Annotated in this window: 46 protein-coding genes, 1 tRNA gene and 1 pseudogene (1 of these 48 only partly in view); 35 read left to right on the top strand and 13 right to left on the bottom strand. The window is 72.2% G+C overall.

The annotated features are described in order from the left end of the window. Nucleotides 1-39 precede the first annotated feature (39 nt). Entirely contained in the window at nt 40-951 is a 912-nt protein-coding gene (locus QFW80_RS09320) for a hypothetical protein (RefSeq protein ID WP_280601517.1), read from the bottom strand. A gap of 343 nt (nt 952-1,294) precedes the next feature. Continuing rightward, complete coding sequence (locus tag QFW80_RS09315) at nt 1,295-1,732, bottom strand: copper chaperone PCu(A)C (RefSeq protein ID WP_280601516.1); 438 nt, start codon at nt 1,730-1,732, stop codon at nt 1,295-1,297. Nucleotides 1,733-1,771: 39 nt separating this feature from the next. On the opposite strand from QFW80_RS09315, the gene QFW80_RS09310 reads away from it, so the two are divergent. Further along, entirely contained in the window at nt 1,772-2,527 is a 756-nt protein-coding gene (locus QFW80_RS09310) for an enoyl-CoA hydratase/isomerase family protein (RefSeq protein ID WP_280601515.1), read from the top strand. Nucleotide 2,528: 1 nt separating this feature from the next. On the opposite strand, the gene QFW80_RS09305 is transcribed toward QFW80_RS09310, so the two are convergent. The 3 genes and pseudogenes from QFW80_RS09305 to QFW80_RS09295 all read right to left on the bottom strand — a co-directional run bounded on the left by QFW80_RS09305 (nt 2,529) and on the right by QFW80_RS09295 (nt 5,039). After that, nucleotides 2,529-3,383: a sulfurtransferase gene (locus QFW80_RS09305; protein WP_280601514.1), complete on the bottom strand. Its 855-nt coding sequence runs from the start codon at nt 3,381-3,383 to the stop codon at nt 2,529-2,531. Next, a pseudogene (locus QFW80_RS09300) lies at nt 3,380-4,194 on the bottom strand (NUDIX hydrolase). Before QFW80_RS09300 ends, QFW80_RS09305 begins: the two are co-directional and overlap by 4 nt. Before the next feature lie 131 nt (nt 4,195-4,325). Continuing rightward, on the bottom strand, nt 4,326-5,039 hold the full coding sequence (locus QFW80_RS09295; protein WP_280601512.1) for an FKBP-type peptidyl-prolyl cis-trans isomerase N-terminal domain-containing protein: 714 nt from the start codon (nt 5,037-5,039) through the stop codon (nt 4,326-4,328). 194 nt (nt 5,040-5,233) lie between these two features. On the opposite strand from QFW80_RS09295, the gene QFW80_RS09290 reads away from it, so the two are divergent. The 8 genes from QFW80_RS09290 to QFW80_RS09255 all read left to right on the top strand — a co-directional run bounded on the left by QFW80_RS09290 (nt 5,234) and on the right by QFW80_RS09255 (nt 12,652). Continuing rightward, entirely contained in the window at nt 5,234-6,016 is a 783-nt protein-coding gene (locus tag QFW80_RS09290; protein ID WP_280601511.1) for an enoyl-CoA hydratase/isomerase family protein, read from the top strand. 5 nt (nt 6,017-6,021) lie between these two features. Beyond that, nucleotides 6,022-6,405: a hypothetical protein gene (locus tag QFW80_RS09285; protein ID WP_280601510.1), complete on the top strand. Its 384-nt coding sequence runs from the start codon at nt 6,022-6,024 to the stop codon at nt 6,403-6,405. Beyond that, nucleotides 6,402-7,160, top strand: coding sequence for an endonuclease III (gene nth / locus QFW80_RS09280; RefSeq protein WP_280601509.1), 759 nt, complete (start codon nt 6,402-6,404; stop codon nt 7,158-7,160). Before QFW80_RS09285 ends, nth begins: the two co-directional genes overlap by 4 nt. A 332-nt stretch (nt 7,161-7,492) precedes the next feature. Further along, the gene (gene asnB, locus QFW80_RS09275; protein ID WP_280601507.1) at nt 7,493-9,454 is read left to right on the top strand and encodes an asparagine synthase (glutamine-hydrolyzing); all 1,962 of its coding nucleotides are present in this window, start codon (nt 7,493-7,495) and stop codon (nt 9,452-9,454) included. Nucleotides 9,455-9,457: 3 nt separating this feature from the next. Next, entirely contained in the window at nt 9,458-9,715 is a 258-nt protein-coding gene (locus QFW80_RS09270; RefSeq protein WP_280576645.1) for an acyl carrier protein, read from the top strand. Continuing rightward, nucleotides 9,712-10,632, top strand: a complete 921-nt coding sequence (prmC, locus tag QFW80_RS09265) for a peptide chain release factor N(5)-glutamine methyltransferase (protein WP_280601505.1) — start codon at nt 9,712-9,714, stop codon at nt 10,630-10,632. Before QFW80_RS09270 ends, prmC begins: the two co-directional genes overlap by 4 nt. Then, nucleotides 10,629-11,618, top strand: coding sequence for an NAD(+) synthase (gene nadE / locus QFW80_RS09260; protein WP_280601503.1), 990 nt, complete (start codon nt 10,629-10,631; stop codon nt 11,616-11,618). The genes prmC and nadE overlap by 4 nt, the downstream gene beginning before the upstream one ends. After that, a complete protein-coding gene (locus QFW80_RS09255; RefSeq protein WP_280601501.1) occupies nt 11,615-12,652 on the top strand; it encodes a GNAT family N-acetyltransferase in 1,038 nt (345 codons plus the stop codon). The genes nadE and QFW80_RS09255 overlap by 4 nt, the downstream gene beginning before the upstream one ends. 12 nt (nt 12,653-12,664) lie before the next feature. Here QFW80_RS09255 and QFW80_RS09250 read toward each other — a convergent pair whose 3' ends face one another. Both QFW80_RS09250 and QFW80_RS09245 read right to left on the bottom strand, forming a co-directional pair. Continuing rightward, complete coding sequence (locus QFW80_RS09250; protein ID WP_280601499.1) at nt 12,665-13,351, bottom strand: TonB family protein; 687 nt, start codon at nt 13,349-13,351, stop codon at nt 12,665-12,667. Nucleotides 13,352-13,488: 137 nt separating this feature from the next. Beyond that, entirely contained in the window at nt 13,489-14,343 is an 855-nt protein-coding gene (locus QFW80_RS09245; RefSeq protein WP_280601498.1) for a 2OG-Fe(II) oxygenase, read from the bottom strand. A gap of 266 nt (nt 14,344-14,609) precedes the next feature. Between QFW80_RS09245 and QFW80_RS09240 the strand changes: the two genes are divergently transcribed. From QFW80_RS09240 to gspN, 14 genes are all read left to right on the top strand, one after another. Next, a complete protein-coding gene (locus QFW80_RS09240) occupies nt 14,610-16,076 on the top strand; it encodes a hypothetical protein (protein ID WP_280601497.1) in 1,467 nt (488 codons plus the stop codon). Between the two features lie 95 nt (nt 16,077-16,171). Then, nucleotides 16,172-18,883 (top strand): TonB-dependent receptor domain-containing protein, encoded by a 2,712-nt coding sequence (locus QFW80_RS09235; RefSeq protein WP_280601496.1) that lies wholly within the window; start codon nt 16,172-16,174, stop codon nt 18,881-18,883. 777 nt (nt 18,884-19,660) lie between these two features. Next, a complete protein-coding gene (locus QFW80_RS09230; RefSeq protein WP_280601494.1) occupies nt 19,661-20,497 on the top strand; it encodes a type II secretion system protein N in 837 nt (278 codons plus the stop codon). After that, complete coding sequence (gene gspD, locus QFW80_RS09225) at nt 20,494-22,581, top strand: type II secretion system secretin GspD (protein ID WP_425603535.1); 2,088 nt, start codon at nt 20,494-20,496, stop codon at nt 22,579-22,581. The genes QFW80_RS09230 and gspD overlap by 4 nt, the downstream gene beginning before the upstream one ends. Continuing rightward, complete coding sequence (gene gspE, locus QFW80_RS09220; protein WP_280601492.1) at nt 22,578-24,065, top strand: type II secretion system ATPase GspE; 1,488 nt, start codon at nt 22,578-22,580, stop codon at nt 24,063-24,065. Before gspD ends, gspE begins: the two co-directional genes overlap by 4 nt. Continuing rightward, nucleotides 24,052-25,260, top strand: a complete 1,209-nt coding sequence (gspF, locus tag QFW80_RS09215; protein ID WP_280601490.1) for a type II secretion system inner membrane protein GspF — start codon at nt 24,052-24,054, stop codon at nt 25,258-25,260. Before gspE ends, gspF begins: the two co-directional genes overlap by 14 nt. Nucleotides 25,261-25,272: 12 nt before the next feature. Continuing rightward, on the top strand, nt 25,273-25,722 hold the full coding sequence (gene gspG / locus QFW80_RS09210; protein WP_280601488.1) for a type II secretion system major pseudopilin GspG: 450 nt from the start codon (nt 25,273-25,275) through the stop codon (nt 25,720-25,722). A gap of 9 nt (nt 25,723-25,731) precedes the next feature. Next, complete coding sequence (locus QFW80_RS09205) at nt 25,732-26,184, top strand: GspH/FimT family pseudopilin (RefSeq protein WP_280601487.1); 453 nt, start codon at nt 25,732-25,734, stop codon at nt 26,182-26,184. Beyond that, complete coding sequence (gspI, locus tag QFW80_RS09200; protein ID WP_280601485.1) at nt 26,168-26,587, top strand: type II secretion system minor pseudopilin GspI; 420 nt, start codon at nt 26,168-26,170, stop codon at nt 26,585-26,587. Before QFW80_RS09205 ends, gspI begins: the two co-directional genes overlap by 17 nt. Beyond that, nucleotides 26,584-27,228, top strand: coding sequence for a type II secretion system minor pseudopilin GspJ (gspJ, locus tag QFW80_RS09195; RefSeq protein ID WP_425603534.1), 645 nt, complete (start codon nt 26,584-26,586; stop codon nt 27,226-27,228). Before gspI ends, gspJ begins: the two co-directional genes overlap by 4 nt. 53 nt (nt 27,229-27,281) lie before the next feature. Continuing rightward, entirely contained in the window at nt 27,282-28,256 is a 975-nt protein-coding gene (gspK, locus tag QFW80_RS09190; RefSeq protein ID WP_280601484.1) for a type II secretion system minor pseudopilin GspK, read from the top strand. Next, nucleotides 28,253-29,356: a type II secretion system protein GspL gene (gspL, locus tag QFW80_RS09185; RefSeq protein WP_280601483.1), complete on the top strand. Its 1,104-nt coding sequence runs from the start codon at nt 28,253-28,255 to the stop codon at nt 29,354-29,356. The genes gspK and gspL overlap by 4 nt, the downstream gene beginning before the upstream one ends. Next, on the top strand, nt 29,353-29,844 hold the full coding sequence (gene gspM / locus QFW80_RS09180; protein ID WP_280601482.1) for a type II secretion system protein GspM: 492 nt from the start codon (nt 29,353-29,355) through the stop codon (nt 29,842-29,844). The genes gspL and gspM overlap by 4 nt, the downstream gene beginning before the upstream one ends. Then, nucleotides 29,841-30,539 carry a type II secretion system protein N gene (gene gspN / locus QFW80_RS09175; protein ID WP_280601480.1) on the top strand — a complete coding sequence of 233 codons (699 nt, stop codon included), beginning with the start codon at nt 29,841-29,843 and terminating at the stop codon, nt 30,537-30,539. The genes gspM and gspN overlap by 4 nt, the downstream gene beginning before the upstream one ends. A 24-nt stretch (nt 30,540-30,563) precedes the next feature. On the opposite strand, the gene QFW80_RS09170 is transcribed toward gspN, so the two are convergent. Further along, complete coding sequence (locus QFW80_RS09170) at nt 30,564-31,856, bottom strand: OprO/OprP family phosphate-selective porin (protein WP_280601478.1); 1,293 nt, start codon at nt 31,854-31,856, stop codon at nt 30,564-30,566. A 549-nt stretch (nt 31,857-32,405) separates the two neighbouring features. Here QFW80_RS09170 and pstS point away from each other — a divergent pair. From pstS to QFW80_RS09120, 10 genes are all read left to right on the top strand, one after another. Further along, entirely contained in the window at nt 32,406-33,500 is a 1,095-nt protein-coding gene (pstS, locus tag QFW80_RS09165) for a phosphate ABC transporter substrate-binding protein PstS (protein ID WP_280601477.1), read from the top strand. 178 nt (nt 33,501-33,678) lie between these two features. Then, a complete protein-coding gene (gene pstC / locus QFW80_RS09160; protein WP_280601475.1) occupies nt 33,679-34,644 on the top strand; it encodes a phosphate ABC transporter permease subunit PstC in 966 nt (321 codons plus the stop codon). Continuing rightward, nucleotides 34,644-35,528 carry a phosphate ABC transporter permease PstA gene (pstA, locus tag QFW80_RS09155; RefSeq protein ID WP_280601474.1) on the top strand — a complete coding sequence of 295 codons (885 nt, stop codon included), beginning with the start codon at nt 34,644-34,646 and terminating at the stop codon, nt 35,526-35,528. The genes pstC and pstA overlap by 1 nt, the downstream gene beginning before the upstream one ends. Nucleotides 35,529-35,547: 19 nt before the next feature. Further along, nucleotides 35,548-36,378 carry a phosphate ABC transporter ATP-binding protein PstB gene (gene pstB / locus QFW80_RS09150; protein WP_425603539.1) on the top strand — a complete coding sequence of 277 codons (831 nt, stop codon included), beginning with the start codon at nt 35,548-35,550 and terminating at the stop codon, nt 36,376-36,378. A gap of 139 nt (nt 36,379-36,517) precedes the next feature. Further along, nucleotides 36,518-37,222 carry a phosphate signaling complex protein PhoU gene (phoU, locus tag QFW80_RS09145; RefSeq protein ID WP_280601473.1) on the top strand — a complete coding sequence of 235 codons (705 nt, stop codon included), beginning with the start codon at nt 36,518-36,520 and terminating at the stop codon, nt 37,220-37,222. Between the two features lie 247 nt (nt 37,223-37,469). Beyond that, nucleotides 37,470-37,898, top strand: coding sequence for an HvfA family oxazolone/thioamide-modified RiPP metallophore (locus tag QFW80_RS09140; RefSeq protein ID WP_280601471.1), 429 nt, complete (start codon nt 37,470-37,472; stop codon nt 37,896-37,898). Nucleotides 37,899-37,920: 22 nt separating this feature from the next. Beyond that, nucleotides 37,921-38,784: an HvfB family MNIO-type RiPP peptide maturase gene (locus QFW80_RS09135; RefSeq protein ID WP_280601470.1), complete on the top strand. Its 864-nt coding sequence runs from the start codon at nt 37,921-37,923 to the stop codon at nt 38,782-38,784. After that, nucleotides 38,777-39,562: an HvfC family RiPP maturation protein gene (locus QFW80_RS09130; protein WP_280601468.1), complete on the top strand. Its 786-nt coding sequence runs from the start codon at nt 38,777-38,779 to the stop codon at nt 39,560-39,562. The genes QFW80_RS09135 and QFW80_RS09130 overlap by 8 nt, the downstream gene beginning before the upstream one ends. Nucleotides 39,563-39,715: 153 nt before the next feature. Continuing rightward, nucleotides 39,716-40,345, top strand: coding sequence for a ribonuclease T (gene rnt, locus QFW80_RS09125; RefSeq protein WP_280601466.1), 630 nt, complete (start codon nt 39,716-39,718; stop codon nt 40,343-40,345). Between the two features lie 89 nt (nt 40,346-40,434). Further along, nucleotides 40,435-41,454 (top strand): hypothetical protein, encoded by a 1,020-nt coding sequence (locus QFW80_RS09120; protein WP_280601465.1) that lies wholly within the window; start codon nt 40,435-40,437, stop codon nt 41,452-41,454. A gap of 21 nt (nt 41,455-41,475) precedes the next feature. Here the strand turns inward: QFW80_RS09120 and sugE are convergent, their stop codons facing one another. The 4 genes from sugE to rnr all read right to left on the bottom strand — a co-directional run bounded on the left by sugE (nt 41,476) and on the right by rnr (nt 45,589). Then, nucleotides 41,476-41,796, bottom strand: coding sequence for a quaternary ammonium compound efflux SMR transporter SugE (gene sugE, locus QFW80_RS09115; protein WP_280601464.1), 321 nt, complete (start codon nt 41,794-41,796; stop codon nt 41,476-41,478). 137 nt (nt 41,797-41,933) lie between these two features. Next, complete coding sequence (locus tag QFW80_RS09110) at nt 41,934-42,191, bottom strand: CBU_0592 family membrane protein (protein WP_280601463.1); 258 nt, start codon at nt 42,189-42,191, stop codon at nt 41,934-41,936. Nucleotides 42,192-42,213: 22 nt separating this feature from the next. Then, on the bottom strand, nt 42,214-42,972 hold the full coding sequence (gene rlmB / locus QFW80_RS09105) for a 23S rRNA (guanosine(2251)-2'-O)-methyltransferase RlmB (protein ID WP_280601462.1): 759 nt from the start codon (nt 42,970-42,972) through the stop codon (nt 42,214-42,216). A gap of 190 nt (nt 42,973-43,162) precedes the next feature. Further along, nucleotides 43,163-45,589, bottom strand: coding sequence for a ribonuclease R (rnr, locus tag QFW80_RS09100; RefSeq protein WP_425603532.1), 2,427 nt, complete (start codon nt 45,587-45,589; stop codon nt 43,163-43,165). An 88-nt stretch (nt 45,590-45,677) separates the two neighbouring features. Here rnr and QFW80_RS09095 point away from each other — a divergent pair. Beyond that, a tRNA-Leu gene (locus tag QFW80_RS09095) sits at nt 45,678-45,762 on the top strand. A 233-nt stretch (nt 45,763-45,995) separates the two neighbouring features. After that, nucleotides 45,996-46,502: a COG4315 family predicted lipoprotein gene (locus tag QFW80_RS09090; RefSeq protein ID WP_280601459.1), complete on the top strand. Its 507-nt coding sequence runs from the start codon at nt 45,996-45,998 to the stop codon at nt 46,500-46,502. A 229-nt stretch (nt 46,503-46,731) separates the two neighbouring features. Here the strand turns inward: QFW80_RS09090 and QFW80_RS09085 are convergent, their stop codons facing one another. Next, a protein-coding gene (locus QFW80_RS09085; RefSeq protein ID WP_280601458.1) for a GIY-YIG nuclease family protein crosses the window boundary here: on the bottom strand, nt 46,732-47,096 show its 3' portion. 211 nt of this gene lie beyond the right edge of the window; 365 of the gene's 576 nt are visible here — the last part of the coding sequence; its start codon lies beyond the right edge, outside the window; it ends in the stop codon at nt 46,732-46,734.

Below are 47,096 nucleotides of genomic sequence, written 5' to 3'. Positions count from 1 at the left end.
CACGACCGTCGCTGCCGGCAGCGAAGACGGCTCAGCCGGTCACGGACCGACCGTGAGGTTGGCCTGGACCGTCACGCCCTGCTGGATCAGCGACGAGGCGCCGCTGTTCTGCGCCATCACCATGATGCCGGCGGCCGCGTTGGCCGATCCGTCCATCTGGTTGGACATGTTGAAGTTGCCGGCATGGGCATACGCGGTGCCGCCGTTGCCGCCGGTGCCGCCGCTGCCGCCCGTGCCGTCGCCGCCGGTGGCATCGCCGCCGTTGCCGTTGCCGCCACTGCCGCCGGCGCCGCCCCAGGCGGATGCCGCGCCGCTGCTGCCGGCGTTGTCGGCAGTGCTGTCGCCACCGGTGGCCGAGGTGTCGGCCGTGGACGAGGCGTCGGCCTGCGCCTGGCTGTCGGCGCTCGCTGCGCCTGCGCCGCGTTCGCGGGTGCGGCTGCGGGCTTCGGCGGCCGCGTCGGCGCCCGACGTGCCGTTCGCCGCGGTCTGGGCCGCGCTGGCCGAGTCGCCGTCGCGGGTGCTCCATGCGCCGGCATCGCCGCCGTCGCCGCCGTCGCCGCCGCTGCCGGAACCGCCGACAGCCGGGCCGCCCATGCCGGTGCCGCCTGCGCCGCCGTCGCCACCGGACGCATTGCCGGAGTTGGTGGCGACGTTGCCGAGGCCGGACACGCCGTTGCCGGTCACCGTGCCGCTGAGCTGGGTGGTCGCCACGACCGTATTGGAGCTGGTGTTGAACGAATCGGTGGTGGTGGCGGTGGCGGTGCTGTGGTTGTCGGCCGCCGCGCTGCCCGCGCCGCTGGCGAGCGCCTGGGTCATGTTGTCGCGGTGGTCGCCGCGGGTGGAGTTGTTGTCACCGGCGTTGGCTTCGTTCTGGTCCTGGGCCATCAGCGGCCCGGACGCGCCCAGCACGACCAGGACGGCCGCGGTGAGGATGCTGTGTCGAATGCGCATTGGAAGACTCCTTCAGGTTCGTCGCGCCCGTCGGCCCGTCCTCGTGACGGCCGACGGCGCTGCGGTCCTTACGCAAACCCGATGCCAACGTCCGCGCCTTCCGCAAAGCCCTGAAAATACGCGTGATTTACGGCGCGGACAGCGGCCGCGTGATCCGCAGGCCGAGACGGAGGGCCGTTTTCGGGGGGAGAAGTTTCAGCACTGAAACGCGTCGGCACGGGGCGCAACGCCCGACGCGCACGCACACGGCGCGCGACGCCATGCCGGCACGCGAACCCGATGTTTCACCGTTGAAAATCCGGCGGCCTTCCGACTCGGCGCGCGCGGCTGGCCCAGCGGCCGGTCAGCGGCCCGTGGCGTCGCGCACTTCGAAGTCCGCGCGCAGCGTGCGGCCGTCGGCCAGCGACAGTTCGACCTCGATCGCCCCACCCGCCTCGACGGCCGCCCGTGGGCGCATGAGCATCAGGTGCAGGCCGCCGGGCGCGAGCGTCACCTCACCGCCTGCCGGTACCTCCAGCGCCTCGACGTGACGCATCCGGCTCATGCCCTCGGCCGTACGCGTCTCGTGCAGTTCCACCGACTCGAACACGGCGCTGGCCGCGCCCACCAGCGTGACCGGCGCCGGGCAGGGATTCCGGACCGTGGCGAATCCGGCCATCATCGGCATTGCCATCGGCGGCTTGCGGATCCACGGCGATTCGACCACCGGCATGCAGTCGGCGGCGTGCACCGCGGGTGCGGCGGCGAGCAGGAGAACGGCAGCGAGGCGTGCGATCGTCATGGCGCCTATGATAGCGCTCCGGTCGAACCGTCTTCGCGCATGCCGCCACTCGTCGCCCATCACCGCCACGGTCCCGTCCACGAACTGCGGCTCGCGCGGCCGCCGGTGAATGCGCTCGATCCGGCACTGTGCGGTGAACTGCGCGCCGCCGTGGACGCCGCGGTGGCCGATGGCGCGCACGGCATCGTCCTGTCCGGTGGTCCTCGCGTGTTTTCCGCCGGACTGGACGTGCCGCACCTGCTCACCCTGTCGTCGGCGCAGCTGCGCGATACGTGGGAGGTGTTCTTCGAACTCGCGCGCACTCTCGCCGCCTGTCCGGTGCCGGTGGCCGCCGCGATCGACGGGCACGCGCCCGCTGGCGGCTGCGTGCTTGCGCTGTGCTGCGACTATCGCGTGATGGCCGATGGCGAGTTCCGCATCGGGCTCAACGAGACCCGGGTCGGGCTGGTCGCGCCCGAGGGGATCCAGCGCCTGCTGCGCCGGATCGTCGGCCCGCGTCGGGCGGAGCACCTGCTCGTCGCGGGCGAGATGGTCGACGCGCGGCAGGCGATGCACATCGGCCTGGTCGACGAACTGGCAGCCAGCGGGGAGGTCGCGGCTCGCGCGCAGGCGTGGCTCGAACAGCTGCTCACGTTGCCACGCAGACCGGTGCTGGCAACGCGCGCGATCGCGCGTGCCGACGTGGTGGCCGCGCTGGCGCCGGAACTGATCCAGCTCGACCGCTTCCTCGCGGCCTGGAACGATCCGGACACCCAGTCGGCGCTGCAGGCGCTGGTGGCGAAGCTGGGAAAGTGACTCAGTCCGCGCCGGTCGCGACCGGCCGCGCGGGATCGGCGATCCAGCCGCTCCACGACCCGGTATAGAGTCGCGCGCCAGGCAGCCCTGCATGTTCCATCGCCAGCAGGTGATGGCAGGCGGTCACGCCCGAGCCGCACATCGCCACCAGCTCCCGCGGCGCACGCCCGCCGAGCAGCGCTTCGAACTCCGCGCGCAGCTGCGGCGCGGGCCGGAAGCGTCCACCGTCCAGGTTGGCCGTGTAGGGCCGGTTGACCGCACCCGGGACGTGGCCGGCGACCGCATCGATCGGTTCCACCTCGCCGCGGAAACGCTGCGGCGCGCGGGCATCGACCAGCACGCCGCCACCCGCCAGGTGCGCCTGCACCTGCTTGCCGTCCAGCAGCCGGGCCACGTCGAAATCACCCGCGTACCGGGCGGGGACGACGGCAGGTACCTCCGCATCCCGCGGCAGGCCGAGCGCCGTCCACGCCGCCCAGCCACCGTCGAGCACGGCCGCGCGCGGATGCCCGAGCATGTGCAGCAGCCCCCACAGGCGCGCGGCGAACGCGCCGTCGCTCTCGTCGTAGGCGACCACGCGGGTCTCGCGCCCGATGCCCCACGCGCCGAGCTGCGCGGTGAACGCCTCCGCGCGGGGCCACGGGTGCCGGCCCTCGCCGGCCGGCCCGCGGCGCGAGAGGTCGCGCTCCAAATGCGCATGGCGCGCGCCGGGCATGTGCGCGGCGCGCCAGGCCCGCTCGCCGGCATCGGGATCGGCCAACGAGGCGCGGCAGTCCACCACCACCACGTCCGGGGCGTCCAGCAGCGCGGCGAGCGCCTGCGGCGCGATCACAACCGGCCACTCGTGCATCGTCATTCCAGGGCCTCCAGGCGCGTGCGCAGGTTGTACAGGATCGACGCGGTCACGCCCCAGATGCGCCATTCCGGCGCGCCCGGGTACGGGGCGAATTCGAGCACCGGCCGCACCCGTCCCCGGTAGTGGATGCCGGACTCGCGCAGGTGCTCGGGCGCCAGCAGGAACGCGAGCGGCACCTCGAAGACGGCCGCCACCTCGGACGGATCGGGCTGCGCCACGAAGCCCGCATCGACGCGCGCCAGGACCGGCACGACGCGATAGCCGGTGATCGTGCGCATCGGATCGAGATAGCCGATCGGCGTCGCCTGCGCGGCGGCCAGGCCGATCTCCTCGCGCGCCTCGCGCAGTGCCGCCTCCAGCACGCCGGCGTCGCCGGGATCCACGCGCCCGCCCGGCAGGCTGACCTGGCCGGCATGCTGGCGCAGGCCGTCGTTGCGCAGGGTGAGGAACACGTTGAGCCCCGCATCGCGCTCGACCAGGCCCAGCAGCACCGCCGCGTCGACCGGCGTCGCCGCATCCAGCAGTCCATCGAGTTCGGCGAGGTTCCACTCGGGTCCGGCGGGCGCCGCGTGCAGCGGATGCAGCGCGCGCGCGAGCCGTTCGAACATGGCGCCCGGGTCGCTCACGCCGTGCGCTGCGCCTCGCGCTGCGGCAGCACGTGCTCCATCAGCCGCAGGCGCTCGTCGTCGTCCATCTGCAGCCAGCGCGCGATCTCCCCCGGCGTGCGGTGGCAACCCATGCACAGGCCGCCTTCGTCGAGCATGCAGACGCCGATGCAGGGGCTGAGCACGGCGCGGAACGTGGAGGTCATGGGCGGTACGGGCCGTTCGCGGCGCGACGCGCGCCAGAAAAAACGCTGCGCCGGCAGGGCCGGCGCAGCGGGAGGAACACGGGCGGCGCGGACCCGGTCCGGCGCCGCGACACGGCCATCGGCCGCGCGTTTTACTTGACGCTGACCAGCTTGACGTCGAACACCACGGCCTGGTTGGCCATGCGGCCGGCGCGCATGTCGGTGCCGTAGGCCTTGTCACCCGGAAGGACCACTTCCCAGCGCGCGCCTGCCGGCATCTGCAGCAGCGCCTCGCGCAGGCCCACCAGCGGGATCTGGCTCACCTTCATGGTCACCGGACCGGCCTGCTGGCCTTCCTGCGCCTGCGCGGTGTCGACGAACACGGTGCCGTCGGGCAGCGAGCCCTTGTAGTTGATCTGCACGTCGCTGGCCTGGGTGGGCTTGGCGCCGCTGCCGTTCTCGATCACGCGGTACTGCACGGTGCTGCCCGAGAGCGTCTGCACGCCCTGCTTGGAGCGGTTCTGCGCCAGGAAGGCATCGCTCTTGGTCTTGTTCTCGTTCGCCAGCTGGGTGAACTCGGCCTGCATCTTCGCCTGCTGGCGCTGCTGCATGCTCTCCACGGCCGCCTTCAGCTGGTCCACCGGCACCGCCGGCTGCTTCTTGGCATAGGCGTCCTGGATCGCCTTGATGACGGTGTTGACGTCGACGGCTTCGCCGCGCGCGGTCAGTTCGGCCAGCTCGACGCCGGTGTTGAAGCCGATCGCGTAGCTCAGCTTGCCCTTCTCGGACGTGGTGTCCTGCGCGGAGGCCGCCGCGGAAACCAGGGTCATTGCCGCGAGGGAGGCGGCAAGCAAACGCACTTTCATTCGGTCACTCTCCAGAGGGGGTTCGATCGGCCGGAGTCCGGCCCAGATACGACACGGGGCGGTCGAACCGCCCCTGTAGGACACGCTAGGATAGCGGCCGCAGGGCTTAACCGCCACTGACGCCTCCCTGTGACCCGGCCATCCGCGCCGAGTTCCCTGAAATGCCCGTCCGTTCACGAAAGCCGCCTTCACGCATGACCGAATCGCCCCTGCGCATCACCGATCACGACGCCGTCCGCGTCATCACGATCCACCGCCCGGAGCGCCTGAACGCGCTCGATTCGGCCACGCTCGACGCCCTTCACGCGGCGGCGGACGCGGCCGCGGACGATTCCGCGGTGCGCGTGGTGGTGCTGACCGGTGCCGGTCCGAAGGCGTTCGTCGCCGGGGCCGACATCGCCGAGATGAGCGGGCTCACGCCCGCCCAGGGACGCGACTTCGCGCTGCGCGGGCAGCGCATGATGCGGCGCTTCGAACGCCTGCCCAAGCCGGTGATCGCGATGGTGAACGGGTTCGCGCTGGGCGGTGGACTGGAACTGGCGATGTGCTGCCACCTGCGGATCGCCGCCGACACCGCGCGCGTCGGCCAGCCGGAGATCGGCCTGGGCCTGGTGCCCGGCTTCGGCGGCACCCAACGCCTGCTGCGCCTGGCCGGCCGCGCCGCCGCGCTCGAACTGTGCCTGACCGGCACCCCGGTCGACGCCGCGCGCGCCCTGCAGCTGGGCATCGTCAACAAGGTGGTCCCCGCCGCCGAGCTCGAGACCGAGACCATGGCCCTGGCCGCCCGGCTCGCCGCGGCCGCGCCCCTGGCGCTGCGCGGCATCCTCGACTGCATCCTGGTCGGCGGGGAAAGCGGGCTGGAGGAAGGGCTGGAGTACGAGGCCGCGCAGTTCGGCCTGGTGTTCGCCAGCGAGGACATGCGCGAAGGCACGGCGGCATTCCTGGACAAGCGCAAGCCGGTCTTCCACGGCCGCTGACGCACATGGTGTCGTCCCGAGGCCCGGAGTCCGCGCCGGTTGCGCCCGATCCGGCGCACCTGGCCGCGCTGCTGCGCGCCGGCGACATCGATGCCGCGATCGAGGCCGGCCTGATGTCGGTGGACCCCGACGCGCCGCATGCCGCTTTCGACCCCGCCGCCCGCGCACTCATCCGCTCGACCCGGGAGCGCCTGCTCGCAGCCTGGGAGGCGCGCGATCGCCACCGTGCGCGGGCCGACCGGCTCGCCCGCCGGGCCGCCGAACGCGCGGCACGGCGGGCGGCGCCTTCCGCCTCGGGCGTGCCCGCCGGCGCCCCTGCCGGGACATCGCTGCCGCCCGCGGCCGCCGCGGCCCTGGCCCGCGCGAAGGCCCGCGCGGGCGGCGCATGAGCGGCGCCTGCGGCCGCAAGCCGCGGGCACCGCGCAGCCGGCTCACCGCCGCGCAGGTGCGCGAGCTGTTCACGCGCCTGGCCGAACTCGACCCGACCCCGACCACGGAACTCGAGTACGCCACGCCCTTCGAGTTGCTGGTGGCGGTGGTGCTCTCGGCCCAGGCCACCGACGTCGGCGTGAACAAGGCCACGCGCCGGCTCTATCCGGTTGCCAACACCCCGCAGGCGATCCTGGCGCTGGGCGAGGACGGGCTCAAGCGCTACATCTCGACGATCGGCCTGTTCAACGCCAAGGCCCGCAACGTGATCGCGCTGTGCCGGATCCTGGTCGACCGGTACGACGGCGAGGTCCCGCGCGCGCGCGAGGCGCTCGAGGCGCTGCCCGGCGTGGGCCGCAAGACCGCGAACGTGGTGCTCAACACCGTATTCGGCGAAGGCACGATTGCGGTCGACACGCACATCTTCCGGGTCGCCAACCGCACCGGCCTGGCGCCGGGCAAGGACGTGCGCACGGTCGAGGACGGACTGATGCGGGTGGTGCCGGAGGAATTCCTGCTCGGCGCGCACCACTGGCTGATCCTGCACGGCCGCTACACGTGCAAGGCGCGCAAGCCCGACTGCCCGCGCTGCATCATCCGCGACCTGTGCCGGTATCCCGACAAGACACCGGGGCAACCGCCGTCGTCGGACGCCACCCCGTCCGCGGGCCGGGGGCCGGTGCAGCGCAAGTCCCGTCCGCCGCGGACCGGCTGATCCTGCACGGCCGCGACCGGCGCACGGTGCGCCGACCGGCCTGCCCGCTTAATGCGTTCCGGTCCGTGCAGGCCCCCGGTGAGGACGCCCGGCGGCTGAGCATCGCGGCGGGGCGGCGGTGGCCTCCCGCGCCTGCGGAGCACGTTTCCAGAAGCACACGGGGGAGCAGGTTGGCGGCAGCGCGCAGGCGCGCCGGATCGTCTCTTCCGGCCCACGCCTGCCGACGCGCGCCCGCCATGCCGATCAACGAATCCGTGCAGTCCGTCGATGCGTCCACCCCCGCCGGGGGCGGGGTCGGGCCGGTGTCGCGTCCGGGCGGAGCCGCCTGAGCGATGTGCGGGATCGCGGGGTTCACCACTGCGGCCGACGCCGCACCGCAGGACCACGACGCGCTGCGGCGCATGATCGCCACCCTGCACCATCGCGGCCCGGACGCCAGCGGCCTGCACCTGGAGCCGGGCATCGCGCTGGCGCATGCGCGGCTGTCGATCATAGATCCCGAAGGCGGCCAGCAGCCGCTGCACGACGGCACCGGCACGGTGTGGACCGTGTTCAATGGCGAGATCTTCAACTTCGTCGAACTGCGCGCGGAACTCGAGCGCGACGGCGTGCGCTTCCGCACGCGCTCGGATACCGAAGTGATCGTGCATCTGTACCGCCGGGACGGCGACCGCTTCGTCGATCGGCTCAACGGCCAGTTCGCGATCGCGCTCTGGGACGCGTCGCGCCGCCGGCTGCTGCTGGCGCGCGACCGCGCCGGCATCCGTCCGCTGTACTACACCCGGGCCCGCGACCGGCACTGGTTCGCCTCCGAGTGCAAGGCGCTGCTGGAGGTGCTGCCCGACCGCGCGCGGATCGACCCGGACGGCCTGCTGCAGGCGTTCACGCTGTGGGGGCCGAGCGACCCGGACACGTTGTTCGAGGGCATTCGCAGTCTTCCACCCGGGTACCTGCTGGCGATCGAGGCGGACGGCCGCGAATCGTTGACCCGCTACTGGGACTGGCGCTTCCCGCGCGCGGGCGATCCGCCGCCGTTCGCGAGCATCGACGATGCGGTGCACGAACTGCGCGCGCTGCTGGCCGACGCCGTGCGGCTGCAGCTGCGCGCCGACGTGCCGGTCGGGGCCTACCTCAGCGGCGGTCTCGATTCGTCGGGCATCGTCGCCCTTGCGCGGCAGGCGGGCATCGCGCAGGTGCGCACGTTCTCGGTCACGTTCGACGACGCCGAGTTCGACGAACGCGGGCAGCAGCAGGCGATGGTGCGCCATCTCGGCACCGACCACACCACCCTGCACTGCACGGCTTCCGACATCGCCGATGCGTTCCCGACGCTGGTGCGCCACACCGAGGCGCCGGTGCTGCGGACCGCGCCGGTGCCGCTGATGCTGCTCTCCGGCGCCGTGCGCCGCGCCGGCTACAAGGTGGTGCTGACCGGCGAAGGCGCGGACGAGGTCTTCGCCGGCTACGACCTGTTCAAGGAAGCCAAGGTGCGCCGGTTCTGGGCGCGCCAGCCGCAGTCGCGCTGGCGGCACCTGCTGCTCGGACGGCTGTACGGCTACCTGCGGCATTCGCCGGTGGGTTCGCCCGGCTTCGCGCGCAGCTTCTTCGCCCAGGGCATGGACCACATCGACCGCCCGGTGTTCGCGCATGCGCCGCGCTGGGCCACCTCGCGACGCGCCCTCGCCTTCCTCGCGCCGGAGCTGCAGGCGCGTGCGCTGGCCTTCGATCCGCTCGCGTTGTACGAGCAGCGCCTGCCCGACGGCATGGCCGACTGGTCGCCGCTGGCGCGCGACCAGTACGTCGAGGCCAAGACGCTGATGGCCGGCTACCTGCTCTCGTCGCAGGGCGACCGCGTGGCGATGGCGAACTCGATCGAGGGCCGGTTCCCGTTCCTCGACCACCGCCTGATCGAATTCGCCAACCGCCTGCCCGCGCACTGGAAACTGCGCGGCCTGACCGAGAAGCACATCCTGCGCCGCGCGCTGGCGCCGCTGCTGCCGCCGGCGATCGCCGCGCGCACCAAGCAGCCCTATCGCGCGCCGGACGCGGCCTGCTTCTTCCCCGACGGGCGCCCGCACGCACTGGTGGACGAGCTGCTGTCGCCCGAGCGCATCCGCGATGCCGGCCTGTTCGACGCGACCAAGGTTCGCCTGCTGGCCGACAAGTGCCGCCGCGGCAACGTGGTCGGCTTCGGCGACAACCAGGCTTTCGTCGGCATCCTGTCGACGATGCAGCTGCACGAGACCTTCATCCGCCGTCGCCAGCCGACGGTATTGCGCACCGGAACGGAGTGACCCATGAGCGAAGCCGCCATCCGCCAGACCATCCGCGGACACATTCTCGAGAACCTGATGTTCACCGACGACCCGGCGCGCCTGCCCGACGATGCCTCGCTGCTGGACATGGGCGTGATCGATTCGACCGGCGTGCTGGAACTGGTGCTGCTGATGGAGGAGAACTTCTCCCTGCAGGTGAAGGACACGGCGATCGTGCCCGAGAACTTCGACTCGGTGGACCGCATGGTCTCGTTCGTGCTGCGCGCCACCGCGGCATGATCCAGGCCGACGCGTACCACGCCAGGCTCTCGCGCCTGCGCGACTGCTGGTGTCCCGCGCCGGACAAGCCCGAGGAGACCCCGGAAACGACCCTGCTCGCACTGTGGTGGACGGCGGCCGGCACGCCGCGCTCGGCGGTCACCGCCGCAGCCGCGTCACCGGCCGCGCTGGATGCCGATGCAGAGGCGCGGCTGGACGCACTGCTCGCGCAGCGCATCGCCGGCGTGCCGCTGGCGCACCTCACCGGGCGCCAGCACTTCATGGGCATGGACCTGCTGGCCGGCCCGGGCGCGCTGATCCCGCGCGCGGAAACCGAACTGCTCGCGCGCGCGGCGATCGAACTCGCACGCGCGGCGACCGCGCAGCGGGAAATACTGAAGGTGATCGATGTCTGCACCGGCTGTGGAAACCTCGCGCTCGCAATCGCGCGCGAGGTCGCTGGCGCTCGCGTGGTCGCGAGCGATCTGAGCGAGGAGGCCGTGGCACTGGCGAGGCGCAACGCGGCGGCGCTCGGACTCGACGGGAACCTCGACATCCGCTGCGGCGACCTGCTCGCGCCGTTCGACACGCCGGAGTTCCAAGGGGAGGTGGGCCTGCTGGTCTGCAACCCGCCCTACATCAGCAGCGGCAAGGTGCCGGCGATGGCGCCGGAGATCGCCGGCCACGAGCCCGCGCTGGCGTTCGATGGCGGCCCGCTGGGCGTCTCGATCCTGACCCGCCTGGTCCATGACGCGCCGCGCTTCCTGCGCGCGGGCGGCTGGCTGGCGTTCGAGGTCGGGGTGGGCCAGGGTCCGGCGATGGCGCGCCGGCTGCGCAACGAGCGCGCGTTCGACAAGGTCCGCGAACTGCACGACGACGCCGGAATCGTCCGCGTCGTGCTGGCATGTCGCGGCGAACAGGCGGAGGCGGCCGCATGAACGCGCTGGACTGGAGCGTGCTGGAACTGGATTGCGAGCGCGAGGCGACGCGCATCTGCGCCGGGCTGCGGGAGGCGATCGCGGGCCCGCTCAAGCGGCGCGGCCTGGTGGTGGCGATCTCCGGCGGCATCGACAGTTCGGTCTGCGCCGCCCTGGCGGTACGCGCGATCGGACCGTCGCGGGTGCACTGCCTGATCCTGCCCGAACGCGATTCGGATCCGGACAGCGCCGAGCGTGCGCGTATCCTGGCCGACACCCTGGGCGTACAGGCCGAGACCTTCGACATCGCCCCGGCGCTGGAGGCGATCGGTGCCTACGCCGCGCGCGATGCCGCGGTGCGCACCGTCCTGCCGGAGTTCGGGCCGGACTGGAAGATGAAGCTCGCGATCACCGGCGGCAGCGACGGCGCGATCAACCGCTTCCGGCTGGTCGCGCAGTCCCCCGACGGCGTCCTGCACGAGCACGAGCTGCGCCTGCACGAATACCTGACCATCGTCGCCGCCACCAGCTACAAGCAGCGCCTGCGCAAGACGATCGAGTACTTCCACGCCGATCGCCTGCACTACGCCGTGGTCGGCACGCCCAACCGGCTGGAATACGACCAGGGCTTCTTCGTCAAGAACGGCGACGGTTCGGCCGACATCAAGCCGATCGCGCACCTGTACAAGAGCCAGGTGTACGCGATGGCGCGCCACCTCGGCCTGCCCGAGCGGCTGTGCAGTGCGCAGCCGACCACCGACACCTACAGCCTGGCCCAGGGCCAGGACGAGTTCTACTTCGCCCTGCCCTACCGTGCGATGGACCTGGCGCTGTGGGCACTGGAGCACGGCGTGGAGGCGGCCGCGCTGGCTCAGGCGCTCGGGCTCACCCCGGAGCAGGCGCAGGCGGTGTACGACGACATCGCGCGCAAGCGCCGCACCACGCGGCCGTTGCACCTGCGCCCGGTGCTGCTGGGCGAGGTCGCGGTCGCGGAGGCCTCCGCGTGAGCGCGGAGCCGGCGCCGGAGGCGACGTACTCCGTCGAGGACGGCGACCTCGCGCGCGACGGCGAGGGCGCGGTCGCGGTCTGGCGCGCGAGCCTGGGCCAGGTGGAGGGCCGGGCGGCGAAGTTCGCCTGGTTCTATCGCGACGCGCCCGCCGGCGCGCTGCTCCAGGTGCTGCGGTTCGGCCCCGGCGGCGACGTCGTCGGGACCGCGGGCGTCGGCTGGCGCGCGATGCGCGTGGGGGACCGCCGCCTGCGCGCGGGGCTGCTGGCCGACATGGCGGTGCTGTCGGGCCATCGGCTGCTCGGCCCGGCGCTGCAGCTGCAGCGCGCGGCCTGCGAGCGCGCGCTGCAGCAATGCGACCTGGTCTACGGCTTCCCCAACCAGAATGCCGTGCCGGTGGTGAAGCGGCTGGGATACAGGCACGTGGGCGACATGGCGCTGCTGGTGTGCGCGCTGCGCCACGCGCCCTATCTGGAACGGATGCTGCCCGCGCCGCTCGCCCGGCTGGGGGGCGCCACGCTCGACCTGGCCCTGCGACTGCGCGACGGCCTGCGCGACCTGCCGCGACGCACCCTGGAGGCCGAATGGCAGGACGCCCCGCTGGCCGAGGCACACCCGCCGCAGGTGCACGACGACGCGATCCTGCGTGGCGAGCGCGACGCGGAAACGCTCGACTGGCGCTTCTCGCGCAGTCCACTGGCGGCGTTCCGGTTCCTGTACCTGCGGCGGCCCAGCGAAGCGACGCCCTGCGCCTGGTTCGCCTGCCAGCGCGACGGCGACGTGCTGCGGATCGCCGACTTCCGGTTCACCGCCACCGTGTCGCCGGCGCGTGCGCTTGCGCGCCTGTCGCGCGAGGCGCGGGCGGCCGGCTGCCGCGCGCTGGCGATCGAATGCTGCCTGCCGGAGGCGGAGGCGGCGGCGCTGCGCCGGCACGGCTTCCGCGAACGCCAGCGTCGCCCGATCTACGCGCGCTGGCACGGCGATGCGGCGCCGTTCACCGGCATCCGCATGACCGCCTTCGACGAGGACGAATAGGCGCCGCCGCGATCAGCGCGCGGCGTAGGACACGGAGACGTTCGGGTCCAGCGGCAGCACGGTCTTGCTCGAGAAGCGCTGGTCGTCCGGCCCGGTCCAGTTGCAGGTCGACGGCGCCGAGGCCGGCCCGAGATAGCACACCGGCCACAGCAGCATGGACGGCACCGGCTGGCCGGCGACCTGTTCGGGCGCGAAGCGCCACTGGCGCGAGGCCGCCGCGGCGGCGCCGGCCATCGCCCGTGTCACGTTGCCGGTGGCCGCGTGGACATCGACGTCACGCACCGCGCCGTCGGCCGAGACCTGCAGCCGCAGCACCACCATGCCCTCCTTGCCGGCGAGCTGGTCGCGCATCGGATACTCCGGCGCGGTCATCGCCGCCAGCGCCGGGCCGGTGGTCGCGGACACGACGCGGTAGCCGCCCTGCGCCGGTTCGTCCACCACCACGCGCAGGTAGGTGCGCGTGCCCCGGTCATCGCCGGCATCGGCGTCGGGCGCGAACACCCAGTCGCGGATCTCCGCCGACAGCGCATCCCCGGCCGCGCCGGAGGTGGCGCCGTAGGGCGCCAGGTCCTGCAGGCGACCGTCGGCACCCAGCTCGACCGCATACGTGTACACGTGCTGCGTCGACTGCGGTGCGTCGGTGGCACTGGCCGCCAGCGGCAGGGCGAGAGACAGCAACAGGGGAATGGCGATGCGCATGATCGGGAGACTCCGGCGCCGGGGCGCTGTGGCAGGTGTGGAGCGATCACACACCGCGCCGGAGCCTGGTGGGTTACACCATGATGACAAAGCCTGACTGGAAGGACGAACGGTACAAATCTGCCGACGGACGGCAACTAGAGATGCCGTCCGACCCGCAGCCACTTGGTCGCCACCCACTTCTCCCCCTCGATCACCGGTGCGCCCCCGTGCAGGCTGCCGGTCATCGGGTGCGGTCGATCGTAGGCGAAGAACACCGCGTTGCCCTTGACCGCGCCGACCTCGAAGCGCGCATCGGGGAACGTGGTCGCGCCGCCGCGCGCGGGCGTGTTGAGGTACATCACGATCGAGGCCACGCGCTGCCCGCCGCGCGACAGCGCCACGTGCGCGCCGGGACGGTCGGGATCGAAGTAGTCGTAGTGCGGCCGGTACTGCGCACCCGGGCCGTAGCGCAGCAACTGCAGCCCTTCGCCGTTCTCCAGCGGCCAGTCCACCAGCCGCGCCAGGCGCTGCTCGATCCGCGCGCACAGCGGGTTCTCGCCGCGGCGGAAGAAGGTGCCCTGGCTGCTGCGGGCCTCGTGCGGCTCGTCGGCGCCGGTATCGGGGTTGAACACCGACGAGGGTTTCAGCCGCTCGCGGCCCATCGCCACCATCGCGTCGCACTCCTCGTCCGACAGCACGCTGCCGAACACCACCACCCGCGGATGCAGCATGTTCGCCAGCACCTGCACGGTCCGGTCACCGGCGTCGATCACCGAGGACCCGTTCATCTCGACCGGGCACGGCACCTTCTCCGGCAGCGGCAGGCCGTGCGCCTGCGCGTGCCCGGCCAGGTGCGCGCGCATCGCCTCCTCGAGCGCGGCGATCGCGGCGTCCTCCTCCCAGCCCTGACCGACCATCGACGCAACCACGTCGTCGGGCGACGCGCCCGCGCGCACCTGTCCGAGCAGCCAGTCGAGCGTGGCCGGTTCGATCCGGGGGCTGGCGTCCATTGATGTGTCCTCGCACTCGCACGCGTGTGTGCATCAGGAAGCCGTCGGAACATGACAGCGCGATGACAGCTGTCGCGCAGTCGCAACGACGCGCGCGCATGACCGTCCGGCGAAAGCCGTCGCATGGCTGCAAGAAAGCTGTCACCGAACGGACCTAGCCTTCACCTCCGATTCACCGGAACGCAGCGGTGGCCGTCCCGACGGGCGGAACAGGGCCGCGGTTCCACTGCTGCGTTCGCAGTCCACATTCTTCCGGAGACCCACAGATGTCCATGCGCCACAGTTCCAAGGCCCTGCTCATGACGTTCGGCGCGGTGCTCGCCCTGAGCGCCTGCGGCAACGGCGCCGACCGCGTCGCCTCACCCGGCGAGGGCGCCTTCCCGCCGCCGCCCACCACGCCGCCGCCCCCGCCGCCGACCACCCCGCCGCCGCCCCCGCCGCCGAGCGACGGCCCCGCCGCGGACTGCCCGGAAGGTTTCGCCAACATCGGCACCGTCGCCGGCAACACGCTGCGCGCCTGCCGCCTGCCCGAGCGCATCACCGGCAACTTCGTGATCCCGCAGCGCGACGGCACTGTCTACGCCATCAGCGGCCGGGTCGCGGTCGGCGACGACCGCGGCGGCGACGGCAACGCGCCGGTGGCGGGTGCCGAGCAGGGCATCCTCACCATCGAGCCGGGCGTCACCCTGTACGGCTCGGCGGGCGCCGACCTGCTGGTCGTCAACCGCGGCTCGCAGATCTACGCCGAGGGCACCACCAGCGAGCCGATCACCCTGACCGCCCGCGCCGACATCGAAGGCCAGACGGGTCCCGACTCGATCGGCCTGTGGGGCGGCCTGGTGCTGCTCGGCCGCGCGCCGATCAACGCCTGCCCGGGCGACACCGTCTCCGGCACCCCCGAGTGCCAGGAACAGATCGAGGGCACCGACGGCTTCTACGGCGGCAACGCGCCGCGCGACAACTCGGGCGTGGTCAAGTACCTGCGCGTGAAGCATTCGGGCTTCGAGGTCACCGCCAACAACGAGCTCAACGGCATCACCCTCGGCGGCGTCGGCGACGGCACCACCTTCGAGTACGTGCAGGTGCACAACAGCTCCGACGACGGCATCGAATGGTTCGGCGGCACCGTCAACGGCCGCTACATCGTGGTCACCGGCGCGGACGATGACAGCCTCGACACCGACACCGGCTGGGACGGCTCGCTGCAGTTCGGCATCGTGGTGCAGCGCGCCGGCGGCGGCGACCGCATGAACGAGTGGTCGTCGATCCGGCGCGAGCCCTACTCGAACCCGAAGGTCGCCAACTTCACCTACGTCGGCCGTGCCGGCGGCGGCGCCGCGATCACCCTCAACCAGGGCACCCAGGCCGAGTTCTACAACACGGTGGTGACCCGTCCGGCAGGCGGCACGGATGCGGGCACGCAGTGCCTGAGCATCTCCGACGAGAACACCACCGGCACCTTCGGCTCGGTGTTCTTCTCCTGCCCGACCCCGTTCGCGGACCAGCGTGCGCAGGATGCGTTCGAGGCCGGCACCGGCAATTCCACCGGCACCTCGACCCTGAGCAACGTGTTCGTCAACGGCGCCAACGAGACCGCGGTCGCCGCGTTCCAGGGCCTGGTCGGCATCGACAGCTTCTTCCAGCAGGTGGACTACATCGGCGGCGTGCGCAACGCCTCCGACACCTGGTGGCAGGGCTGGACCTGCGGCCTGTCGGCCGATACGCCCTGCTGAGCGGGCGCACGCCTGCCCAGCCACGGGGGGCGGCCATCACGGCCGCCCCCTCCTGCATGTCGCCCCGTACCGCCTCCGCAGCCCAAGGCCACACCATGACACGTCTTCCCTCCCGCAGCGGCCTGTCCGTCGCGATCACCGCCCTGCTCACCTGCCAGAGCGCGTGGGCCCAGCAGCCCGAATCGCCGGGAAGCGCCGCGAGCGTCCCGCCGCAGGCCACCATCGTCTACGCCACCGTGGCCCAGGCCGCGCCGGCATCGGCCGCGCAGCAGGCGACCGGCGAGACCGGGGCCGGCCAGCCGGCGCAGCTCGACGCGGTCGAAGTGCGCGGCGAATACATCCCCGAACCGATGCTGCAGACCGCCGAGGTCGCCTCGTTCATCACCCGCGAGGACTTCGAGCGCACCGGCGACGGCGACGCGGCCGAAGCGCTGCAGCGGGTCTCCGGCGTGAGCATCGTCGGCGACAAGTTCGTCTACGTCCGCGGCCTGGGCGAGCGCTACTCCTCGGCGCTGCTCAACGGCTCGCCCCTGCCCAGCCCCGAACCGCTGCAGCGCGTGGTGCCGCTGGACCTGTTCCCGGCCGAGGTGCTGCAGGGCATGACCGTGCAGAAGACCTATTCGGTGAAGTACCCGGGCGAATTCGGCGGCGGCGTGGTCGACCTGCAGTCGCTGACGATCCCCGACGAGCCGTTCCTCAAGTTCAGCATCGGCGGCGGCGGCAACAGCGCCACCACCGGCGAGCGCGGCCTGACCTACTACGGCTCCGAGGACGACTGGTCCGGCTACGACGACGGCACCCGCAAGATGCCGCGCGAACTGCAGAACGCCATCGCCACCGGACAGCGCGTCGACCTCGGCAACTTCAGCCGCGAGGACATCCGCCGCATCGGGCGCAGCTTCCAGAACGCCAACCTCAACGTGCTGCAGGAAAAGGACAGCATCGATCCGGACGCGAACGTCGGCTTCAGCGCCGGCTATTCGGCCGAGATGGGCGACGACGCGCGCATGGGCGTGATCGCCGTCGCCGGCTTCGAGAACGAGTGGCGCACCCGCTTCGGCGACCAGGAGCAGGGCTTCTTCGTCGGTGACGTGCTCGAGTACGACTCCGACTACGAATTCCTGTCGACCCAGAACAACGCCCGCGTCAACGCCCTGCTCGGCTTCGGCTACGAGTGGGGCCGCCACCGCATCGGCCTGACCACGCTGTACGTGCACGACACGATCAAGGAAGCGCGCAGCCGCGCCGGCGTGGACAACCTGGCCGGCTTCGAGGCGCGCGACGACTACACCGAGTGGTTCGAGCGCGAGATGCTCAACCACCAGATCAACGGCAGCCACGCCTTCGGCGAGTACGACGACCTGAAGGTGGAGTGGCGCGCGGCGGTGGCCCGCGCCACCCGCGACGTGCCCTACGAGAAGGGCATCCGCTACGAGAACGTCGACGGCTACTGGGCCCACGACGCCTCGCGCGTACAGAACTACACCCGCTTCAGCGCGGTCGAGGACGAGGTCGCCAGCGGCGGCGTCGACCTGACCTGGCGCCTGCCGGTCGATCGCGACCTCACGCTCAGCACCGGCGCCTCGTACATGGACAACGACCGCGGCGCCTGGTCGCGCGAGTTCCGCTTCCTGGCGCTCGACGGCCCGCTGCCGTTCTACAACCGCTACCAGCGTCCGGACTACCTGTTCTCCGACTACAACCTGAGCCAGGACCTGCTGCGCCTGCGCGAGACCACCGGCAGCTTCGGCGCGGCCGCCTACGACGCCACGCTCAAAGTGCTCGGCGCCTACGCGCAGCTGGACGGCGAGATCACCTCGAACCTGCGCGCGACGCTCGGCGTGCGCTACGAGGACGCGACACAGGCGGTGCACCCGTACGACATCTTCACCGGCGTGCGCCAGCCCGGCCCGGAGCCGCTGCGCAACGACTACTTCCTGCCGGCGCTCACGCTGACCTGGAACATCGCCGAGAATCGGCAGCTTCGCTTCGGCGCCTCGCAGACGATCGCCCGCCCGCAGTTCCGCGAAATGGCGCCACAGCAGTACACCGACCCCGACAGCGACCGCCTGTTCACGGGCAACCCGTACCTGGTCGACGGCGAGCTGACCAACTTCGACGCGCGCTACGAGTGGTTCTTCGGCTCCGGCGAATACTTCACCGCCGGCGTGTTCTACAAGATGATCGACAACCCGATCGAGTCGAACGTCAACTTCGCCGGCGGCACCACGTTCCAGAGCTTCCTCAACGCGCCTGAGGCCACCGTGTACGGCGCGGAGCTGGAGTTCAAGAAGTACTTCGACGCCGGCTTCCAGGCCGACTGGTGGACGGGCAACCGTCTGTACCTGGCCACCAACTACACCTGGACCGATTCGGAAGTGAACGCCGACGAGGACGACACCGTGCAGCCCTACGGCTTCGCCACCCCGGTGGCCGCGCGCCTGTTCGTGCGCGACGGCAGCGTGCTGCAGGGGCAGTCCGAGCACATCGCCAACCTGCAGTTCGGAATCGAGAACGAGGATACCGGGCTGCAGGCGACGCTGATCGCCAACTACGTCAGCGAACGCGTGTCCGCGCGTGGCCGCCCCGGCCAGCCGGACTACATGGAAGAGCCCGGCGTGACGATGGACTTCGTGCTGCGCAAGACCATGCGTTTCGGCGAGCGCCCGGTCACGTTCGGCTTCGCGGCGCGCAACCTGCTCGACACGGAGTTCCACGAGTACCAGGAACGCGCCGGCCAGAAGGTCAACGTGCTGCGCTACGAGCCGGGCGTGTCGTATTCGGTGAGCCTGTCGACCGAGTTCTGATGGTGCATGGCGCAGCCCCGCACAATGACGCGGGGCTGCGGAAATCGGGCTCACGTCACGGGAAGAGGCGTCGCCGATTTGCAGGTTCGGCGTCCTCCGCGCGCCCTTCGCGGGCTCGGCTTCCGCAGCCTGTGGCCGGTCCAGCAAAGCGCTTCGGCTCCGGACGGGCCGCAGCGCCCCGGGCCGGGATGGCGCACCACTCGGGCAGACATCCATGTCCGCACTCGCGGCCGCGGCACATCCGTGTGCCGCTTGCGCCACCCCGGCCCGGGTCACTGCGGCTCGCGACGTCCACTTGCGGGACCTCGGGCAGCCGCTCGCCGAATTCTGGGACGACGAAATATGCGCCAGGTGACAGACGACCGTGCGTGCATCGGACCAGGCGTTCGGTTTCTTCGCTGAAAGAAGGCCGGACCGCAACGACCGGTGAGCCGCGTCCCGGCGGCGGAGGGTCGCGGCAAGCGCGCCATGGATGGCGCGCGCCCGAGTCAGGGCAGATGCCCTCACCCCGGGAAAAGCGATCCTCCGGCGACGGGGCGTGGCGTCCTTCCGAAGCGACACATGGCCACCGATGGTGTTGCGACGTCTGCCTGGATGGCGTTCGCGACGATGACGTCGCGATGAAGCAACGGAACCCCCAGCCGACCATCCACGCACCCCTGCGCCCGTGCCTCTATTGCGCCTGACCGACACAAATGTGTCAGCTGAAATTACCCTGTCACAAAACCTTCTCATCCTGTCGTCACGGCGCCGACCGCGCGCCATGAACGCCGACCCGTGCCCGCACTCCCGACCTTCCGCGATCCGCAAGCGCTGCTGTCGAGGCTCGGCGGCACCGATGCGCTGGTGCGCCTGGCGGAGGTGGCCGTGGTCGCGATGCTCGCGCTCCAGTGCGCGCGCCTGGTCTGGCTGCTGCTGCCGCCCGCGCCGCTGGGGATGATTCCCGACGCCGGCGCCGGGCTCATGGCGCCGCGACTCGAACGCCTGTCCATCGACGCGTTCCATCCGGGTGCCGCGACCGGCGCCATCGCGGACACGTCCGGGCTGCGGCTGTACGCGACGCGTGGCGGCGCAGCGGGCGGCAGCGCCATCGTGGCCGATCGCGACGGCTCACAGCGCTCGTATGCCGTCGGCGACGAGGTCGCGCCGGGCGTGGTCCTGGCCGCCGTGCATGCGGACCACGCGATCCTGGAATCGGCCGGCCGCAGGACGGAACTGCGGTTTCCGGTCGCCACCGCGTCCAACCGCCCGCCCGCGACCGCGGCACCGGTCGCGACGCGCGCGCCGGCAGCGACCACGACCCTTGCCACCGACGCCTCGCCACCCGTCATCGATCCCGCACAGCTGCTGGCCGAAGCCGGCCTGCGCCCGATCGACGACGGCGACGGCGGCAGCGAGGCCGGCTACACCGTGATTCCGCGCGGCGACGGCGCGATCCTGCGCCAGGCCGGGCTGCAGGCCGGCGACGTGCTGCTGTCGGTCAACGGCCAGGCCCTCACGCCCGAGCGCTACGCCGAACTCGGCGACAGCCTCGCCGGCGCCGCCACCATCACCCTCACCTACCGGCGCGACGGACAGGTCCGCACCGCGACCCTGCAGGCACCCACACCGTGAAGCAGCGACTGTTCGCCACCGCGCTCGCGTGCGCGCTGGTCCTCCCGCCCGCGCCCGGCGCGCTCGCCCAGGCCACCTCTGGCGTGACCGCGCAGGATGCAGACATCCGCGCCTTCATCCAGGACGTGGCGCGCGCCACCGGCACCACCTTCATCATCGATCCCGCCGTGCAGGGCAGCGTCAACATCACCCGCGACGTGGCGATGGACGAGGCCGAACTGCTCGGCGTGCTGCTGGCGGTGCTGCGCGCGAACGGCCTGGTCGCGGTGTCCGCCGGCCCGGGCGCCTACCGTGTCGTGCCCGATACCGCCGCCGCGCAGCTGCCCGGCAGCGGCCTAGGCGGCTCGGCCTTCACCACCCAGGTGCTGCCGCTGTCGAGCGTGGACGCGCGCATCGCCGCCGAAACGCTCAAGCCGCTGGTCGGTCGCGGCGGCGTGGTCGTGCCGACGCCGCAGGGCAATGCCCTGCTGATCGCCGACTACGCCGACAATATCCGCCGCATCCGCGGCCTGGTGGCGCAGATCGACAGCGACACCGCCGGCATCGACACCGTCACACTGCGCAACAGCTCGGCGCGCGAGGTCGCGGCGACGGTCAACCAGCTGTTCGGCAGCGGCGAGGCCCGCGGCGGCCAGCTCTCGATCCAGCCGGTGGAAGGCAGCAACTCGATCGTGGTGCGCGGCGCGCCGTCGGCGGTGCAGCGCGTGGTGCAGACCATCCTCGAGCTCGACCGCCGCGCCGAACGCACCGGCGGCGTGCGCGTGGTGCGCCTGCAGCACGCCAGCGCCGAACAGCTGCTGCCCGTCCTGCAGCAGCTGGTCGGACAGTCGCCCGACGGCGAGGACAGCGCCGGAACCGTCGCCGCGAGCGCGGCTGCGTCCGACGCGGCCGCCGCTCAGGTGATCACCGCCGTGCCCGGCAAGCGCCCCACCATCGTCCGTTACCCGGGTTCGAATTCGCTGATCATCAACGCCGATCCCGAAACCCAGCGCCTGCTGGTCGACGTGATCACCCAGCTCGACACGCGCCGCGAGCAGGTGCTGGTGGAGGCGATCGTGGTCGAGATCTCCGACAACGCCGCCCGCCGCCTCGGCGCGCAGCTGCTGGTGGCCGGCAAGGAGGGCAGCAACATCCCGTTCCTCGCCACCCAGTACCCCGGCGCCAGCCCGGGCATCATGCCGCTGGCCGGCGCCTGGTACGCCGAGCAGCGCCGGGGCGACGGCGACGGCGACGATGACGACGACGACACCGACAGCGCGCTCGAACTCGCACGCCGCGCCGCGGTGCAGTCGCTGCTGGGCATCAACGGCGCGCTCGCCGGCATCGCCGGCAGCAACGACAACGCCACCTTCGGCCTGATCATCGACGCGGTGAACAGCGATACCGCGTCGAACCTGCTGTCGACGCCGTCGATCCTCACCCTGGACAACGAGGAGGCGAAAATCCTGGTCGGCCAGGAGGTCCCCACCACCAGCGGCGAGGTGCTGGGCGACAACAACTCCAATCCGTTCCGCACCATCCAGCGCCAGGACGTGGGCATCCAGCTCGAGGTCACGCCGCAGATCAACGCCGGCGGCGGCATCACCCTGACCCTGCGCCAGGAGGTCTCGTCGATCGCCGGTCCGGTGAGCGAGGATTTCTCCGAGCTGGTGCTCAACAAGCGCGAGGTCGAGACCCGGGTGCTGGTGGACGACGGCGAGATCGTCGCCCTCGGCGGCCTGCTCGACCAGGCCGACCGCAACACGGTGTCGAAGGTGCCGCTACTGGGCGACATCCCGATCGTGGGCCAGCTGTTCCGCCACCGCTCGCGCTCGCGCGACAAGACCAACCTGATGGTGTTCATCCGCCCGACCATCGTGCGCAGCACCGCCGATGCCCAGGCGATGAGCGCCGGCCGCTACGGCTACATGCGCGGCCAGCTCCCGGTCGTGGGCGAACGCGAGAACGCGCTCGACGAGCTGGTCCGCGACTACCTGCGCACCGCGCCGCCGACGATGCCCGTGCCCGCGCCAGCCCCCCCGCCGGCGGCGCCCGTCCCGGCGATCCCGCCGGCGGCGCCCGCCGACGGCCGCGACGCGCGATGAGCACCCCCGCACCCGCATTCGCCTACGCCTTCGCCCGCGAGCAGGGCGTGGTGCTGCTGGGGGTGGGCGACCGCGCGCGGGTGGGCCTGCGCGAGGACGCCGACCCGGCCGCCCTGCTCGAGGCGCGTCGCAGCCTGGGCCTCGAGCTGGACGTCGAGATGCTGCCGCGCGCCGCATTCGACCGCCGCCTGTCGGAACTCTACGCAGACGCCGCCATGGCCGGCGGCGCGGGCGAGCTCGAACTACCCGGGGACCTCGATGCCCTCGCCGGCGAGATCCCCGCCACCGCCGACCTGCTCGACGCCCGCGACGATGCCCCGGTGATCCGCCTGATCAACGGCCTGATCGCGGAAGCCGCGCGCATCGGCGCCTCGGACGTGCACATCGAGCCGTTCGAATCGGCGCTGGTGGTGCGCATGCGCGTGGACGGCGTGATGCGCGAGGCGCTGCGCCTGCCCGGGCGCATCGCGCCACTGCTGGTGTCGCGGGTGAAGGTGATGGCGCGGCTGGACATCGCCGAGAAGCGGCTACCGCAGGACGGCCGCATCGGCGTGGCGATGGGCCACAAGGCGCTGGACGTGCGCGTGTCGACCCTGCCCGCGCGCGGCGGCGAGCGCGTGGTCATGCGCATCCTCGACAAGGACCAGAACGCGCTCAGCCTCGACGGGCTGGGCATGCAGCCGGCCGTGCGTGAGGCGCTGGGGCGGGCGCTGCGCATGCCCAACGGCATCGTGCTGGTCACCGGCCCCACCGGCGCCGGCAAGACCACGACGCTGTATGCCGCGCTGGCCTCGCTCAACGACGGCCGGCGCAACATCCTCACGGTCGAGGACCCGGTGGAATACGCGATCGACGGCGTCGGCCAGACCCAGGTCAACGCGCGCGTGGGCATGAGCTTCGCCGCCGGCCTGCGCGCGATCCTGCGCCAGGACCCGGACGTGGTGATGGTCGGCGAGGTGCGCGATCCCGAAACGGCGCAGATCGCGGTCCAGGCCAGCCTCACCGGCCACCTGGTGCTTTCGACCGTGCACACCAACGATGCGCCCGGCGCGGTGACGCGGCTGCGCGACATGGGCATCGAACCCTTCCTGCTCGCTTCCAGCCTGCGCCTGGTGCTGGCCCAGCGGCTGCTGCGGCGGCTGTGTGCCGCGTGCCGGCAGCCGGCGCCGGTCGATGCGGCGGCGGCCGCGCTGCTCGGCGGCGCTGCGGCCGGCGCCACGCTGTACCACGCCACCGGCTGCACGCGATGCAGCCACACCGGCTACGCCGGGCGCCTGGGCATCCACGAGGCGCTCGAGGTCGACGAGCGCATGCGCCAGCTGATCGGCGCCGGCGCCGACGAGGATGCGCTGGCCGCGGCGGCGTTCGGCGGCGGCGGCCGACTGGGCGATGCCGCGCGCGCGGCCGTGCTGCGCGGCGAGACCACGCTCGAGGAAGCCATGCGCGTCACCCGCCAGGACCTGCAGGACCATGGCGGCGTTTGAGTATTCGGCGCTGGATGTCGACGGGCGCAGCCGCGACGGCGTGGTCGACGCCGCCGACGCGGCGCAGGCCCGGCGCGTGCTCGAAGGCCGCAGGCTGCTGCCGGTGCGGCTCGCGCCCGCCGGCGCGCGCACCGACGGGGCCGGGCCCGGCCTGCGCGGTCGCTTCGGCGCCAAGGACCTGACCCTGCTGACCCGCCAGCTCGCCACGCTGGTGGCGGTGGCGCCGCTGGAGGAAGCGCTGCGCACGATCGGCAGCCAGTCCGAGCGCGCGCCCGTGCGGCGGGTGGTGATGGCCACCCACGCACGCGTGGTCGAGGGCTTCCGCCTGTCCGACGCGATGGCGCGCGAACCGCGCGCGTTCCCGCCGCTGTACCGCGCCATGGTCGCCGCCGGCGAAGGCACCGGCGCCCTGCCCGCCATCCTCGAGCGCCTGGCCGACCTGCACGAGCGCGACCAGCAGGTGCGCGGGAAGCTTGTCTCGGCGCTGGTCTACCCGTCCGCGCTCGCGGTCACCGCGGTGGGCGTGGTGATCGCGCTGATGGTGTTCGTGGTGCCGAAGGTGGTGGAACAGTTCGAGTCGATGGGCCGGCAGCTGCCGCTGCTCACGCGCATCGTCATCGGCGTGTCCGAGGCGATGGCGACCTGGTGGCTGCCGATGCTGGCGCTGCTGGCCCTGGCCGGTTCCGCCGCCGCGCGCCTGCTGCGCCGGCCGGCGATCCGCCGCCGCGCCGACGGCGCGCTGCTGCGCCTGCCGCTGCTCGGCCGGCTGCTGCGGGACGTGCACGCCGCGCGCATGGCGCGCACCCTGGCGACCATGTCCGACAGCGGCCTGCCGCTGATCGAGGGCCTGGCGATCACCGCGCGCACCGTCGGCAACACGGTCCTGCGCGAGGCGACCGAGGCGATGGTCGAAACGATCCGCGAAGGCGGCAGCCTGTCGAGCGCGATGAAGCGCGCGGCCGTGTTCCCGCCGACCCTGCTGTACATGGCCACCAGCGGCGAGGACAGCGGCCGCCTGGCGCCGATGCTCGACCGCGCCGCCGACTATCTCGAGCGCGAGTTCAACACCTTCACCACGGCGGCGATGAGCCTGCTCGAACCCCTGATCATCATCGTGCTGGGCGCGATGGTGGCGGTGATCGTGCTCGCCATCCTGCTGCCGATCCTGCAGTTCAACGCCCTCGTGGCCGGCTGACCGGAGGCCCCCATGCACCGATGCGACACCCGTCCGTTTCCTTCCCGCCGCGCCGCCGGCTTCACCCTGGTCGAGCTGATGGTGGCGATCGTCATTATCGGCCTGCTGTCGACCGTGGTGATGATCAACGTCATGCCCAGCCAGGACCGGGCGATGACCGAGAAGGCGCGCGCCGACATCTCGGTGCTGGAACAGGCGCTGGAAACCTACCGCCTCGACAACCTGGCCTACCCCACCACCGCCCAGGGCCTGGACGCGCTGCTCAGCGCGCCGTCGGGACTCGCGCGCCCGGAGCGCTACCGCAACGGCGGTTACATCCGCCGCCTGCCGGAGGATCCGTGGGGTAACGCCTACCAGTACCGCCAGCCGGGGCGCAGCGGCGGCTTCGACGTGTATTCGTTCGGCGCCGATGGCGCGGACGGCGGCGACGGCGACAACGCCGACATCGGCAACTGGCGCTGAAGGCGGGCCATGCGGCGCGCGCGCGGCTTCACCCTGGTCGAGCTGATGGTGGCGCTGGCCGTCATCGGCCTGGCGGGCGCGACCGTGGCGCTGACGCTGCCCTCCGGCGACGACGCGCTGGCCCGGGACGCGGAGACCTTCGCCGCGCGGCTGGCGCATGCGCGCGACGAGGCGATCCTGGGCATGCGCACGGTGGAGGTGGCGGTGACCGCGCGCGGCTACGCGTTCTCGCGCCGCCGCTTCGACGGCTGGCAGCCGCTGGAGGGCCGCGCGTTCGCCGCCGTCGACTGGGACTCTGGCACCCAGCCGCGGCTGCCGCCGGGCGCGCCGCGACAGGCGGTCCGCTTCGATCCGACCGGCGCGACCGAGCCGGCGGTGGTGGTGCTGGAGCGCGAAGGGCGGCGCGCGCGGGTGGCGGTCGATGCCGACGGGACGGTGGCGGTCGATGGCCTGGCGCGCTGACGCCTGCCGCGTGCGTCCGGATGCAGCGTCGTCGCGCGGACGCGCGGGCGCGGGCTTCTCGCTGATCGAGATGCTGGTGGCGCTGGCGGTGTTCGCGCTGGCCGTGCTCGGGCTGCTGAACCTCGCCGGCGAGAGCACGCGCACCGCGGTCGCGATCGAGGAGCGGGTACTGGCGGGAGCGGTCGCCGACACCATCGCGGTCGACGCCGCCACACTCGACGTGCGCGCGCTGGCGGCCGACGCCGCCGGCAGCGAGCATGCGGGCGGCCGCGACTGGCAGTGGACGCGCAGCACGACGCCGACGGCCGATCCTTCGCTGTTGCGGGTGGACATCCGCGTTTCGCCGGCGGACGGATCGCACGTGGCGGCCGAGCTCGCGCTGTTCCGGAGCCTGCCGCGGTGACCCGCATCCGCCTTCGCGCACGCCGGCAACAACCGGCCCCGGGACCGCGCGCGCGCGCGCGCGGCTTCACCCTGCTCGAGGTGATGGTCGCGCTGGCGCTGTTCGGCCTGATCGCCGCCGCCGGTGTGGGGGTGATGGGCTATACCGTCGACAGCCAGCAGGTGCTGCGCGAGCGCATGGACCGCCTGGGCCAGTTCCAGCGCGCGCGGGCGCTGCTGCGCGCCGACCTGTCGCAGGCCGCGGTGCGGCTGGTGCGGCGCGCCGACGGCAGCAGCGCGCGCGATGCCTTCGTCGGTGGTCGCCCCGGCGACGCGGGGCCGCTGTTCGCGTTCGTGCGCCGCGGCCGCGAGAACCCGGACGCCGCCGCGCGCGCCTCGCTCGAATACGTCGAGTACCGCATCGTCGACGGACGCCTGGAGCGCAGCGCACGCGCCGCGGTGGACGGCGCCGCGCCGCCGGCCGCGCGCGTCCTGCTCGACGGCGTCACCCGGGCGCGCGTGGCCTACCTGGAGCGCGACACGTGGAACGACGGCTGGCCCGGCGGCGCCGCGACCCTGCCGGTGGCGGTCGAACTGGAGCTCGAGCTGGACGCGATCGGGCGCGTACGCCAGCGCTTCCTGCTGCCGGGGGCCGCGCCATGAGCCGCGTCCATGCCCGCCGCACGCACGCGCCGCGCTGCGGGTTAGAGGACCGCATGCCTCCGGCAGGCGCGGCGCAGGCCGGCGCGGCCCTGCTCACCGTGCTGCTGCTGGTCGCGGTGATGGGCGCGCTGCTGGTGGCGGTGCTCGACGACATCCGCTTCGGCCTGCGCCGCACCGGCAACGCCCAGGCGCTGGCGCAGGCGCAGTGGTATGCGCTGGGCAGCGAGGAACTGGCGCGCGCGCGCATCCGCCAGCTCGACCGCGGCGACGGACGCACCACGCTCGAAGGCGGCTGGAACGGCCGCCCGTTCGTGTTCCCGATCGACGGCGGCGCGATGCGCATCCGCCTGGACGATGCCAGCGCCTGCTTCAACCTCAACAGCGTGGTCGAGGGCGCCGTCGGCCAGTGGTCGCGGCGCGAGGCCGGCGTGCAGCAGTACCTCGCCCTACTGCGCGCGCTCGGCATCGCGCCGGCCCAGGCCACGGCGATGGCCGATGCGCTGGTGGACTGGATCGACAGCGACCAGCTGCCGTCCGCGGCGGGCGCCGAAGACGCCGCCTACGCCGGCCGTTGGCCCGGATACCGCACCTCCGGCGCGCTGCTGGCGGAAGTGAGCGAACTGCGCGCGATCGCCGGACACGACGCGGCCGCCTACGCGCGCCTGCGCCCGCACGTGTGCGCGCAGCCCGACAGCGCGCTGTCGCCGCTCAACCCCAACACCCTCGAGCCGGACGACGCGCCGATGCTGGCGATGATCAGCAGCAACGCGCTCGATGCCGCCGCCGCGCGCCGGGTGATCGCCGCGCGTCCCGGCGGCGGCTGGCCCGACGTGACGGCGTTCGCGCAGGCGCTCGCCGTGCCGCTTCCCGACCACGCGCTGCAGCAGCTGCGCCTGCGCACGCGCTATTTCGCGCTGCGCACCGAAGTCGACTACGACGGCGCCGAGGTGGTGCTGAGCGCGCTGCTGGATGCCGACACCGCCGGGCCCGTGCGCCTGGTCGCCCGGCGATGGACCCACGACGAATGAACCACCGCATCCTGTTCCTGCCCGCCGATCCCGCGGCCGAGGCCATCCTGATCGAGGTCGATGGCGACGGGCGCGTGCGCACCCGCGTGCCGTTGCCGCCCGGCCACGCGGCGCCGCCGGCGGGCGCGGTCGCGTCGACCGTGCTGGTCGTGCCGGGCGAGGCGATCCGCATCGACCGGCTCGACCTGCCGGCGCACAGCGCGGCGCAGGCCCGGGCGGCGGCGCGCGCCCTGCTCGCGCCGCGGCTGGCGCGTCCGCAGCCGCTGCATGTCGCGCTCGACGACGCGCGCGCCGGCACGCTGCGCCGCGTGGCCGCCGTGGATGCCGCATTGGTGCAGGCCTGGCTTGACCGCGCCGCCGCCCACGGCCTCGCGGTCGACGCCGCGGTGCCGGAACAGCTGCTGCTGCCACCGCCCGAGGCCCCGGGCGCCGCGCACGTGCTCGTCGCCGGCGACCGCTGGCTGGTGCGGGCCGTGGACCTGGCGTTCGTCGCCGAGCCGGCGCTGGCGGTACGGGTGCTCGGCGACCGCGGCCGGGTGGTGCTGGACGGCGATCCGACCCGCTTCGCGGCCGGCGCCCTGCACCCGGAGATCGACCTGCTGCAGGGCGAGTTCGTCCCGGCATCGAGGCGCGCGCGTCCCGCCGGCCGCAGGCGGCTGGCGTGGCTGGTCGCCGCACTTGTGGCCTCGCCGCTGCTGCTGGTCGCCGCGCACGCGCTGCAGCTGACGCTGGCGGCGCGTGCGCTGGAGGAACGCGCCTCCGCCATCGTCCGCGACGCGCTGCCGGCGACGGGCGCGACCTCGGCGGACGGGCCGGATGGACTCGACGCGCAGCTGCAGGCCGCCCGCGCACCGCGCGCGTTCGCCGCGGCCACCGGCGCGCTGTTCGCCGCGGTGGCCGCGCAGCCGGGCGTGCACCTGGTCGAGTTCGAGTACCAGCGCGGCGACCGCGTGCGGGCGGTGCTCGCGCATCCGCGCGCCGAGGACCTGGAGACGCTGCGCGCCACCCTCGCCGGCGATGGCTGGCGGCTTGTCGAAGGCGGCAGCCGCGCGGGCGAACGCGGCCTGCGGACCGCACTGTCCCTGGAGCCCGGCGCATGAGTCCGATCGCCCGCTCCGCCGGCTGGTGGCGCACGCGCGCGCCCCGCGAACGCGCCATGCTGGCGCTGATGGCGATCCTGCTCGCGGCGTTCGCCTGGTGGTACGGACTGCTGTGGCCGCTGCGCGCGGTGCGCGAGCACGCCGGCGCGCGCTACGACCGCGCGGTGTCCGCGCTGCAGGCGGCCGAGGCCGAAGTCGCGTCGCTCACGGCGCACGGCGGCGACGGTGCGCGCACCGTGGCGCCGGACGGCGAGGCGCTGCAGCGGCGCGTGCTCGACAGCGCGCGCGCCGCGGGCCTGGCGCCCAGCCGGCAGCGCACCGCCGCCGATGGCGCGTTCGTGCTCGAGTTCGAGCGCGTCGCCGCGCCGGCGCTGTTCGGCTGGCTCGGCACGCTGGCCGGCGACGGACTGGCGCCGGCCTCGCTGCGGGTGGAGCCGGCCGACGGCCGGCTGCGCGCGAGCGTCGGCTTCGGCGGAGACGGCACGTGAGCCGGCGCCGGCTCGCGCTGTGGTTCGTCGCCGCGCTGGCGCTCGGCGTGGTCGTGTGCGTGCCGCTGCGGCTGCTGCTGCCGCGGTTGTCGTTGCCGGCCGCGCTGTCGGCGACGCGGGTCGAGGGCGCGGTCTGGTCCGGACGGCTGCGCCAGCTGCACTGGCACTCCACCCCGCTGGGCGACATGCACCTGGGCCTGTCGCCGCTGCCGCTGCTGGCGGGGCGGCGGCAGGTGTGGATGCGCGGGCCCGCGCTGTCACTCGTGCTGTACACCGGCCCCCGGCGGGGGCTGCGCGAGGCCGACGGCGTGCTGCCGCTGCCGGCGCTGTCGGGACTGGCGCTGCGCGCGTCGCTGGAAGGCGCCGGCCTGCTGTTCGACGACGCGGGCTGTCGCGAGGCCGGCGGGCGGGTGCGGGTCGAGATCGCGTCCGCGGACGATGCGCTGGCGCCGCTCATCCTCGCCGGCGCGCCCGCATGCGAGGGCCGCCGCGGCGTGCTCGCACTCGTGCCCGAGCAACCGGGCGGGCCGCTGCACGTCGAGGCACGGCTGGAGGTCGACGGCGACGGCGCCTGGCGCGTCGAAAGCCTGGCCCGCAGCGACGATCCCGCGCTGCGGATCGCGCTGCTGGCCGCCGGCTTCCAGCAGGCGCCGGGCGGGTTCAGCCGGGTCGACGCCGGCACGCTCGCGGACTGAGCGCGCCGGCGCCGGCGCAGGCCGTCAGAACGCGAACTGCGTGCGCAGCGCGTACTGGCCGGTCTCGTCGCCGTTGAAGCCGTTGTCGCCGCGGGTGTAGTTGAACATGAAGCGCAGCGCCGGGTTGACGTAGTAGTTCACGCCCAGCAGCCAGCTGCTCACGTCGAGGTCGGCGATGTCCCTGTTCTCGATCGCGTCGTAGCGCGCGGTGAGTTCCCACAGTCCCGCGCCGGCGACGGGCGCCGAACCGAACACGCCGGTGCCGGCCTTGTACGGCTTGTGGCCGCCGTTGAGGTGCCAGCTGCCCTGCAGGTACCAGGTGGTGACGTCCTGGTCCGGTCCCAGCGGCTGGCCGAACGCGGCGTTGGCGTACTCGCCCTGGAAGAACAGCGGGCCGAAGGCGCCGGCCGCCTCCACGCCGTAGGCGGTGACCTCGTCGCCGCTGGCCCCGCTCACGGTCGCGATCGCCTGCGACGGGCCGCGGCGGCCGGCGTAGTTGACCGAGGCCACCAGATCTGCCGAACCCTGGTTCGCGTTCTCCTGGCTGGCCCATGCGCCGAAGTGCAGCGTGGCCTGGTCGGTGGCGATCGGCGCGAAGGTCACGCGCCCCGCGTAGCCCACGCCCTCGTTGCGGGCGCCGCTGGCGCCGCGCAGGTTGAACGCGCTGAAGCCCGCGGTGTAGTTGTCCCCGGCGCGCAGGTAGCCCACGCCCTGCTGGAACTGGCGGCCGTTGAACAGGCCGGTGGCCGAGGCGAAGGGACGCTCCATCATCAGCAGGTCGTTGGAGCTGGTGAGCTCCTCCATCGAGCGGTACGGCTTGAAGTGGCCGATGGTGAACCTGCCGCCCAGCGCTTCGCGTGCGATGTAGGCGTCGCGCAGCCCGTCGAGGTTGCTGCCGGCGGCGAAGTCCTGCTCGAGCTTGTAGTCCCAGCCATAGGCCTTGCCCTGCAGGGTCAGGCGCGCGCGGCGGAACTCCGTGGTACCGGCAGGCTCGGCCTGGTCGCGGTCGAAGGCGTAGGCGTCGAAATGGATGCGGCCGCCGAGCGAAACCTCGAACGCCTTGTCGGCGGAGGTCACCTTGAGGCCACCTTTCGTGGCAACCACCGGCTGCGGCGACGTGGTCTGGGCAACCGCCGCGGCGGGCGCCGCAGACGCATCATCGGTACGGGTCTCGAGTTCCTGGACCCTGGCCGCGAGCGCGGCGATCTGGGCCTTGAGTTCGGCGATCTCCTGCGCCTGCGGCGATTGCGCGGCGGCGGGGGCGCTGACGACCGCAAGCGTGGAGACGACAACGGTAGCGAGGAGCGAATGGCGCATGGGGGCATCCCGGAGTGGTGACGGCGCGAGGCCGAGGGGCGGTGGCCGGATCGAAGCGCGCAGGCGCGCTGTGGAGGCAGGCAGCGCGGAGAATGGGTCAGTGACGTGTCAATTTGATGACACGGCTGTCATATGACAGTCCGGCGTCTGTGGGCTTTCCGCGCCGTGACCGCCGCACGCCAGCCTTGGCCGCTTGGGACGCCACCCCGCGAGCCAGCGGCCACCGGCCGATGTCACGCGAGCGTCATCGACGCTGAATGCCCCTGTCATCGCAGGGCGGTCCAATGCATTCCACGGAAGCGTCACCGGACACCCGCCGGTCCTCTCCCCTGGCGGTACGCCCGGCGCTTCCGACCGATCCGATCTCCCTCTCCTCAAGACGGCACCTCCCATTGCGCGGGCCTCCGGGCCCGCTTTTTTTCGTGCCCCGGCCCCGTGCGAAGCGCCGGGCGGCGGATGGGCGCCGCGCAGTCATACGCCTGTAACAAAAACATCATTTCATGTGGCCATCCCGCCAGGCACGCCCTGGTCCGCTCCAGGAGCTCGCACATGAACACCCGTCCTGCCCGCTTCACCGTCCTCGCCCTGTCGGCCGCGCTGTTCGCCAGCGCGTGCTCGCCCGGCAATGAGTCCACGCCCGCCGGCCAGGCGCCCGCCGCCGACGGCACTGCGGGTGCCCCGGCCGGAGATCGCATCGACGCGGAAATCTCGGGCGCCGGCGCATCCTTCATCTATCCGCTGGTCTCGCGCTGGTCAGCCGACTACAACGCCGCCACCGGCGCCAAGGTCAACTACCAGTCGATCGGTTCGGGTGGCGGCATCGCCCAGATCAAGGCCGGCACGGTCGATTTCGGATCCAGCGACAAGCCGCTGCCGAGCGAGGAACTCGCCGAAGCCGGACTGGGCCAGTTCCCCTCCGCGATCGGCGGCGTGGTGCCGGTGATGAACCTCGAAGGCATGGCGCCCGGCCAGCTGCGCCTGACCGGCCCGGTGCTGGCGGACATCTTCCTCGGCAAGATCACCACCTGGAACGATCCGGCCATCGCAGCGCTGAACCCAGGCACCACCCTGCCCGACGGCAAGATCAGCATCGTGCACCGGTCGGACGGCTCGGGCACCACCTTCAACTTCTCCAACTACCTGTCCAAGGTCAGTCCGGACTGGAAGGCGAAGGTCGGCGAAGGCACCTCGCTGCAGTGGCCGACCGGCGTCGGCGGCAAGGGCAATGAGGGCGTCGCCTCCTACGTGCAGCAGATCAAGGGTTCGATCGGCTACGTCGAGCTTGCCTACGCGCTGCAGAACGGGATGCCGTACGCCTCGATGCAGAACGCCGCCGGCAACTGGGTGCAGCCGAACGACGAGAGCTTCGCCGCGGCCGCCGCCACCGCGGACTGGGCCAATGCGACCGACTTCAACCTGGTGATCACCAACGCCCCCGGCGCGGACGCCTGGCCGATCACCGCCACCAATTTCATGCTGATGCCCAAGCAGCCGAAGGACCCGGCGCGCAGCCGCGCGACGCTGGACTTCTTCAAGTGGGCCTTCGAGCAGGGCCAGGCGCAGGCGACCGAGCTGCACTACGTGCCGCTTCCGGCTGAACTGGTGTCCCAGATCGAGGCGTACTGGGCCGCGGAATTCAAGTGATGCAACCGGCCGCGCGCGCGCCGTGCGGCCGTCGCGGCTATACCCCACCGGGTCCGGGCGGTTCGCCGCCCGGCCAGGCGGTGCTCCGGTGTCCGCCCGCCCTCTCCCTCCCGGGGCGCCGGACATGGGGGTCCCGCCCCGGCGGGGATGACGGCCCTTCTCCCATCCCGGATACCGCATGAACGCCGCCACGATTCCCGCTCCCAGCAGCGACCGCGACGTCAGGGACGCCCGCAACGACCGCCTGTTCCGCTGGGCGCTGGCGTCGACCGTGGTGTTCGTGCTGCTGGCGCTCGCAAGTGCGGCGCTGTCGATGCTGTGGGGCGGGCGCGACGCACTCGCCTCGCAGGGGCTGAGCTTCTTCTTCTCCGCCGACTGGAACCCGGTCGAGAACAGGTACGGCGCGCTGGCGCCGATCTACGGCACGATCGTCACCGCGGTCATCGCGATGCTGATCGCGGTGCCGGTGAGCTTCGGTATCGCCTTCTTCCTCACCGAGGTCGCGCCGCGCTGGATGCGCGGACCCGTCGGCACGGCGATCGAACTGCTGGCCGGCATCCCCTCGATCATCTACGGCATGTGGGGCCTGTTCGTGCTGGTGCCGGTGATGACCGAGCACGTGACGCCGTGGCTCAACGACCACCTCGGCACGATTCCGGGCCTGGGCGTGCTGTTCCGCGGCCCGCCGCTGGGCATCGGCATGCTCACCGCCGGCTTCGTGCTGGCGATCATGGTGATCCCGTTCATCTCTTCGGTGATGCGCGAGGTGTTCCTCACCGTGCCTACACGGCTGAAGGAGTCGGCCTACGCGCTCGGTTCCACGCGCTGGGAAGTCAGCTGGGACATCGTGCTGCCCTACACCCGCTCGGCGGTGATCGGCGGCATCTTCCTCGGCCTCGGCCGGGCGCTGGGCGAGACCATGGCGGTCGCGTTCGTGGTCGGCAATTCGGTGCGGCTGTCGCCCTCGCTGCTCGAGCCGGGCACTACCATCGCGGCGCTGATCGCCAACGACTTCGGCGAGGCCACCGAAACCTACCGCTCGGCGCTTCTGCTGCTGGGATTCGTGCTGTTCATCGTGACCTTCGTGGTGCTGGCGATCGCGCGCTTCATGCTGATGCAGCTCGCGCGCAGGGAGGGCAACTGATGTCCGCCGTCACCCCGCGCGAGCACGCGATCGCCGACCGGCTGTACGCCAGGCGCCGGTTCGGCAATGCGCTGGCGATCGTGCTCGCGGTGCTGACCGCGGCCTTCGGCCTGTTCTTCCTCGGCTGGATCCTGTGGACGCTGGCCAGCAAGGCCATCGGCGGCATCAACTGGGCGCTGTTCACCCAGATGACGCCGCCGCCCATGCAGGAGGGCGGGCTGCTCAATGCGTTCTTCGGCAGTGCGGTGATGTGTGCGATGGCGATCGGCATCGGCACGCCGCTGGGCGTGGCCGCCGGGACCTGGCTGTCGGAATACGGCAAGGCGCGCAAGGTCGGCACTGTCGTGCGCTTCGTCAACGACATTCTGCTCTCGGCGCCGTCGATCGTGCTGGGCCTGTTCGTCTACACCCTGATCGTGATGCAAACCGGGGGGCGGTTCTCGGCCCTGGCCGGATCGATCGCGCTGGCCTTCATCGTGCTGCCGGTGGTGGTGCGCACCACCGACGAGATGCTGCAGCTGGTACCGGTGCAGATGCGCGAGGCGGCGCTGTCGCTTGGGGTACCGCAGTGGAAGGTCATCGTGCAGGTGCTGTACCGCAGCGCCTCGGCCGGCATCGTCACCGGCATCCTGCTGTCGCTGGCGCGCATCTCGGGCGAGACCGCGCCGTTGCTGTTCACCGCCTTCGGCAACCAGTACTGGAACTCCAACGTGCTGCAGCCGATGGCGAGCGTGCCGGTGGTGATGTACCAGTACGCCGGCAGTCCTTACGAATCCTGGCAGCAGCTGGCCTGGGCCGGCGCGTTCGTGCTGACCGCGTTCGTGCTGCTGGTGAGCCTGTCGGCGCGCGCGCTACTGTTGCGCAACAGGATCTCCCATGACTGACCTTTCCCTGGACCCGTCCATGAACGATCTTCCCCCCGCGGTCGCGCACCAGCGCATCAACGTGGCCACGCAGCAGCGCGGCGCGCTGGCGCCGATGCCGACCAAGATCTCGGTCCGGGGCCTGGACTTCCACTACGACAAGTTCCACGCGCTGAAGAACATCAGCCTCGACATCCCCGAAAAGCGCGTGACGGCGCTGATCGGCCCGTCGGGCTGCGGAAAGTCCACGCTGCTGCGGATCTTCAACCGGATCTACTCGCTGTATCCGAAGATGCATGCGACCGGCGAGATCCTGCTCGACGGCGAGAACATCCTCTCACCGAAGTACCCGATGAACCGGCTCCGCAGCAAGGTCGGGATGGTGTTCCAGAAGCCGGTGCCGTTCCCGATGACGATCTACGAGAACGTCGCCTACGCCATCCGCCACCACGAGAAGCTGTCGAAGAAGCAGCTCGACGAGCGCGTCGAGCATGCGCTGCGCCAGGGCGCGCTGTGGGACGAGGTCAAGGACAAGCTGGGCCAGAGCGCACTGGGCCTGTCGGGCGGCCAGCAGCAGCGGCTGTGCATCGCGCGCGCGGTCGCCCTGCGCCCGGACGTGCTGCTGCTGGACGAGCCGACCTCGGCGCTCGACCCGATCTCCACCAGCCGCATCGAGCAGCTGATCGAGGAGCTCAAGCTCGACTACACCATCGTCATCGTCACCCACAACATGCAGCAGGCCGCGCGCGTGTCCGACTTCACCGCCTTCATGTACCTGGGCGACCTGATCGAGCACGACACCACCGAAACCATCTTCTCCAACCCCTCGAAGCAGCAGACCGAGGACTACATCACCGGCCGCTTCGGGTAAGGCAGGCCGCCTGCGCGGCACTGCCGCGCGGCCTGCCGAACGCCTGGCCCGGGATGGCCGGGCAGGACGATCCGGAGCCCGCACCGTCCCGCCATGGACGGCTGCGACAAAACCGAACAACACTGGAACCGCCACCGCCATGATCAGCCAACCCCACGACCACATCGTCAAGAGCTACGACGAGGAGCGCCAGCGCCTGATCGGCGAGATCCTGCGCATGGGCGAGATGGCCGCGTCCCAGCTGGAAGCGTCGCTGGACGTGGTCGAGCGCCGCGACGACAAGGCCGCGGCGCGCATCGTCGAGAACGACGAGGCGATCGACGCGCTGGAGCACGAGGTCAGCCAGGACGTGATGAAGCTGGCGCTGCGGGGGCCGCTGGCGCGCGACCTGCGCGAGATTCTCGCCGCCCTGCGGATCGCCTCGGACATCGAGCGCATCGGCGACTATGCCGCCAACGTCGCCAAGCGCTCGACCGCACTCAACGCCTCCCCGCCGCTGCCGCACACCCGCGGCCTCAACGCGCTCGGGCAGCTGGTGGTGCAGCAGATCCGCGACGTGCTTGCCGCCTACGCGAACAACGACGCCCAGGCCGCGCAGCGCGTGCGCGCGCAGGACGCCGAGGTCGACACCCTCTACACCGGGCTCTTCCGCGAGTTGCTGACCTACATGATGGAGGACGCGCGCGTGATCACGCCCTGCACACATCTGCTGTTCATGGCCAAGAACCTCGAACGCGTCGGCGACCACGCCACCAACATCGCCGAGAACATCTGGTTCCTGGTGCATGGCGACGATGCGCTGCCGCCTCGCGAGAAGCGCGACGCCACCAGCGTCGCGACCTGATGTTGCGCCGCGTCATGGCGTCGATCTGACTTCGGCCTGAACGCGCGCGGCGGCGCGTCGCCCCCACCGCCGCGCAGACCTCGACCACCGCTTAATGTCGCGCTGGCCACACTGTGGCCGGCGGCGTCCGGCCGCGCCACGCTCCCCCGCCGCACCGGCATCCGGTGCGTGTCGCGTGCCGCGATCGACGCTTCCGCCCCCGTCTTCATCCCGTCCGCGGAGCGATCCGCCACCCGAGGAACCTGTCATGACCCAGTCCAGCCACAAACCCGCCGCCGTCGCCATCGGAACCGCGCTCGCCGGCGGCCTGCTGCTGTCCGGCTCCGCGTTCGCCGTCACCCCGCTCGCGCAGGGCTACCTGCTCGGTGCCCAGGACGCAGCCGCCACCGCGGAAGCGAAGGCCCATGAAGGCCAGTGCGGCGGCGAAAAGGCCAAGGCCGAGGGCAAGTGCGGCGAAGGCAAGTGCGGCATGGCGCAGGCCGACACCGACAAGGACGGCCGCATCTCGCGCGCCGAGTTCGAGGCCGCGCACCCGGGGAAGACCGCCAAGTTCGCCGGCATCGACGCCAACGCCGACGGTTTCATCGACCAGGCCGAGCACGATGCCCACCAGGCGGCCCGCAAGACCGACATGGAAGGCAAGTGCGGCGAAGGCAAGTGCGGCGGCGCCGCCTGAGGCGCTGATCGTCCATCCGGCCATGCGTCCCCCTCCGCCGCTGCCGGAGGCGAGCGCGGGCATCGGCCTGCGGCGCGGACTGCTGTCCGCGCTGCAGGCTGCCGAACGGGGCGACTTCGACTTCCTCGAATGCGCGCCCGAGAACTGGATCGGGGTCGGTGGCCGCCTGGGCGCCGCCTTCGAGGCGCTGGCCGAACGCCACCCGATCACCTGCCACGGCCTGTCGCTGTCCCTGGGCGGTACTGCGCCGCTGGACGAGACCTTCATCGCCCGCGTCGGCCGCTTCCTCGACCGTCACCGCGTGCCGCTGTACAGCGAGCACCTGAGCTGGTGCAGCGACGACGGCCACCTGTACGACCTGCTGCCGCTCCCGTTCACCGAGGAGGCGGTCGAACACGTGTCCGCGCGCATCCGGCGCGTCCAGGACCTGCTCGGCCGCCGCATCGCGATCGAGAACGTCAGCTACTACGCCGCCCTGCCGGCCCCGGGCGCGGCGACGCTGGACGAGGCCACGTTCGTCGAGGCGGTGCTCGAACGCGCCGACTGCGGCCTGCTGCTGGACGTCAACAACATCCACGTCAACGCCACCAACCACCGCTACGACGCGCTGGACTTCCTGCGCCGCATGCCGTCCGAACGCATCGCCTGCTACCACATCGCCGGCCACCACGACGAAGCCCCTGACCTGAAGGTGGACACCCACGGCGCCGCCGTCCGCGACCCGGTGTGGGACCTGCTCGCCGAGGCCTACCGCGTCCACGGCGTGCGCCCGACGCTGCTCGAGCGCGATTTCAACTTCCCGCCGTTCGAACAGCTGCTGGGCGAAGTCGACGGCATCCGTCGCCTGCAGCAGACGGGCGGCGCGGCGCGGCGTGCCCATGGCTGAGGCCGACGCGCCCGGAACGCTGCGCGAGCAGCAGTTCGCGCTCTCGCGCCACCTGCGCGATCCCGCGTCCGCGGCAGCGCCCGGCGGGATCGAGGACCGGCGCCTGGCGATCTACCGCGACCTGCTCTACAACAATCTGCAGAGCCTGCTGGCGGGCAACTTCCCGGTGATCCGCCGCACCCTCGCCGACGCCGACTGGCATGCGCTGGTGCACGCGTTCTACGCCGGCCACCGCTGCCGCACGCCGCTTTTCACGGAGATCGGCCGCGAGTTCGTGCGCTGGCTGGAGACGCGGGACGCGCCCGATCCGGACCAGTGGCCGTGGCTGGCGGAGCTGGCGCACTACGAATGGGTGGAACTGGCCCTGCAGATTTCCGACGCCGAGGCCGGCCCGGTGGACCGGCTCGCAGACGATCCGCAGCCCGACGCGGCGCTGCTCGAGCGGATCCCGGTGCTTTCGCCGCAGGCGTGGGCGCTCGCCTATCGCTGGCCGGTGCACCGGATCGGCCCCGGCCACGTGCCGTCCACGGAACCCGGGCAGCCCACCCTGCTGCTGGTGCGGCGCGATACAGCCGGTGAGGTCCGGTTCGCGGAGATCTCGCCGCTGGTGTTCCGCCTGCTCGAACGGCTGCACCCGGGACACGCCACCGGGCGCGTCTGCCTGCAGGCGCTGGCGGAGGAAGCCGGGCTCGCGCCCGACGCGTTGCTCGACGAAGGGCGCGCCATGCTGCTGCGCCTGCACGCCGAAGGCACGCTGCCGGGCGTGCGCGGGGGTTGACGCCGCGGCCTCGCGGCAAGATCCGCGGTCACGCCCCGCTTCGCCGCGAAGCGCCGGGACGAAGGATCGGCGGGCGCGATTCGCGCGTACGCGTGACGCGACGGCGGACGCCAGGCGCTCCTGCACGAATTCGCCCTCTGCTAGTCTTCCGCGATGGATCCCGCCGTCGCCCCCAGCCCTCCAGTCAGCCCCCTTGCCAAACGCTTCCGCGGCTACCTGCCGGTGGTGGTGGACGTGGAAACCGGCGGCTTCGACTGGAACCGCCACGCGCTGCTCGAGATCGCCGTGGTGCCGATCGACGTCGATGAAGGCGGTGCGCTGGTGCTCGACACGCCCGCGAGCGCGCACGTCGTGCCCGCGCCCGGCACCCAGATCGACCCGCAGTCGCTGGAAGTGACCGGCATCGACCTCGACCACCCGTTCCGCTTCGCCAAGCCCGAGCGCGAGGCGCTGGACCACGTGTTCGCCACCGTGCGCGCGGCGGTGAAGAAGCACGCGTGCCAGCGCGCCATTTTGGTCGGGCACAACGCGCATTTCGACCTCAACTTCGTCAATGCCGCGGTCGCGCGCAGCGGGCACAAGCGCAACCCCTTCCATCCCTTCAGCGTGTTCGACACCGTGACCCTGGCCGGCGTGGCCTATGGCCAGACGGTCCTCGCGCGCGCGGTCCAGGCGGCGGGCTTCGCGTGGAGCAGCGAGGACGCGCACTCGGCGCTATACGACGCCGAACAGACCGCGAAGCTGTTCTGCAACATCGTCAATGCCTGGCCGCCGCGGGCCTGAGCGCCGGATCGCGCGCGATGCCGAGCCTAGACCCGGCATGAACATCCACTGTGCTTGACTGCGGGCGTCCCTCGAACGGAGATGCCCCGATGCCGATCACTCGCGCCAAGGCGAGCCGCCTGCTCAACCAGTCCGAGATGGGCCTGTACGACGACAGCCGGGCCAACGGCCTGCGCGACCTCGACGCCAGGGCGCTGACATCGCGCGTCAAGCGCGCGCGCACCGCCCGCGATCGCGCGCGCGACCTGGTGCAGAAGCAGAAGCTCGCTTCGCGCGCCCGCACCGGCAGCAAGCGCGGCGCCAGCGGCGCGGACAACCAGCGCAGCAAGGACAAGGCCGAACTGACGGCCGACATCCTCAAGCGCTTCGAGCAGCAGCTCAGGACGGTGGAGCGGGCCGACCGCGAGGAGGCCAAGGCCGCGAAGAAGTCCGCGAAGGCCCAGGCTCCGAAGCGTGGATCGGCCGGCGCGGTGGCGAAAAGCTCGGCTGCGCGCAAGGCGGGTTCAAGCCGGTCCGCTGCAAAAAAGACCGCTGCGAAGAAGTCGGTCGCGAAGAAGCCCGTCGCGAAGAAGGCCACCGCCAGGAAGGCCGCTGCCGCCACGCCCGCTGCCGGCACCCGGGCGACGAAGCAGACGACGCGGTCGTCGACTACACCGGCCACCGGGAACCGGGCAGGCAAGGCCACCGGCGGCAGCGGTGCGCAGAAGGCCACCGGCCGCACGTCGTCGACGGCGGCGGGCACCGTACGCAAGGCGGCGGCAGCATCGCCGTCGAATGCGAAGAAGACGCGCACGCGCGATGCGTCCAGGCCGACGGCTCCCGGCAAGAAGGCGCCGCGCAAGCGCCGCATCACGCCCGAACAGGCGCTGGAGCAGACGCGGGCCCTGCTCGAGGCCAAGCAGGCGCACGATGCCGAGCCCAGGCCGTGGCAGGACCTGCCGACCGGTCCGGCGGTGGCCGGCGAGCCCGGCTTCCAGTCCGATGCCGCCGCCCGCCGCGCCGCACGACTGCACGCCGCGGAGGCGCGCATTCCCGCCATCCAGGGCAGCGTCAGCACCCGCGACCGCATCAACCAGGGCAAGCGCGACCACCGCGGCGGCAGCGACTGACCCGTCCCGCCATGCCCGGCGTCAGCCGGGCGTGGCGAGCTTGAGGCCGATGATGCCGGCGAGGATCAGCCCCAGGCTGACCAGCCGGCCAGGGTTCGCGGGTTCGCCCAGCAGCACGATGCCCAGGATGGCGGTGCCCACCGCGCCGACGCCGACCCAGACCGCGTAGGCGGTTCCCAGCGGCAGCGACTTCATCGCCACGCCGAGCAGCCACAGGCTGATGGCCATGGCCGCGACCGTGCCGAGCGTGGGCCACAGGCGGGTGAAGCCATCGGTGTATTTCAGGCCGACGGCCCAGCCGACTTCGAACAGCCCGGCGAGCAGCAGGATGATCCAGGACATGGGCACCTCCATCGATCGACGGGGTCGTCCCCGGAGACAGGATGCGCCGAAGCGGCGGCACGGGGTCGTCCCCGGCCGGCCGATCTTCCCATGCGCGTGGCTTCGCCAAGTGACCCGGGCATGACCCGGGGAGGCGCTCAGTCGCGATGCGGCGCGGGTGCGCGCACCAGCCGGTAGCCGCACACGAGCAGCCAGCCGACGAGCAGGAAGAACAGCGGCGCGCGGAACGCGAGCCAGGCCGACGGCAGCAGCGCGGCGGCGCCCAGCAGGCCGAGCAATGCCCGGCCGCGGCCACCATCCCGACGCGGCGCGAACGAGTGCAGGAACAGCGCAAGCAGCATGAGGCATGCGCCCGCCAGTCCCAGCCAGTCCTGCCACTGCAGCGATGCCAGCATCCCGTGTCCTCCTCGTCGTCGCTCAGCTGCGCTGGCGCACCGCTTCGAACAGGGTCACGCCGGCGGCCACCGAGACATTGAGACTCTCCACGCCCGGCGAAGTTTCCACGCCGGGCATCGGGATCGACACCAGCTGGTCGCAGTGCTCGCGCGTCAGGCGCCGCAGGCCGTCGGCTTCGCCGCCGAGCACCAGCGCCACGTTGCCGGTCAGGTCGAGCGCATACAGCGATGCGTCGGCGCCGCCCACCAGGCCGTAGATCCACACCCCCAGCTTCTGCAGCTCGGCCAGCGTGCGCGAGAGATTGGTCACCCGCACCACCGGCACGCTGTCGGCCGCACCGGCGGACGTCTTGCGCACGGTGGCGTTGACCTGCACCGCCTTGTCCTTCGGGATCACCACCGCGGTGGCGCCCGCGGCCGCCGCGCTGCGCAGGCAGGCGCCGAGGTTGTGCGGGTCCTGCACACCGTCGAGCACCAGCAGCAGCGCACGCCCCTGCGCCTGCTCCACCAGGCCGGGCAGGTCGCCTTCGTCGAGCGTGGTCGCGGCGGCGTAGCGCGCGGCCACGCCCTGGTGCCGCGTCGCGCCGGCCACGCCGTCGAGCGCCTGCTGCGCTACCCGCCGCACGTCGATGTCACGGCGGCGCGCGAGCTGCTCGATCTCGGCCAGGCGCGGATTCTTCGCGCCCGCCTCCACCAGCACCTCGCGCACGTGCTCGGCGTCGTGCTCGACGGCCGAGGCGACTGCGTTGATGCCGACGATCCACTGGTTCTGTCTGGACATTGACTCTCGTTCGCGATTCGAAGCCGGTGCCGACGGAGGCGGCGGGCCGGGATTGTCGTTGCCGGACTGGAGGGAATCCAGCCAGGCAGGTCATGGCGACACTGGAGCCGCGCGCACCTGGATCCGTGCGCGCTGCCGGCCGCGCCGCCGCGCGGGTCCCGCAGTCGGCCGCGGGCGACCCGCAGCCGCTTCAGTACTTCTGCTTCTTCCGCTTCGCCGGCTGTCCGCGCGGCGGCGGCGTCTTGGCGTCGCGCGATTCCGCCAGCCGGAAATCGATCTTGCGCTCCTCCAGGCTGGCCTTGAGCACCACGATGCGCGCGCGGTCGCCGAGCCGGAACTCGCGCGCCGTCCGCTCGCCGGTGAGCGTCTTGCGCACCGGGTCGAAGTGGTAGTAATCGTTCGGCAGCTGGGTCACGTGCACCAGGCCGTTGACCTTGGACTGGTCCAGCTCGATGAACAGCCCGAAGCTGGTGACGCCGCTGATCGTGCCTTCGAACTCGCCGCCCACGTGCTGTTCCATCCACGCCGCGCGGTAGCGCTCGTCGACCTCGCGCTCGGCCTCGTCCGCGCGGCGCTCGCGCTCGGAGCACTGTAGCGCCAGCGACGCCATCTCGCGCGGGGTGTGGAAGTTCTCGCGCTTGCCGCGCGCCAGCGCGTGCTTGATCGCGCGGTGCACCAGCAGGTCCGGGTAGCGCCGGATCGGCGAGGTGAAATGCGCGTACGCCTGCAGCGCCAGGCCGAAGTGGCCGATGTTCTCCGGCGAGTACACGGCCTGGCTCTGGCTGCGCAGGATCACCGATTCGAGCAGGGTCGCGTCGGGGCGTTCGCGCACCTTCTTCAGCAGGTTGGCGAAGTCCTTGGGCACCAGCCGGGCCCAGCCGGGCATGCGCAGCGCGAATTCCTTCAGGAACTCCAGCAGGTCGGCGTACTTGGATTCGGGCGGCTTGTCGTGGATGCGGTACGGCGCGGGGATCGCCGCCTCCAGCAGGTACTTCGCGGCCTCGACGTTGGCCGCGATCATGCATTCCTCGATCAGCTTGTGCGCATCGTTGCGCACCAGCATCCCGGCCTGGGTGACCTCGCCGCGGTTGTCGAGCACGAACCGCACCTCGGACGACTCGAACTCGATCGCGCCGCGCCGGGCGCGCGCCTTGGCGAGCGACTGGTAGAGCTGATGCAGGCGCTCGACCTGCGGCAGCAGCGTGCCCACCTGCGCGCGCGCCTCCCCGTCGCCCTCGCCCACCGCCTTCCAGACCTGGGTGTAGGTGAGTCGCGCGTGCGAGTTCATCACCGCCTGGTAGAACTCGGACGCGACCACTTCGCCGTCGCGGTCGACCTGCATGTCGCACACGAAGCACAGGCGGTCGACCTTCGGGTTGAGCGAGCAGATGCCGTTGGACAGCGTCTCGGGCAGCATCGGCACCACGAAGCCGGGGAAATACACGCTGGTCGCGCGCAGCTGGGCCTCGTCGTCCAGCGGGGTGCCCGGGCGCACGTAGCTCGAGACGTCGGCGATCGCCACCACCAGGCGGAAGCCGGTGCGGTTGGGTTCGCAGTAGACCGCGTCGTCGAAGTCCTTGGCGTCCTCGCCGTCGATCGTGACCAGCGGCAGCGCGCGCAGGTCGACGCGGCCGGCGGCGGTGGCGGCATCGACCTCCAGCGGCACCGCCGACGCCTCGGCCAGCACCTCGGGCGGGAACTCGTGCGGCAGTTCGTGGCCGTGGATCGCGGCCTCGACCACCAGCGACGGGGTCAGCGCGTCGCCGAGCACCGCCAGCACCTTGCCGATCGACGGGCGGCGGGCGTCGGCCGGTGTGGTGATCTCGCACACCACCAGCTGTCCGTGCTGCGCCTCCAGGCGCGCATCGGTCGGAATCTGGATGTTGCGCTGGATGCGGCGGTCGTCCGGCACCACGAAGCTGATGCCCGACTCGACGGTGAAGCGCCCGATCAGCCGGTTGAGCCGGCGCTCGAGCACTTCCACGATCGCGCCCTCGCGGCGGCCGCGGCGGTCGAGCCCGGTGACGCTCGCCATCGCCCGGTCGCCATGCATCACCTTGCGCATCTCGGCCGGCGGCAGGAACAGGTCGTCGCCCACGCCCTTGTCCGGACGCAGGAAGCCGAAGCCGTCGGGGTTGGCGATCACCGTGCCGGAGATCAGGTCCAGTTGCTCGGCCGGCACGTAGCCGCCGCGGCGGTTCTGCAGCAGCTGGCCGTCGCGCACCATCGCCGCCAGGCGCTTGCCGAGCGCGTCGGCGCGGTCGGGCGCGGTCAGTTCGAGCTGCTCGGCCAGCATCTGCGCGGTGAGCGGACCATCGGCGGCGGCCAGCAGGTGCAGGATCGCCTCGCGGCTCGCGATCGGCCGCTCGTAGCGTTCCGCCTCGCGCTGTGCATGGGGATCGCGGAACCCCTTGTCGGCGGACGCGCGGCCCTGGCGCCGATCGCCGCCCCCGGCAGGCTTCGCGGCCGCCTGGACCTCGGGCATCCAGCCCGGCATCTTCGAGTCCCTGCGCCTGCCGCTGCCGCCCCGTCCGCCCTGCGGACCCTGCCCGGACGCTGGCGTGCCGCCCCGTCCCGTACCGCGGCCACCGCCGCGCTTGCCTGGAGTTTTCGTCATCCGTGGAATGGTACACGCGGCCGGTCCCCGGCCCGTGCACGGACGCGTTGACTTTGCCGCCGACGCACCGCAACATACGCGGCCACCTGCCCAGGTGGCGGAATTGGTAGACGCACTAGTTTCAGGTACTAGCGGGTAAAACCGTGGAGGTTCGAGTCCTCTCCTGGGCACCAGATCGCGATACCGGACCCCGTCGTCCGGTCGCTGAAATACCCCGCCAAGTGCGGGGTTTTTCATGTCCGCGATCCGCGCGCCGCGCCCGTCACGCACGTCCCCCGGCGCCGCCGTGGCCTTCGACGACGACGCGTCGCCAGCGGCGGCGGCCGCCCAGGCTGCGGCTGGTGTTGACCCTCCGGTCACGACCGCCGGCGCAGCATCGCGACCAGATCCGCCAAGGAGATCCGCGATGACCGCACGGCTCGCCCTGTCCACCCTGGCCCTCGCCCTGCTCGGCGCGTGCGGTTACGACGCCACGCCCCCCGACGCGCCGGCCGAACGCGACGCCCCCGCCGCCACCGCGCCCGTCCCGGCCGATGCCTACGCCGGACCCGCGCAGCCCATGCTGGTGCGCGAAGGCGATCCGCCCCATCTGGCCGATGCCAGCGGCGCGGCGCTGTACGCGCTGGAAGGCAACACCGACGGCAGCGCATGCGACGCGGCCTGCGAACAGGTCTGGCCCCCGGTCATCAGCGACGCCGCGCAGCCGGTGGGCGCCGACGGGGTGGATCAGTCCGCAGTCGCGACGCTGCAGGGCCGCGACGGCCGCAACCACGTGACCTACGACGGCCAGCCGCTCTATCGCTATGCGGGCGACCGTGGTGCCAATACCACCACCGGCGAGGACGTCGAGGACCAGTGGGGCCGCTGGCGTCTGGTGAGGCTGGACGCGTCGGCGCCGGCACCGGGCGGCTGACGCGCAGGAGCGTCTCACCGGTCGTCGGGGTCGGCCTGTGGTGGTTCGCAGCCGGTGACGCCATCCGCGTTACTCGCGCCGAACACCATCGCCGTGCGGCGGCGGACCGGCGCATCGTCCATCGCTGCCTTCGGTGGTCGGCGGTCATGGCCCGCCTGTCGCCATCCGCTACTCGCCTCGGCCCACGGGGCCGCGCGCGGTTGCCGGCAGGTCCACAAACCTGCCGATCTCACAGCGTCGGCTGCCACGCTGCCCGGTGCAGGCGATACCGGGCGAGCATCGCGTCCGGCAGCGCGTGGGACACGTCCAAGCCGAGGGCGGGCCAGGCATCGAGCACGTCGACGACGCGCGACCAGAGCGCCGGCGGCACGAGCGCGTCGCGCGGCACGTCGCGCAGGCAGGCATCCACCCATTCGAACAGCCGTGCCTCCTCGGCCTGCAATCGCGCGCGCCACCAGTCGCCGGCGGGCAGCCACGCCGGGTGCCCCAGTGCGGCATCGGCGGCCGCCGCGTCGCACAGCCGCGCCCATGCCCCCCGATACCACTCGGTGCCGCCGCCGGCGCGCGGCAAAACCGTCAGGGGCGCGGGCGCGC

Origin of the sequence: Luteimonas rhizosphaericola, from assembly GCF_029888045.1 — a bacterium.
GTDB lineage: Bacteria > Pseudomonadota > Gammaproteobacteria > Xanthomonadales > Xanthomonadaceae > Luteimonas > Luteimonas rhizosphaericola.
The sequence above is the reverse complement of the archived record's forward strand: the minus strand, read 5'-3'. Positions and strand labels throughout refer to the sequence as shown.

Coding starts and splice junctions, on each gene's coding strand:
- QFW80_RS09320 (WP_280601517.1), bottom strand. CDS start 951: ATGCGCATTCGACACAGCATCCTCACCGCGGCCGTCCTGGTCGTGCTG.
- QFW80_RS09315 (WP_280601516.1), bottom strand. CDS start 1,732: ATGACGATCGCACGCCTCGCTGCCGTTCTCCTGCTCGCCGCCGCACCC.
- QFW80_RS09310 (WP_280601515.1), top strand. CDS start 1,772: ATGCCGCCACTCGTCGCCCATCACCGCCACGGTCCCGTCCACGAACTG.
- QFW80_RS09305 (WP_280601514.1), bottom strand. CDS start 3,383: ATGACGATGCACGAGTGGCCGGTTGTGATCGCGCCGCAGGCGCTCGCC.
- QFW80_RS09295 (WP_280601512.1), bottom strand. CDS start 5,039: ATGAAAGTGCGTTTGCTTGCCGCCTCCCTCGCGGCAATGACCCTGGTT.
- QFW80_RS09290 (WP_280601511.1), top strand. CDS start 5,234: ATGACCGAATCGCCCCTGCGCATCACCGATCACGACGCCGTCCGCGTC.
- QFW80_RS09285 (WP_280601510.1), top strand. CDS start 6,022: ATGGTGTCGTCCCGAGGCCCGGAGTCCGCGCCGGTTGCGCCCGATCCG.
- nth (WP_280601509.1), top strand. CDS start 6,402: ATGAGCGGCGCCTGCGGCCGCAAGCCGCGGGCACCGCGCAGCCGGCTC.
- asnB (WP_280601507.1), top strand. CDS start 7,493: ATGTGCGGGATCGCGGGGTTCACCACTGCGGCCGACGCCGCACCGCAG.
- QFW80_RS09270 (WP_280576645.1), top strand. CDS start 9,458: ATGAGCGAAGCCGCCATCCGCCAGACCATCCGCGGACACATTCTCGAG.
- prmC (WP_280601505.1), top strand. CDS start 9,712: ATGATCCAGGCCGACGCGTACCACGCCAGGCTCTCGCGCCTGCGCGAC.
- nadE (WP_280601503.1), top strand. CDS start 10,629: ATGAACGCGCTGGACTGGAGCGTGCTGGAACTGGATTGCGAGCGCGAG.
- QFW80_RS09250 (WP_280601499.1), bottom strand. CDS start 13,351: ATGCGCATCGCCATTCCCCTGTTGCTGTCTCTCGCCCTGCCGCTGGCG.
- QFW80_RS09245 (WP_280601498.1), bottom strand. CDS start 14,343: ATGGACGCCAGCCCCCGGATCGAACCGGCCACGCTCGACTGGCTGCTC.
- QFW80_RS09240 (WP_280601497.1), top strand. CDS start 14,610: ATGTCCATGCGCCACAGTTCCAAGGCCCTGCTCATGACGTTCGGCGCG.
- QFW80_RS09235 (WP_280601496.1), top strand. CDS start 16,172: ATGACACGTCTTCCCTCCCGCAGCGGCCTGTCCGTCGCGATCACCGCC.
- gspE (WP_280601492.1), top strand. CDS start 22,578: ATGAGCACCCCCGCACCCGCATTCGCCTACGCCTTCGCCCGCGAGCAG.
- gspF (WP_280601490.1), top strand. CDS start 24,052: ATGGCGGCGTTTGAGTATTCGGCGCTGGATGTCGACGGGCGCAGCCGC.
- gspG (WP_280601488.1), top strand. CDS start 25,273: ATGCACCGATGCGACACCCGTCCGTTTCCTTCCCGCCGCGCCGCCGGC.
- QFW80_RS09205 (WP_280601487.1), top strand. CDS start 25,732: ATGCGGCGCGCGCGCGGCTTCACCCTGGTCGAGCTGATGGTGGCGCTG.
- gspI (WP_280601485.1), top strand. CDS start 26,168: ATGGCCTGGCGCGCTGACGCCTGCCGCGTGCGTCCGGATGCAGCGTCG.
- gspK (WP_280601484.1), top strand. CDS start 27,282: ATGCCTCCGGCAGGCGCGGCGCAGGCCGGCGCGGCCCTGCTCACCGTG.
- gspL (WP_280601483.1), top strand. CDS start 28,253: ATGAACCACCGCATCCTGTTCCTGCCCGCCGATCCCGCGGCCGAGGCC.
- gspM (WP_280601482.1), top strand. CDS start 29,353: ATGAGTCCGATCGCCCGCTCCGCCGGCTGGTGGCGCACGCGCGCGCCC.
- QFW80_RS09170 (WP_280601478.1), bottom strand. CDS start 31,856: ATGCGCCATTCGCTCCTCGCTACCGTTGTCGTCTCCACGCTTGCGGTC.
- pstS (WP_280601477.1), top strand. CDS start 32,406: ATGAACACCCGTCCTGCCCGCTTCACCGTCCTCGCCCTGTCGGCCGCG.
- pstC (WP_280601475.1), top strand. CDS start 33,679: ATGAACGCCGCCACGATTCCCGCTCCCAGCAGCGACCGCGACGTCAGG.
- pstA (WP_280601474.1), top strand. CDS start 34,644: ATGTCCGCCGTCACCCCGCGCGAGCACGCGATCGCCGACCGGCTGTAC.
- pstB (WP_425603539.1), top strand. CDS start 35,548: ATGAACGATCTTCCCCCCGCGGTCGCGCACCAGCGCATCAACGTGGCC.
- phoU (WP_280601473.1), top strand. CDS start 36,518: ATGATCAGCCAACCCCACGACCACATCGTCAAGAGCTACGACGAGGAG.
- QFW80_RS09140 (WP_280601471.1), top strand. CDS start 37,470: ATGACCCAGTCCAGCCACAAACCCGCCGCCGTCGCCATCGGAACCGCG.
- QFW80_RS09135 (WP_280601470.1), top strand. CDS start 37,921: ATGCGTCCCCCTCCGCCGCTGCCGGAGGCGAGCGCGGGCATCGGCCTG.
- QFW80_RS09130 (WP_280601468.1), top strand. CDS start 38,777: ATGGCTGAGGCCGACGCGCCCGGAACGCTGCGCGAGCAGCAGTTCGCG.
- rnt (WP_280601466.1), top strand. CDS start 39,716: ATGGATCCCGCCGTCGCCCCCAGCCCTCCAGTCAGCCCCCTTGCCAAA.
- QFW80_RS09120 (WP_280601465.1), top strand. CDS start 40,435: ATGCCGATCACTCGCGCCAAGGCGAGCCGCCTGCTCAACCAGTCCGAG.
- sugE (WP_280601464.1), bottom strand. CDS start 41,796: ATGTCCTGGATCATCCTGCTGCTCGCCGGGCTGTTCGAAGTCGGCTGG.
- QFW80_RS09110 (WP_280601463.1), bottom strand. CDS start 42,191: ATGCTGGCATCGCTGCAGTGGCAGGACTGGCTGGGACTGGCGGGCGCA.
- rlmB (WP_280601462.1), bottom strand. CDS start 42,972: ATGTCCAGACAGAACCAGTGGATCGTCGGCATCAACGCAGTCGCCTCG.
- rnr (WP_425603532.1), bottom strand. CDS start 45,589: ATGACGAAAACTCCAGGCAAGCGCGGCGGTGGCCGCGGTACGGGACGG.
- QFW80_RS09090 (WP_280601459.1), top strand. CDS start 45,996: ATGACCGCACGGCTCGCCCTGTCCACCCTGGCCCTCGCCCTGCTCGGC.